Origin of the sequence: Micromonospora sp. NPDC052213 (genome assembly GCF_040679695.1) — a bacterium.
GTDB lineage: Bacteria > Actinomycetota > Actinomycetes > Mycobacteriales > Micromonosporaceae > Micromonospora.
Genome location: NZ_JBFAVI010000047.1, coordinates 1 through 41591, shown reverse-complemented (window position 1 = coordinate 41591; position 41591 = coordinate 1). Strand labels below are relative to the sequence as shown.

Annotated in this window: 38 protein-coding genes and 1 pseudogene; 15 read left to right on the top strand and 24 right to left on the bottom strand. The window is 72.9% G+C overall.

Annotated features, from left to right (window positions below; translation table 11 throughout):
- Positions 1-3940 (bottom strand): S8 family serine peptidase (locus tag AB0L34_RS14745; protein ID WP_363705030.1); only part of this gene is annotated, 3940 nt, incomplete at its 3' end.
- A 164-nt stretch (positions 3941-4104) separates the two neighbouring features.
- On the opposite strand from AB0L34_RS14745, the gene AB0L34_RS14740 reads away from it, so the two are divergent.
- The 4 genes from AB0L34_RS14740 (at position 4105) to AB0L34_RS14725 (ending at position 10190) form a co-directional block, all read left to right on the top strand.
- Entirely contained in the window at positions 4105-5178 is a 1074-nt protein-coding gene (locus AB0L34_RS14740; RefSeq protein WP_363705028.1) for a helix-turn-helix domain-containing protein, read from the top strand.
- 163 nt (positions 5179-5341) lie between these two features.
- Positions 5342-6007, top strand: a complete 666-nt coding sequence (locus tag AB0L34_RS14735) for a GntR family transcriptional regulator (protein WP_363705026.1) — start codon at positions 5342-5344, stop codon at positions 6005-6007.
- Between the two features lie 109 nt (positions 6008-6116).
- Entirely contained in the window at positions 6117-7304 is a 1188-nt protein-coding gene (locus AB0L34_RS14730) for an amidohydrolase (protein WP_363705024.1), read from the top strand.
- A gap of 264 nt (positions 7305-7568) precedes the next feature.
- Entirely contained in the window at positions 7569-10190 is a 2622-nt protein-coding gene (locus AB0L34_RS14725; protein ID WP_363705022.1) for a tetratricopeptide repeat protein, read from the top strand.
- A 109-nt stretch (positions 10191-10299) separates the two neighbouring features.
- Here AB0L34_RS14725 and AB0L34_RS14720 read toward each other — a convergent pair whose 3' ends face one another.
- The 8 genes from AB0L34_RS14720 to AB0L34_RS14685 form a co-directional block, all read right to left on the bottom strand.
- Entirely contained in the window at positions 10300-11784 is a 1485-nt protein-coding gene (locus tag AB0L34_RS14720) for an aminotransferase class V-fold PLP-dependent enzyme (RefSeq protein ID WP_363705020.1), read from the bottom strand.
- On the bottom strand, positions 11777-13078 hold the full coding sequence (locus AB0L34_RS14715) for an amino acid adenylation domain-containing protein (RefSeq protein WP_363705018.1): 1302 nt from the start codon (positions 13076-13078) through the stop codon (positions 11777-11779). The genes AB0L34_RS14720 and AB0L34_RS14715 overlap by 8 nt, the downstream gene beginning before the upstream one ends.
- Positions 13075-14283: a cytochrome P450 gene (locus tag AB0L34_RS14710; protein ID WP_363705016.1), complete on the bottom strand. Its 1209-nt coding sequence runs from the start codon at positions 14281-14283 to the stop codon at positions 13075-13077. The genes AB0L34_RS14715 and AB0L34_RS14710 overlap by 4 nt, the downstream gene beginning before the upstream one ends.
- Complete coding sequence (locus tag AB0L34_RS14705; protein ID WP_350708107.1) at positions 14280-14516, bottom strand: phosphopantetheine-binding protein; 237 nt, start codon at positions 14514-14516, stop codon at positions 14280-14282. Before AB0L34_RS14705 ends, AB0L34_RS14710 begins: the two co-directional genes overlap by 4 nt.
- Positions 14488-15579, bottom strand: coding sequence for a hypothetical protein (locus AB0L34_RS14700; protein WP_363705014.1), 1092 nt, complete (start codon positions 15577-15579; stop codon positions 14488-14490). Before AB0L34_RS14700 ends, AB0L34_RS14705 begins: the two co-directional genes overlap by 29 nt.
- A complete protein-coding gene (locus AB0L34_RS14695; RefSeq protein WP_363705012.1) occupies positions 15572-16903 on the bottom strand; it encodes an MFS transporter in 1332 nt (443 codons plus the stop codon). Before AB0L34_RS14695 ends, AB0L34_RS14700 begins: the two co-directional genes overlap by 8 nt.
- Positions 16900-18081 (bottom strand): hypothetical protein, encoded by a 1182-nt coding sequence (locus AB0L34_RS14690; RefSeq protein WP_363705010.1) that lies wholly within the window; start codon positions 18079-18081, stop codon positions 16900-16902. The genes AB0L34_RS14695 and AB0L34_RS14690 overlap by 4 nt, the downstream gene beginning before the upstream one ends.
- A gap of 273 nt (positions 18082-18354) precedes the next feature.
- The gene (locus AB0L34_RS14685) at positions 18355-19644 is read right to left on the bottom strand and encodes an MFS transporter (RefSeq protein ID WP_363705008.1); all 1290 of its coding nucleotides are present in this window, start codon (positions 19642-19644) and stop codon (positions 18355-18357) included.
- A gap of 337 nt (positions 19645-19981) precedes the next feature.
- Between AB0L34_RS14685 and AB0L34_RS14680 the strand changes: the two genes are divergently transcribed.
- Positions 19982-20170, top strand: a complete 189-nt coding sequence (locus AB0L34_RS14680) for a hypothetical protein (protein WP_357454575.1) — start codon at positions 19982-19984, stop codon at positions 20168-20170.
- Between the two features lie 105 nt (positions 20171-20275).
- Here AB0L34_RS14680 and AB0L34_RS14675 read toward each other — a convergent pair whose 3' ends face one another.
- Positions 20276-20638 (bottom strand): hypothetical protein, encoded by a 363-nt coding sequence (locus AB0L34_RS14675; protein WP_363705006.1) that lies wholly within the window; start codon positions 20636-20638, stop codon positions 20276-20278.
- 132 nt (positions 20639-20770) lie between these two features.
- Between AB0L34_RS14675 and AB0L34_RS14670 the strand changes: the two genes are divergently transcribed.
- The 3 genes from AB0L34_RS14670 (at position 20771) to AB0L34_RS14660 (ending at position 22579) form a co-directional block, all read left to right on the top strand.
- The gene (locus tag AB0L34_RS14670) at positions 20771-20917 is read left to right on the top strand and encodes a hypothetical protein (protein WP_363705004.1); all 147 of its coding nucleotides are present in this window, start codon (positions 20771-20773) and stop codon (positions 20915-20917) included.
- A 56-nt stretch (positions 20918-20973) separates the two neighbouring features.
- Entirely contained in the window at positions 20974-21399 is a 426-nt protein-coding gene (coaD, locus tag AB0L34_RS14665; protein WP_363705002.1) for a pantetheine-phosphate adenylyltransferase, read from the top strand.
- Between the two features lie 310 nt (positions 21400-21709).
- Positions 21710-22579, top strand: coding sequence for a GNAT family N-acetyltransferase (locus AB0L34_RS14660; protein ID WP_363705000.1), 870 nt, complete (start codon positions 21710-21712; stop codon positions 22577-22579).
- Positions 22580-22914: 335 nt separating this feature from the next.
- Here AB0L34_RS14660 and AB0L34_RS14655 read toward each other — a convergent pair whose 3' ends face one another.
- The 13 genes from AB0L34_RS14655 to AB0L34_RS14595 form a co-directional block, all read right to left on the bottom strand.
- Positions 22915-23037, bottom strand: a complete 123-nt coding sequence (locus AB0L34_RS14655) for a hypothetical protein (protein WP_363704998.1) — start codon at positions 23035-23037, stop codon at positions 22915-22917.
- Between the two features lie 155 nt (positions 23038-23192).
- A complete protein-coding gene (locus tag AB0L34_RS14650; RefSeq protein WP_363704996.1) occupies positions 23193-24149 on the bottom strand; it encodes an amidohydrolase family protein in 957 nt (318 codons plus the stop codon).
- A 169-nt stretch (positions 24150-24318) separates the two neighbouring features.
- Positions 24319-25065: a GntR family transcriptional regulator gene (locus AB0L34_RS14645; protein WP_363704994.1), complete on the bottom strand. Its 747-nt coding sequence runs from the start codon at positions 25063-25065 to the stop codon at positions 24319-24321.
- Positions 25066-25277: 212 nt separating this feature from the next.
- Positions 25278-26159 (bottom strand): fumarylacetoacetate hydrolase family protein, encoded by an 882-nt coding sequence (locus tag AB0L34_RS14640; protein ID WP_363704992.1) that lies wholly within the window; start codon positions 26157-26159, stop codon positions 25278-25280.
- A complete protein-coding gene (locus AB0L34_RS14635; RefSeq protein ID WP_363704990.1) occupies positions 26159-26575 on the bottom strand; it encodes a RidA family protein in 417 nt (138 codons plus the stop codon). Before AB0L34_RS14635 ends, AB0L34_RS14640 begins: the two co-directional genes overlap by 1 nt.
- Positions 26576-26596: 21 nt before the next feature.
- On the bottom strand, positions 26597-27130 hold the full coding sequence (locus AB0L34_RS14630; RefSeq protein ID WP_363704988.1) for a hypothetical protein: 534 nt from the start codon (positions 27128-27130) through the stop codon (positions 26597-26599).
- Positions 27127-27498, bottom strand: a complete 372-nt coding sequence (locus AB0L34_RS14625) for a cupin (protein WP_357454531.1) — start codon at positions 27496-27498, stop codon at positions 27127-27129. Before AB0L34_RS14625 ends, AB0L34_RS14630 begins: the two co-directional genes overlap by 4 nt.
- Positions 27491-29131, bottom strand: coding sequence for an FAD-dependent monooxygenase (locus tag AB0L34_RS14620; RefSeq protein ID WP_363704986.1), 1641 nt, complete (start codon positions 29129-29131; stop codon positions 27491-27493). The genes AB0L34_RS14625 and AB0L34_RS14620 overlap by 8 nt, the downstream gene beginning before the upstream one ends.
- The gene (locus tag AB0L34_RS14615; protein WP_363704984.1) at positions 29128-29862 is read right to left on the bottom strand and encodes an SDR family oxidoreductase; all 735 of its coding nucleotides are present in this window, start codon (positions 29860-29862) and stop codon (positions 29128-29130) included. Before AB0L34_RS14615 ends, AB0L34_RS14620 begins: the two co-directional genes overlap by 4 nt.
- Positions 29863-29890: 28 nt before the next feature.
- Positions 29891-30970: an Ldh family oxidoreductase gene (locus AB0L34_RS14610; protein WP_363704982.1), complete on the bottom strand. Its 1080-nt coding sequence runs from the start codon at positions 30968-30970 to the stop codon at positions 29891-29893.
- Positions 30967-31767: an ABC transporter permease gene (locus AB0L34_RS14605; RefSeq protein ID WP_363704980.1), complete on the bottom strand. Its 801-nt coding sequence runs from the start codon at positions 31765-31767 to the stop codon at positions 30967-30969. Before AB0L34_RS14605 ends, AB0L34_RS14610 begins: the two co-directional genes overlap by 4 nt.
- The gene (locus tag AB0L34_RS14600; RefSeq protein WP_350712634.1) at positions 31764-32531 is read right to left on the bottom strand and encodes an ABC transporter ATP-binding protein; all 768 of its coding nucleotides are present in this window, start codon (positions 32529-32531) and stop codon (positions 31764-31766) included. Before AB0L34_RS14600 ends, AB0L34_RS14605 begins: the two co-directional genes overlap by 4 nt.
- A gap of 59 nt (positions 32532-32590) precedes the next feature.
- Positions 32591-33589 carry an ABC transporter substrate-binding protein gene (locus tag AB0L34_RS14595; protein WP_357454514.1) on the bottom strand — a complete coding sequence of 333 codons (999 nt, stop codon included), beginning with the start codon at positions 33587-33589 and terminating at the stop codon, positions 32591-32593.
- 266 nt (positions 33590-33855) lie between these two features.
- Between AB0L34_RS14595 and AB0L34_RS14590 the strand changes: the two are divergent.
- Positions 33856-34082, top strand: a pseudogene (locus AB0L34_RS14590) (hypothetical protein); the annotation flags it as partial.
- Positions 34083-34608: 526 nt separating this feature from the next.
- Here AB0L34_RS14590 and AB0L34_RS14585 read toward each other — a convergent pair.
- Positions 34609-34911, bottom strand: a complete 303-nt coding sequence (locus AB0L34_RS14585) for a metal-sensitive transcriptional regulator (protein WP_350681148.1) — start codon at positions 34909-34911, stop codon at positions 34609-34611.
- A gap of 148 nt (positions 34912-35059) precedes the next feature.
- Here AB0L34_RS14585 and AB0L34_RS14580 point away from each other — a divergent pair, with 148 nt between their 5' ends.
- The 6 genes from AB0L34_RS14580 (at position 35060) to AB0L34_RS14555 (ending at position 41555) form a co-directional block, all read left to right on the top strand.
- The gene (locus AB0L34_RS14580; protein WP_350701626.1) at positions 35060-35269 is read left to right on the top strand and encodes a cation transporter; all 210 of its coding nucleotides are present in this window, start codon (positions 35060-35062) and stop codon (positions 35267-35269) included.
- A 29-nt stretch (positions 35270-35298) separates the two neighbouring features.
- Positions 35299-36300 carry a hypothetical protein gene (locus AB0L34_RS14575; RefSeq protein ID WP_363704977.1) on the top strand — a complete coding sequence of 334 codons (1002 nt, stop codon included), beginning with the start codon at positions 35299-35301 and terminating at the stop codon, positions 36298-36300.
- Between the two features lie 10 nt (positions 36301-36310).
- Positions 36311-38563: a heavy metal translocating P-type ATPase gene (locus tag AB0L34_RS14570; RefSeq protein WP_363704975.1), complete on the top strand. Its 2253-nt coding sequence runs from the start codon at positions 36311-36313 to the stop codon at positions 38561-38563.
- Between the two features lie 211 nt (positions 38564-38774).
- Entirely contained in the window at positions 38775-38948 is a 174-nt protein-coding gene (locus AB0L34_RS14565; protein ID WP_363704973.1) for a CsbD family protein, read from the top strand.
- A 182-nt stretch (positions 38949-39130) separates the two neighbouring features.
- Positions 39131-39631, top strand: coding sequence for a hypothetical protein (locus tag AB0L34_RS14560; RefSeq protein WP_363704971.1), 501 nt, complete (start codon positions 39131-39133; stop codon positions 39629-39631).
- A gap of 154 nt (positions 39632-39785) precedes the next feature.
- A complete protein-coding gene (locus tag AB0L34_RS14555) occupies positions 39786-41555 on the top strand; it encodes an alpha/beta hydrolase (RefSeq protein WP_363704970.1) in 1770 nt (589 codons plus the stop codon).
- The last annotated feature ends 36 nt before the right edge of the window (positions 41556-41591 follow it).

Sequence of the window (41591 nt, the reverse complement as noted above, 5' to 3'; positions counted from 1 at the left end):
GCGGGACGGGACCAGCGGGCGACACGGGCAGGTCGCGGGACGGCGCGACCGGGCCGGTTCGGTCCGTGGGCGGCATGTCGCGGGACGGCGCGGGGTAGCCGGGCAGCACCTGCGACCTGGCCATGCCGGGCCAGCCGCCGGCGGCGCCGCCGATGATGGTCAGACCGCACGTGGCGCCCGCGCGGTACAGCGGGTACTTGGTGTTGGGCAGCGACGTCCAGGCGTTGGTGGCCGGGTCGTAGGCGTAGCCCTGGTTGGTGACGAGGCCGTCGGTGATGCCGCCGCGGATCCCGCCGGAGACCAGCAACCTGCCGTCGCCCGCGCTGTAGGCCGAGGCCCACGCGCCGACGGGCAGGTCGGCGATGGGCGCCCAGTGGTCGTAGACCGGGTCGTAGGAGTAGGCGGAGGCGGCGGGGCCCGAGGCGGTGGAGTTCATGCCGCCCGCGCAGTAGATCTTCCCGTTGATCGCGCCGCAGGAGGCCCAGCCGACGTTGGCCGGATACGGCGCCGCCGTACGCCAGGTGTCGGTGGCCGGGTCGTAGACCTGGACGTCGGTCCTGCCGCAGTCGCCCGCGAGCGTGCCGTTGCCCGAGCCGCAGCCACCGATCAGGTAGAGCTTGCCGTCCAGGACGACGGTGCCCGCGGCGGCCAGCGGTTTGGCGGGGCTGGCAGCCACGCTCCACTGACGCTTGGCCGGGTCGTACACCTCAGTGACGCCGACGACCTTGACGGAGGCGTCCCAGCCCCCCGCGACGTAGAACTTGCCGTCGATGAACGCGCCCGAGGCCCGCTGCCTGGCCACCTGCATCTGCGGGATGCTTTCCCAGCGCTCGTTGGTCGGGTCGTAGCTGTAGCCGGTGGCGACGGTCTTCGCGCCGTCGAACCCGCCGATGGAGTAGATCTTGCCGTCGTGTGCGCCGACGGTCGGGTCCATGATGCCCACGGGGTAGGGGGCCAGGACCGACCAGTCGCTCTCCTGCCCGGTCGCGGTGACGTCCGCGTCGGTGCGTGGCGGCTGCTCGGTGCTCGGGGTCAGCGCGCTCGGCGTCACGTCCGCCCGCACCTCGACCGACGGCTGCCCGGTCGCGGCGAGGGCCCGCGCACCGCCGGAGACCGCACCGGTGCGCGGGCGCAACGGAGCGGTGCCCTTGTTGGTAAGGGTGACCGTGGCGGTGCCGGTGGTGCCCAGCTCCTGGCCGGCCGTCAGCTTCGCGGCGGACAGCTCGGCCAGACCGGCGGCCAGCGAGAAGTCGGCCTTGGTGATCGCACCGGGGGTGATCTGCACCGTCTTGCTCTGGGCGGTGAACTTCTGGTGCGTGGCGGCGAGCTCCGCGGTACGGGGCAGGAATGCCCAGTAGAACCCGTCACCGGTGGCGGCGTCCTCCGGCGTGGCCCGGGAGCGACCGGCCTGCGAGCCGGCATCGGTGGAGGCCACCTCGGTTGCGCCGAGCCAGGCGCCGGTGTTGCGGTCGGTCACCTGGCCGACCACCAGGCCGCCGGTGACCGGGGCGCAGGAGGGCTCGCCGACGAGGACGTCGTCGATCTGCCACCACATGTCGAACGAGCCGGTGTAGTGGAAGCGGACGCGCACGTCGTTCTTGCCCGCCGCCTGCGGGATCGGGACCGTGAGGGTGTCCTTGACGGTGCCCTTGGCGCGGGTCCACACCGCGGCCCAGTTCTGACCGCCGTCGGTGGACAGCTCGATCGTCGCGGTGGAGCGCACCCAGGACGGGGCGAAGTACTCCGTCGCCAGCCTGATCACGGGTTCGCGGGCGGCGGACAGGTCGATCGCCGGGGTGACCAGGTAGGTGTCCTGCGTCTGCTGGTAGCCGTGCATCTCGCTGTTCACCGAGGCGAAGTTGCCCTCGCCGCCCGGCGTGCGGTTGCCGAGGGGATCGGGGTCGTCGAAGACCCACATGCCGCCGTCCGTCTTGGACTCCACCGACCAGCCGGCGGGCGTCTCGGTGCCGTCGAAGGTCTCGTAGAGGCCGTTCACCTGGTAGCCGGGCGCCTTGCAGCGGTTGGCGTCGATCTGGAGGGTGAAGTCCCTGGCGAGGTCGCCCGCGAACGCCACGGGCACGCTCAACTTCTGGTAGCCGGGGTAGACCGCCTGCACGTCCAGCGTGTAGGTGGTGCCCTCGGGCAGCACGATCTCGTACGCGCCGGTCTGCGGGTCGGTGAACCACGGCCCGGCGGCGAGCCCTGCCACGCTGACCTTCGCGTACAGTGGCCAGCCCTGGCCGGACCCGTCGCGGACCACGCCGTGGACCTTGCCCTGGGGCGCGGTCTCCAGCACGAAGTCGGCCGAGACGGTCGCGTCCGCCTTGACGGTCACGTCCCGGTCGACGTCGACATAGCCGAACATCGACGCGGTGATGGTGTAGTCACCTGCCAGCAGGCGGACGCTGTAGCCGCCGTCGATCCCGGTGACCAGCTCACGCTCGAGTGGGCCGTCGACGTGCACCTTGACGCCGGCCAGCGGCTTGCCGGTCTTGGCGTCGGTCGCCTTGCCGTTCAGCGTGCCGATGTGCTGCAGCGGCGCGGCGGTGACGGCGGCGAGCACGTCGAGCTTGCCCTCGCCCCAGACGTTGTTGTCCTGCGCTGTGCCGCCGCAGGTCGTGTCCGCGACATCCACGGCGGTCTGGTCGAGCAGCTTCCTGGTGGCGGCGATGTCGCCGACCAGAGGCGGAGCGGCCGACCACAGCAGTGCGATGGCTCCCGCGACGTGTGGGGAGGCCATCGAGGTGCCGTTCATCGAGGCGTAGCCGTTGCCGGGGACGGCCGAGCGGACATTGACGCCCGGAGCGGCGATGTTGGGCTTGATGTCGCCGTCCTCGCCGGAACCGCGGGAGGAGAAGAGTGCGATGGCGCCGTTGGCGTCGAACGCGCCCGCCGCATAGGTGTTCTGGTAGTCGCCGGGGCTGCCTGCGGTGTTGCAGCCGGGGCCCTCGTTGCCGTTGGCGAACATCGGGAACATGCCCGCGGCGATCCAGGCGTTGACCACGTCCTTGAACCACGGCTCCACGATGGGGCCGTTGGGGCTGCCCCAGGAGTTGTTCACGACGTGCGGGCGCAGCTCGGGGCGGGGGTTGTGGCCGTTGAGGTCGGTCGGCGCCAGCATCCACTGCGCCGAGGCCATCAGCGCCGACTCCGGGCAGGTACGGTCTGTGCAGCCCTTGGCGGCGATCCACTGCGCGCCCGGCGCGACGCCGATGCGACTGCCCTCGCCGCCGTCACCGGTCATGGTGCCGATGGTGTGCGTGCCGTGCCCGGTGTTGTCACATGGCACCGGGGACGGCGAGGCGCAGCTCAGCGCGGGGTCGTACCAGTTGTAGTCGTGGCTGAAGGTGCCGTCGCCCCGCTTGCCGCGGTAGGAGTTGACCAGCGCCGGATGGTCGTGCTGGGCGCCGCTGTCGATGCTGCCGATGACGATGCCCGCGCCGCGGGCGCCGAAGTCGGTCCAGACGCGGTCGGCGCCGATGGCCTTGATGCCCCACTCCACCGTGTCGGCCGCGGCAGCAACCGTGTCCTTGCCCTGGGTGGGCTCGGGCAGCGTGTATACGTGGTCGGCCTCGATGGAGGCGACCTCGCTCTCGGCGGCCAGCGACTGGGCCAGTTCCAGGGTGCCCTTCTTGACGTACACGGTGTTGGACGCCCAGAACACTTCGAAGTCCGCGCCCGACGACTTGAGCTTGCCGATCACATCGCCCTGGCTACGGGCCGCACTGCGGCGCAGTTCCTTCATCACGGCTTCGCCGCGCCCGTTCCAGTCCTGCTGCGCGGCGGCTGCCCCCAGGTTGGGTCGCTCGGTGAACCGTACCCAGTACGGCCCTGTCCGCTCGGACTGCAGGGTCGAGCGCAGTTCCGGCTTGATCTTGTCGTGTGCCTCCGCCCGGCTGGACAACGCAACGACGGCGGCGGCGCTGGCCAGAAGGGACATCACCACTCCCAGGCGGAGCGCCAGGCGTCTTCTCAAGAGCGTCTCTCTCATGGGATGGCACGATCCCGGCTGTGATCCGGCCGAACAAGCGGGGTGGAGGTACGGCTTTGCGACATGGCGGTTTCCGCCATGCTTCATGCGTATCAATGAGTCGGAGGCGCGCCATGCTCGTACACGTGCTCGGGTTGACGAACGAAGAGTCGCGGGTCTACCGCGAGTTGATCAAGCTTCCGTCCTGCGCGCCCGCGGACCTGAGCGCCGGGCTCGGCATGGAGACAGCTCAGGTGGCCTACGTGCTGGGACGCCTGGCGAACCTCGGCCTGGCCGCACGCAGCGGCGAGGACACTGGGCGGTTCGTGGCGTCCCCGCCTGCCGTCGCGCTCGGCGCGCTGCTGGCCAAGCGGCAGAATGAGATCAGGCTTGCCGAGCTGGAGCTCAACGCGCTGGAGGAGACCTACCGGGCGGCGGCTACCCAGCGGACCATCGCCGACGTGATCGACGTGGTGCAGGGCGCGGAGGCGATCAGGCAGCGCTTCGAGCAGCTGCAGATCGGCGCGCGCGAGGAGGTAATGGCCTTCGTCACGGCGCCCCCCGTGGTGGTCGAGTCCGACGAGAACACCGCCGAGGACGCGGCCCTGGCACGCGGCGTCTCCTACCGAGTGGTGCTCGAACGCGCGATGCTCGAGGACGACGTCAACTTCTTCGGCGAGATCGAGAAGGTGACCGCGCTGGGTACGCGCGTACGCGTCATCGACAGCCTGCCCATGAAGCTGCTGATCGTCGACAGGGAGCTGGCGCTCATCCCGATCGCGGGCGAGCACAACGTCGCCGCGTCGGGGGCACTCATGGTGCACCGCAGCGCGTTGCTCGACGCGCTCATCGCGCTGTTCGAGTCCCTGTGGAACGTCTCCAGCCCGATCGTCACCAGAGTCGACGGCATCGGTGAGGTCGGCCCGCGACGGCTGGAGGACATCGACGTGCAGATCCTGAGCCTCCTGCTGGCCGGGTTCGCCGATCAGGCGGTGGCCAGCCGGCTCGGCACCTCACTGCGGACCGTGCAGCGTCGGGTGCGCCACCTGATGGACCTGACGGGCGCGCAGACCCGCACCCAGCTCGGCCACCGGGTGGCACGCCTGGGTTGGGACCTGACGCGCCGTCCCGCCTCCGGGACCGAGCACGATCAGGCCGGGCAGGTTCCACGCCCTGCCCAGCTGGCACGGGAGTCCACGCGGGAGTGATCCCGGGCCAATGCACGGCCGGGGCGAGGCACCTGGCGATCGCTGTGGCGGGACGCAACGGCGGCGGACTCTGTGCGCGGCTGCGGGTCGAACGGGCAGCAAATGACGCACATGCTAGGATGGTATACCAAAATTCGCGACTCTTCAGCGGGGCGGTGACCACATGGCAGAGGCGGGGAGCTTCGAGTCGGAATCGGAGCGCGTCACGCGGCAGCTGCGTGAGGAGATCCTGGACGGGGTTCGCGCTCCGGGAGACCGGCTGGTGGAGCGGGATCTGGCAGGCGAACTGGGCGTGAGCCGGGTGCCGGTGCGCGATGCGCTGCGGGCGCTGGTGGCCGAGGGGTTGGTGACCCCGCGACCACGATCCTGGGCCGTGGTTCGGGAGTTCACCGCCTCGGACATCGCGGACCTGAACGAGGTCCGCGCGGCGTTCGAGTCGTTGACGTTCCGGCTGGCTGCGCAGCGGCGAACCCGCGACGGCCTGGAGCGGCTTCGCGGCGTGCTGGATGACGAGCTGACAGCCGCGCGTGCGGGGGATGCGGTGCGGGCCCGCCGTGCGGCTGCGGACTTTCATGAGGTGGTGACGTCGTTGGCGGCGAACGAGCTGCTCGTCGAACTCGAGCGCCCCTTGCGCAGCCGGATGCGGTGGCTGCTCGGGCAGCACGATGACCTGATGGCGGTCGCAGAGCAGCACGAGGGGTTGTACGCGGCTATCGCCGACCGGGATGTCACCCGCGTCGAGCGTCTGGTGGCGGAGCATCTCGCGGCTGGGCAGCGTATGGCGACGGCCCGCCAGCACGGCCGTTCCGACGCGGCGACGAGACCCTGACCCACGCGATGACCCGGCTCCGCGCGGCCAGGTTCCGATGCTCAGTTCGAAGACCGTGGTGTACGGCGACGCTGACCGAACGCCTCCGATTTTGGTATACCATCGGAACATGACGTCTCTGATCTTGACCAACGTGCGCCCATGGGGCGCCGGCCCAGTCGATGTGACGATCGCCGACGGGCTGATCGCCGATGTGGCACCCACCGGCACCGGGGACGGCGCCGGCGAGCGGGTCGACGGGTGCGGCCTGCTGGCACTGCCCGGATTCGTCAACGCGCACGCGCACGTGGACAAGAGCTGGTGGGGTCAACCGCGGGTCTCCTACGGCGGCGAGGCCACGACGCAGGGCCGGATCGCCCACGAGCGCGCCGAGCGGGACAAGCACGGCATCCCGAGCGTCGCGAGCACGATCGCGGTCCTGCGGGAGTTCCTCCGCCACGGGACGACAGCCACCCGTACGCACGTCGACGTCGACCTCGGGGTTGGGCTGCGCGGTATCGAGTCGGTTCGCGAGGCGGTCGCCGCGCTGGACGGCGCGGTGGAGGTGGAGATCGTGGCGTTCCCGCAGGACGGCGTGATGCGCCGCCCCGGCGTCCTGGAGCTGCTGGACCAGGCAGCCGTGGCCGGCGCCACGAGCATCGGTGGTATCGATCCGGCATCCATCGACCGGGATCCGGTAGCCCAGCTCGACGGGCTGTTCGAGATCGCCGAGCGCCGCGGCGTCGGGATCGACATCCACCTGCACGACGGCGGCGAGCTGGGCGCCTTCCAGTACGAACTGATCGTCGATCGCACGCTCCGCGCGGGCCTGCAGGGAAAGGTCACGATCTCGCACGGATTCGCCCTCGGTGAACTCCCGCCGCAGCGTCAGGCCGAGCTGCTGGCTCAGTTCGCCGAGGCGGGCATCTCCTGGGCCACGGTTGCGCCGGTACGCTCGGCGCCGTTGCCCTGGCGAGCCATGCGGGACGGCGGCATCCCGATCGGGCTGGGCACCGACGGCATCCGCGACCTGTGGTCACCGTACGGCGACGGCGACATGCTCCGCATCGCCCTGGGCTTCGCCCGGCTGCACGGCCTTCGCACCGATGACGACCTCGCCGACGCGGTCAAGCTTGCCACGACCGACGGCGCCCGGTTCGTGCACCGCACCGGGCACGATCTGGTCCCCGGCGCGCGTGCGGACATCGTCCTGCTCGACGCCGAGAACGTGCCGGACGCTCTGATGAGGGCTCCCCGCCGCCAGGCCGTGATCGCCGGCGGGCGGCTGGTGGTCCGGGACGGCGAACTGCTGGTCTGACGACCTCGCGCACGGTGGACTGGCGGAATTGCCGCACAGGGGCTGTCCACCCGGCGGAGCGGCCACCCGTCGCGACAGGGGCTGCCGTAGGCATGTCGGTTCGCGTCGTTTGATCGACACGAACCGATACCCAACATGGGCTGCGCGTTTCGGTGCGTCCATTTCGGAGTATCGGGGCGACGGTGCCTGGCCCGGGCCCTGTACCGTGTGACGCACTCTGGCAGAACCGCCCGGCGCCCTCGGCCCGGGCACAGGACATCTGACGTGAGGGCGCGCATGACGGCCGCCGACTTCGACGTCGACCCGACCACCGCGACCGGTCCGGAACAGTACGTCAGGCTGCTGCGTCGCGTCCGCGACCAGTCCGGCCTCGCCTATCGCGAAATCGCCCGCCGCGCGCAGCGCAACGGGGACGTGCTGCCGGCGAGCACCCTGGCGACGATGCTGGGCCGGTCGACGCTGCCCCGCCGTGATCTGGTGTCGGCGCTGCTGCGGGCCTGCGACGTGCCGGACGACCGCGCGACAGCGTGGCTGGCCGTGTGGGGCAGGCTGGCCGCCGCCCGTACGGCGGCGACGCCTCCGGCGTCCACGCGGGCGCGTTCCTCGGGCCGGGCCGGTCACTCCCCGATCGGTCCGGCCGCGCGCGTCACCGGTCCGAGCGGCCCGGTCGGCGGGCCGGACACCACGGGTGTCGGGCCGACATCCCCCACACAGCGTTCCGCCGCCCTACGCCTGCTCCCCGCAGGTGGCGGGACCGGGTCGGCCGGCCCGGAACGGGGGCGGGTCGCCGCGTCCGGCGGCGGCCGGGACCGGGCCGTGTTACGGGGGCTGTCGTGGCCGGCGGCAAACGAGCCGCCGCCGGTGGAGGGCGGGTCGGGGACACCGGTCCCCTATCAACTGCCACCTGCGCCCCCGTTGATGACGGGCCGCTCGGCGGAGGTCGGCCAACTGCTCGCGGCCACGGAGACCGACGCCGCGGTGTGTCTCGTCGAAGGTGCCGGCGGGGTCGGCAAGTCCGCGCTCGCCCTGCACGTCGCGCACCGGATCGTGGGACGCTACGACGGCGGTTGCCTCTACGCGGACCTGCGCGGGGCCACCGACGGCGTCGCGGCGGCCGAGCCCGCGGACGTGTTGGGCCGGTTCCTGCGGGCACTGGGCCTGCCCAGCGTCCCCGCCTCGCTCGACGAGGCCTCCGCGTTGCTGCGCACGTGGACCGCCGGACGGGGCGTGCTGGTGGTGCTGGACAACGCCGCATCGGCGGCGCAGGTCCGACCGCTCCTGGCCAGCGGGCCCGGATGCACCACGATCGTCACGAGCCGGTGGATGCTCCCCGACCTCGACACGACGGCGCGGATCCGCCTCGGCCCGTTACCCGACGACGCGGCGCTCGCCCTGCTCAGCGGGCTCACCGGCGCCCACCGCGTGCAGGCGGAGCCCGCCGCGGCCGCGACGGTGGTCCGCCGGTGCGGCGGCTTGCCGCTGGCGTTGCGAATCGTCGGCGCCCGCGCCGCGGCCCGGCCAGACGCCTCGCTGACCGGCCTCGCCGAGCGGATGGACGACGAGGGCATGCGGTTGGACGTCCTGGAGGTCGGTGACCTGTCCGTACGGGCCAGCCTGCACCTGGGCTACCAGGTGTTCGGGGACGCGCGGCAGGGCGGACGTCGGCAGGCGGCCCGGCTCTTCCGGCTCGCCGCGCTGCCCGACTGGACGCACCTGACGCCGTACGGCTGCGCGGCACTGGCCGACCTGCCGGTGACCGTCGCCGAGCAGGCCCTGGACGCGTTGGCCGACGCGCACCTGATCGAGTCGGCCGGTGGCGGCGGATACCGGTTCCACGACATCGTCCGGCTCTACGCCCGGGAGCGGGCGCAGGCGGTGGACGACCCACACCACCGGGAGGCGGCCCTCGGCAACCTCACCGCGTGGCTGCTCGCGGCCACCACCCGCGCGGCGCGGCTGCTCTACCCCGACGACCGGTTCGGCATCGACGAGCCGGCCGGCCCGACTCGCCCCGGCCCGCCCCTCGCCGACGCGGCCGACGCGTGGACCTGGTTCGAGCGGGAGCACACCAACCTGTTGCTGGTGGCCGGCCAGCAGGCGACGGCGGGACGGGCCCTCGCCGAGGTCCGCGACCTGGCCCTCGTGGCGGCCAAGTTCCTCGACTACGCCGGGCACATCGCCGAGCAGCAACAGTTCGGCCACCTCGCCGCCTCGGCGGCGAGCCGGTGTGGCGACCGCTCGGGCGAGGCCGCCGGGCTCAACATCGTCGCCGTCGCGCTGCTGCGCCAGAGCCGGCTCGACGAGGCGATCCCCATCCTCGAGCGGTGCCTGGCCGTCCAGCGCGAACTCGGCGACCGGAGCCGGGAGGCCGCCATCCTGAACAACCTCGGCAACGCCCTGCGCGACGGCGGCGACCTGACCGGCGCCCTGAACCACCTGCGGGCCGCCCTGGTCATCCGGCGGCAACTCGGCCACCGGCACAAGGAGGGGCTGGTGCTCGACAACCTGGCCCTGGTATACCAGCGCCTCGGCGACCACGCCCGGGCCGTCGCCTGCCACGAGGCGGGACGCGCCGTCGCCGACGGCGGCACCGATCCGTTGCGCGAGGCCCAGGCGCTGGTCAACTTCGCCGAGACGCTGCACGCCGGCGGTGACCACCGGGAGGCGATCGCTCGCGCGACCGAGTCGCTGGAGATCTGCCGACGCTACGAGCACCGGCGGGGCATCGGCTTGGCGCTACAGGTGCTCGGCGACGCCCACGCGGGCCTCGGACACCGCGCCGTGGCGCGCCGGCACTGGCGGGAGGCATTGGGCCGGCTCGACGGGCTGGACCCGCAGGCGTGCATCCGCCTCCGCGCCGCCCTGGCGGCGGACACGACTGCCTGACCGCCGCTGGCGGGCAGCGCAGTTCCGGGTGTCGGCGCCACCCCGGGGCGCTCCCGCCCACGGCCTCACGACGCGCGTCTGGCGGCGGCCGGGCGGGCGCTCGCCGGGCTCAGCAGCGTATGCGTGGTGCCAGCCGGACGTCGGCGGGGCCGGCGCGGTCCAGGTAGGTCGACTCGGCGAAGGCCAGAAAGCGCTCCGCGTCGGCCGCGGTCGAGGCCAGACCGAAGGAGACGCGTACCGCTCCGCCGGTCGGCAGCCGCAGCGCGGCGAGATGCTGGTCGATCGTCCCGGCGTGGGCGAGGTTCGTGCGGCGCAGCGAGCGGCGGCTGATCCCGAAGGCGGCCTCGGCCGCGCCCGGGTTGCAGAAGCAGCCCGTACGCAGGGCGAAGCCGGACGCCGACGATTCGAGCGCGACGAGCCGCTCGTCGACCAGCGAGCCGTCCGGGTAGCGGAAGTTGAACGCCACGGTGCCGCCACGGGCGTCGCCCGTCGACGGTCCGTAGACGTGGACGAGCGGCCGGCCGTTGCGGTGTCGCAAGGCGGTCAGCCGCTCCAGCAGCCACCCGGTGAGCAGGCCGACCCGGGTGTGGACGAGGTCGACGCCGATCGAGTCGAGCCAGCGCAGCCCGAACTCCACGTCGGGGAGGCTGAGGAAGTTCAGCGTGCCGTCCTCGAACCCCGACTCGTCCCCCATCGGCTGGTGCCAGTCGCCCTGCACGCTGACCGCCCGGACGGTGCCACCGGCGAACCAGGGTCGGCGCAGCCGGGCCAGCGCCTCGCGCCGGGCCAGCAGCGCCCCCACTCCGGTGGGGTAGCCGAAGAGCTTGTACCAGCTCAGGCAGACGAAGTCCGGCTGCACGACGCCCAGGTCCAGCCGGTTCGTCGGGGCGAAGGCGGCGGCGTCGAGCAGCACGTCGTAGCCGCGCTGCCGGGCCAGCCCCACCCACCCGAGCGGATGTTGCACGCCGGTGAAGTTGCTCTGTGCCGGGTAGGCGAAGAGCCCGGTGGGGCCGGACCTGCCCCGCCGGCTACGACCGCCCGGCCCGCCTCGGCCGGCGGCCAGCGCGGCGATCACGTCGGACTCGGCCACCCGCAGGTCGGGCCCGGCCAGCGGCACGTAGCGGACCGGCGCGCGGGCCGCGCGGGCGTACTCCCGGATGCCGTTGACGGAGTTGTGGTTGTCCCAGGTCAGCACGAGCGGGCGGCCGCGGCCGAAGACGTACGCCTCGCCCACCAGGCGGCAGGCGCCACTGGCGTTCGGGGTGAAGACGACGACGTACTCGCCGGGGTCGGCGCGGAAGAAGTCGAGCACCGCGCGTCGGGCCGAGGCGAGCAGCGCGCCGGTCGCCTCGGAGGTGGGGTTCTCCGAGTGCGGATTGCCGTACGGGCCGGCGAGCAACCGGTCGTGGTGGGCGGCGACCTGTGCCCGTGCGGCCACCCCGGCCCCCGTGTAGTCGAGGTAGACGCGCCCGTCGCGGTCAAGGTGCCGATACTCGGTGGCGCGTAGCTCGTCGATCCGGGCGGTGCTCGCGTACGCGGCGGCCGCGGCGATGCGCACGCCGGCCGGCGCCGGGGAGGCGTGCCCCTCAGCCATGAGGTGGAGTGTGGTCGGACCGGCCCAGAGCGCGCCTGTCGAGTTTGCCGTTGGGCAGGGTGGGCAGCCGCTCCAGCCGCTCGAAGGCGGTGGGTACGGCCACGGCGGGCAGCCGGTCGAGCAGGTGCGCGCGCAGGGTCCGCTGAGGCACCGGTTCGGCGCAGACCACGTACGCGACGCCCTGGTAGGGGACGGCGACGCCGGCGAGGAGCACCGCCGGGTGGGACATCAGGGCGTGCTCGATCTCGGCCGGTTCGATGCGCATACCGCCGACCTTGAGCTGCTCGTCGACGCGCCCGTGGTAGCGGAGCAGGCCGTCGGCGCCCAGGCTGACCCGGTCGCCGGTGCGGTAGACCGGTCCCCCCGACACCACCCCGGGCGAGGAGATGCACAGCTCGCCGTCGTCGATGGAGATCGTGGTGCCGGGGATCGGCCGGCCGATGGGGACCGGGTCCTCGCCCGGCGCGCACCTGTGCACGGTGCTCCAGACGGTGCACTCGGTGGGACCGTACTCGTTGTAGAGCGTCGCGTGGGGCATCCGCTCGTGGTGCAGGTCGACCAGGCCGGGCGGGCAGCTCTCCCCCGCCACGATCACGGTGGTCAGGCTGGCCACCGGGGAGCGCAGCACCAGCCGGTACAGGGACGGCACCATCAGCGTGTGGGTGGGCCGGTGCACGGTGCCGGCCCGGACCAGCGCCCGCACGTCGAACGGCCGGTCGCTCGGGATGACCAGTGTGCCCCCGGTGCACAGCGTCCAGTAGATGCCCGCCACGGAGCTGTCGAACGAGATGGACGAGCACAGCAGGAACCGCTGGGGCGCACGACCGTAGTACTCCAGCCGGGCGCCGGTCGAGTAGCTCAGCGCCGCCCGCGACACCGTGACCGCCTTCGGCACGCCGGTCGAACCGCTGGTGAACAGCGTGTACGCGTCGGGCCCGTCCCGCCAGCCGCAGCGGGCCGGGCGCAGCGACGCCAGCAGGCTCTCGGTGAGTGTCACCAGGGCACCGCTGCCCGCGACCATCAGCTCGCGGCGCGCCGCCGGGAAGGCCGCGTCGACGGGGACGTAACGTGCTCCCGCCCGCAGTACGCCGAGCATGGCCACGACGGCCCAGCACGACAGCCGGGTGTGCACGACCACCGGCTCCCCGACGGCCACGCCCCGCTGCCGGAGATGGAGGGCGACCGCGCCGGACAGGCCGTCCAGGTCCGCGTACGTCAGGGCCTGCTCGGGATCCGTCACGGCCGGCGTCTCCCGGCGGGAGCGCAGCTGAGCGGCCAGCGCCTCGGTGATCATCGTCGCCCGGCCACGACCGGCATCCGCTTGATCCCGCCCAGCCAGGTCGACCGTACGCGCTCGACCTCGCCGGCCGGCTCGAAGGACGCGAAGGTGGCGAAGAGTTCCTCGAAGAAGACGCGCAACGTCAGTCTGGCGACGGCCGCTCCCAGGCAGTAGTGCCGCCCGTCCCCGAAGGCCAGATGCCGGTTCGGGTGGCGGTCCAGGTCCAGCGTGTCGGGGTCGGGGAAGACGGTCTCGTCGCGGTTGGCCGACCCGAGCCACACCACGACGGCGTCGCCCGCCCCGACGCGTACGCCGCCGACGGTGGTGTCCCATGTCGCCAGCCGCATGAAGTGCCCGGCGGGGGAGGTGAACCGAAGCGCCTCCTCCACCGCGCGGCCGACCCGCTCGGGCCGCCGGGCCCACTGCTCGTAGCGGTCGGTGCGGATCAGCTCGGCCAGGGCCGCGCGGGGCACGTGCGGGATGGCGGCGCTGCCGCCGAGGAGCAGGCTGTAGCAGTTGGCGACGATCGCTCCGGGGCGCAGCGGCATGGCCCCCAGCAGGTCCACCAGGTCCCCGCGTGGGCGCCGACGGTGTTCGAGCACCAGGTGGAGCAGGTAGGCGAAAAGTTCCCGGTGCCCGCGGTCGAGGGTCGCCGCCGGGCCGCCGGGCAGCGCGACATCCGGGTCGTGCTCGGCCACCGACATGGACACCCACCGGGCCAGGGCGGGCCAGTCCGCTGCCGGAATGCCCATCAGCGGCCCCAGGAAGGCCAGCGGCAGGGCGGAGGTGAGCTCGGCGAAGTCCAGGACCCCGGCGGCGGGGCGGAGCATCTGCCGGACGAAGGACCGGATGGCCGGCTCGTGCCGTGCCACCGCACGCGCGGTCATCTGCCGTTGCAGCGGCCCCCGGATGAGGCCGTGCCGCGGCGGGTCGGTCGCCGCGAACTGCTGGTTCTGCGCCGGCTCCGCCCGGCCGAGCATGGTGAGCATCACCCCACCGGTGGAGGTGAACCTGGCGTGGTCGGCCAGGACGGTCCTGGCGTCGGCGTAGCGGGTGACCGCCCAGAAGCCCGACCTGCCCTCGACCGGCTGCCAGCCGACGGGATCCCACCGGCGCAGCGTCCGCCAGGCGGCGTGCGGGTCGCCGGCGCCGTGCAGGGCGGGGTCGGCGAGGTCGATCCGGCCCGGTGGCCGGATCTGGAGGCAGGGCGGGATCCTCATGCGGCCAGCACCTCGTCGACCAGTTCGGCGATGGTCGGCTTGAGGAACAGCACCGCGGCGTCGACCTCGACGCCGAGCTGCTCGTAGAGGTCCATCAGCAGGTCAGCGGCGAGCAGCGAGTCGCCGCCGAGGGCGAAGAAGTCGTCCTCGACACCCACCGGCGTGACGTTCAGCTTCTCGCTCCAGAGCCGGGTCAGCATCGACTCAAGCTCGCTCCGCGTCGGCACGGACATCCTCCCAACTGTCGATGAATCGCCGGGTCAGGGCCTGCATCTCGGCCTCCCGGTAGGAGCGGCGGTACCGCAGGCAGGCGGTGTAGGCGCCGCCCGCACCCGGCTCGAGCCAGAACGCCAGCCCGTTGACGGGCAGCACCGGCCCGCCCAGCCCGAGCCCGGCCGGGATCGTCAGCGGCTCGATCCCGGCGCCGTCGGGCACCTGGATGACCTCGAACTGGGCCAGAGCCGGTCCGCCTTCGGCGAACAGCGCGTCGGCCTGCGGCACCGCGTCCAGCAGCACCGGAAACGGAATCTCGTGGGCGTACGCCTCGGCGAACGCCCGGTGCACCGCGCCCACCGTCGGGGTGCCGAGCCGCACCGGCAGCACGTTCATGTACAGCCCCACGGTGTCCCAGTCGGACCGCTGCCGGCCGTGGGTCAGCACCGGGACGACCGCCTCGCCCGGGCACAGCGGGCCGAGGGCCCGCGCGAACGCGGTGAGCAGGACGACGAACGGGGTGCTGCGCACGGTTCGGGCGACCGCTGCCGCCTGCTGCTGGGTGATGCCGCTCGGCGTCCTGATCTCGGCCGTGCCGGGGTCGCCGGCGGGGTCCGGGACCAGGGTCGGCACGTCGGCCAGCATCCGGCGCCAGAACGGCAGGGACCGGTTCACCCGCCTGGGCGCGGGCATGGACGCGCTGGCGTGGTAGGCGGGGGCCGGGCCGGTCCCTGGTTTCATCACCTCGCGGAGCAGCAGCCGCATGGACCACGGGTCGGACACGGTGTGGTGCGCCACGAGAAGCAACTCGCGGCCGGCCAGGTACGCCCAGAGCAGGCACCGCGCGTGGGGCGGGTACCGGCCGGCGGCGGCCGCCGCCCACACGTCGTCGACCGTTCGCAGCGGCACCGGCCCCTTGCCGAGTACGGGATGCCGGGCCAGGAGCGCGTCCAGGGCTCGGCGCAGGGCTGCCAGGTCGGGCTCGGCGGGCAGCCGTGCCCCGCCCAGCGCGACGAACCGGTCGGTGTCCGCCGGCCCGCCCGCCCAGGACAGAATGTGCTGCGCGTACGGCTGGTCATCCACCTCGTACACCTCCCATGGCCTTTCCGGCCGGGTCGACCGGCGACCGCCCGTGCGGCGCCGGGAGTCTCGGCGGCGGCTGCCCGCCGTCCGGCGTGCCGGCCTCGTCCGGCAGGTCGCGCCACCGCCGCAGCGGCGAGAGGTAGAGCAGCAGACCGGACGCCCACACTCCGGCGGCGGCGATCCACAGCGTGGGGCGCACCCCCAGCCAACTGCCCAGCAGTCCGCCCGTCAGTGCGCCGACCGGCATCACCCCGAAGATCACCCACCGGACCGACGCGGTCATCCTGCCCAGCAGGTCCGGCGGGCAGACCCGCTGCCGGTAGCTGACCGCCGCCGCGTTGTAGATGGCGAACACCGCGCCCAGCCCCGCCATGCCGGCCGTGTAGGCGATCGCACCCCAACCGGGCCGGGCGAGCGGTACGAGCAGCACCGTCCAGCCGAGCCCCAGCGGGGCGATCCAGATGATCCGGGCCGTGCCCACCAGGCGCGCCAGCCGCGCGGAGACCAGGCCGCCGCCGATCCCGCCCAGCGTGGTGAGCGCCAGCACCACACCGACCATGTGCTCGCTCAGGTGGAGGTCACGCACGAGGTACAGAACCGCCAGCGCGAAGATCATCTGGCTGAAGAGGTTGAGCGACGCCGAGGCCGCCACCAGTCTGGGCATGATCGGGTGGCGGAACACGAAGGAGAGCCCGGCGCCCAGCTCCCGGCGGAAGTCCCGACGCCGCGCCACGGCCGGCGGGTGCTCCGGACGGCGGAGCAGCATGAGGGACACGGCGTTGACCACGTAGGCGAGCGCGTCGATGCCCGCGGTACGCGCCACGCCCAGCGCCGAGACGAGTGCGCTACCCACGCCGTATCCGGCGATCCGCGAGACCGAGTACGTGGTCGTCAGCTTGCCGTTGGCGTCGAGTAGCTGGTTGCCGGCGACGACCGACGGCAGGAAGCTCTGGTGCGCGGTCTCGTACAGCACGGTGCAGACGCTGGACAGCAGCGCCACGATCCACAGCTGCGCCATGGTGACCCAGCCGGCCCACGCGCCGATGGCGACGGTGGCCACCAGCCCGGCCCGCACGAGGTGGCAGACCACCATGACCCGGCGTTTGCGCATCCGGTCCACCCACACCCCGGCGGGCAGCGAGAGGAACAGGTAGGCGATCATCCGGGTGGCGACGAGGACGCCGACCTCGACGGCGGAGGCGTCCAGCACGGTGACGGCCAGCAGCGGAATGGCCAGCATCGAGACGGCGTCGCCCACCTCGCTGAGGGTCCGGCCCGACCACAGCACCATGAAGTCACGGTGCCGCCACAGACTGTCGCTCATGCCGGCTCCTCGACCGCGCGCAGCAGGAGGTCGGTCATGGTGGTCAGGAAGCGTTCCACCTCGGCGCGCCCGTACCCGCCGCGCATCACCCGCATGGTGAGCTGCACGCAGGGGTGCACCCAGGCGATCAGGTAGAAGCTGGCCCCGCTGTAGGCGCGGGGCGGAAGGAACTCGACACGCCGGGGCGTCACCTCGGACGGCGCGGTGTCGGCGGCGGCGGGGGCCGGGATGAAGGTGAAGAAGCTGCCGTGGTCGAAGTCCATGGGCGCGACGGCGAACGGGTCGTACACGCCGTGCTGCATGGCGCGCACCGCCGCGACGTTGACCTCGCGGGCCATCGGGCGCAGCGGCCCGTCGGGGTCGCAGGCGGCGAGCATGGGCACCCACTGGGTCATCGACGACACCAGGTGCCGCACCGTGCGATCCATCCGGTTCGCGGCCAACTGCCAGAGCAGTTGGTCCGTCCGGCCCGTGGTCGCGGCCAGCGCCTGCGCGTAGACGGTGAGCAGCAGGGTGGGCACGGTGACCTGCAGGCGCCGCGCCGCGTGGCGAACCGCGCCGTACGGGATGCCGGTGTGCGCGCGAGCCCGCACCAGGGCACCCCGGGACACCGGAACCCGCGGTGCGGCGGCGACGATCCGCCGACGGTACTCGCCGGCCGCGGTCAGCCTGGCCCGGAAGCCGTCGGCTCGCTGGAGTTCGGCCACCTCGCGGGGCGCGGGGGCGTCGGCGAGGCGGTCACCGCGCAGCAGGGCGTGCAGGTCGGACTCCAGGATCCGCACGGCGGCGCCGTCGGCCGCGAGGTGGTGGATCACCAGATGGACCCGCGGCGGTCCACCGTCGTCGGAACTACGCACCCAGGCCCGCCAGGCCGGCTGGGCGGCCAGGTCGAACGGCTCCCGTACGGACGCCTCGGCGAAGCGCACGAGCGGGTCCCGCAGGACCACCTGCCGCACGGCGTCGGGCTCGTCCGCCGGCCGGTAGACGGTGCGCAGCGACTCGTGCCGCACCGCCAGCGCGGTGAGCGCCTGGCGTACCTGCTCCTCGGTGGTTCCGGCCGGAACCGGCCAGACCACGTCCTGGTTGGACTCCCAGAGTTGCTCCGGCGGGCGCACCGAGAGGGCTCGCCACATGGAGAGCTGACCCATGGTGAGCGGGTGGCCACCCTGACCGCGCATGACTCCTCCAGCGTCGAGGGGTGGGTGGTCACCCGCGGTGACCACCCACCGTGGTTCACGGATCTCAGGCAGTGCAGTCGTCCTTCCGCATCGCCCGCACCTCCTCTCGTGAGAGCGGTCGGCGTCCTCCGGCGGTGAGGTCGGAGCCGGAGGCGCGTCGCCGACGTGATGGAGCGTCAGGGTCAGGGTCAGGTCCAGCTGACGCCACGCTTGCGGACGCTGCGCATGCGCTTCTCCTCTCCCTTCGTGGCGGCCCCGTGCCCGCCCGTGATCTCAGCGTCGGCCGCCGCCCGCCTCGGCGGTAGGGTTGTCGGCGGTCGAGGTCGTTCGGCCTTGTTCGACCGGGATCTCGAACGTCGTCGGCGTGCCGGCAGACCGCCGCGGCCAGAGCGGCACGAGGGCGAGGACCGCCGCCGCGCCCGACAGTCCGCTGAACCCGATCACCGTGGTCGCCGGCCACCGGTCCGCGGCCAGACCCGCCGTGACCATCGCCGCCCCCTGGAGCCCGCTCAGACCGGTGATGGCCACCCCGAACGCGCGTCCCCGGTACTGCGGCGGCACGGCCCGGCCGAACAACGCGTTCAGCGGGATGGCGAAGGCGCTCGCGGTGCCGGCCAGCACCAACAGCAGGAGGACGACCCACAGCGGAGGGACGAGCCAGGTCGCCGCCAGCACCCCGGCGGAGAGCGCGGCCAGGGGCAGGATCAGTCGTGGCCGGGCCGCCGGTGGACAGAGCCGGGTGAGGGCGACCCCGCCGAGGGCCATCCCCGTCGGCGCCGCCGCCAGCAACAGCCCGACGGTGCCGGCGCCGCCTCCGTACTGTCGGGCCAGCGGCGCCATCAGTCCTTCGGCGGCGTAGGTGAAGGCGCTGGCTGCCCACAGGACGAGGACGTAGGCGCGCAGCCGCGAATCGGTGAAGATCACCCGCAGGCCGGCCGCCCGGCCGCGGCGGGCCGGGCGGCCGGGCGGCCGGGGCGCGGGGCGGGAACGAACGCCGATCATGATCAGAAGGGCGGAGACGAGGAACGTGCCGGCGTCCACCAGCAGCGCACCGCGCAGCGACAGCAGCGCCACCAGGCTCCCCCCGACGGCGAAGCCGAGCACCTGCACGACCTGGGCGCAGATGTTGTCCACGCCGTTCGCCACCGCGTAGCGGTCACCGTCGAGCACTTCGGGCATCAGCGCCGCCCGCGCGGCCACGAACGGCGGCCGCATCAGGTTGACCGCGAACAGCAGCGCCACCAGGGCGGGCGCGGGGAGGTCCGGCAGCGCCGCCGCCGGGACGAGCGCCGCCCGGACGAGGTCGCACGCGACCAGGATCCGCCGCCGGGGGAACCGGTCGGCGAGGCCGGACAGCAGCGGCCCACCCACGAGCCAGGCGAGGTAGGAACTGGCGTAGGCGGCCGCCGCCAACGCGGCCGAGCCGGTGCCGGTGTAGACGAGGTACGCCACGGTCACGGCCGTGAGCTGGTCCCCCGCCAGGGACAGCAGGTACGCCACGAACAGGTAGCGGTACTCGCGCACCGCGAACACCTCGGCGTACGTCGCGGCGCGCTCGGTCACTCCGCTCCCGTCCTGTCCCACCACCGGCTGCCCTCCGGGCACTGGGTCCAGAACGTATCCACGCCTGCGCCGCCGGGGCCGGGACCAGGCGTTCGGGGATGTTCGGATCCGTACGGGTGGACTCGGGCGGCCGGCGGGCTCCGCTCGTGATCCCGCCATCGCACCTGGCGCACCCACCGGCGTCGTGTCCACGTGGGGAATGACCCGACCGTGTCGATTGCGTCGAACAGAGCCCCACTGCCGCTGCGGTGTCCTCACGATGGGAACGACATGGTTGGACTCGACAAGGACGGGTGGCGAGATGAGACGTCGACGGAGCAGCAGGAAGGTGCCGCTGATGCAGGCGGCGGCGATGTCCGTGGCCGCGGTGGTGACGGCGGCGGTCGTCGTACGAGCAAGCCGTCGCCGTGCCGTGCGCGGCGCGACGGCCGGTGACCTTCCTGCCATGCGGGACAGCGTGTTCGGCGAGACAGGCAACGGCGGCGCGGCCGACCGGGTGAAGGAGACGACGTCCTCGGCGCGGTGAGGGCGGGACAGCGACGCCCGCGAGCGATCAGGCACGGCTCGACTCCGAACGGGTGGCGCGGGGCGGCCCGGCGTCCGTGCACCTGACCGTGGTCTGGGCCGGCGTTCAGGGGCGCGGAGTGCCGTCCCATCTCCACGACGTTCGCCCCGGCAGGTCGGGTAGGTCCGCCCGGCCGGTAGCCCAGAGGAGCGTCGACCACGGCTCGCCGGTTGACGGCACGGAGGGGAACAGCCGGCGCAGCGCTCCCGTACACAGGTCGGCAGGCGGCGACCACGTCAGGTCCAACCCGGCGGCCACGTCGTGCATGTGGACCAGGACCTCGACCACGCCCATCGCGGCGAACCCGGAAGGGTCGGAGAGACCGTACGCGTGAAACGACCGCCGGTCCGGCGGCACGGCATCGATCATGGTTGCCAGCATCGCCCCGCACGCCTCGTTGTCCTCCGTCGACTGATGCGCGACAGACATTCGTCCGCCAACTGATCGGCGACACCTCATGGCGCGCTGATCGCGGCCGTGCCAGACGTCTCCACGGCGCTGTGACATATCGCCCACGCCCAGGGGCCAGCGAATCCGACAGCCGATACCTACAGTCGGGCCATGAGCACCGACAAAGGCGTGCGGGTCTGGCTCCGCCGGCATGGAGCTGAGCAGATCGCGCATCCCGGGGGCAACCTGTTCGCCTCTTGGGCCCCACTGGCCCCTGAGCGGGTCGTCCGCGATGCGCAGCGGGTCGTGCGGCCGTGACACCCGAACCATCGGCAGGGCCACGTCCGATAGCACCCACCCCCGGTCGCGTACGCGTGCGAGCCGTCTACCCCGGCAGCTTCGATCCCTTCACTCCGGGGCATCTGAATGTGGTGAACCGGGCACGCGACCTCTTCGACGAAGTGGTCGTGCTCGTCGCGGTCAACAGCATGAAGCATCCGGGCACCGACGAAGAGGAGCGAGCGGCCGCTGTTCGGGCCATTCTGCCGGTCGAGTGGACCTCCGTCACCGTTGCGGCCTGGAGCGGGTTGACCTCCGCCTACTGCCGTCGCCATGAAGTAGGAGTGATCGTCCGCGGCGTGCGTAACACCACCGACCTTTGGACCGAGTACCAGATCGCCGCAATGAACCAGTCACTGGGTGTCCCCACGGTATTTCTGCCTGCGCAGCCCGAGCTGGCCGCGGTGTCGTCGACTGCGGTGCGCACGCTGGGGACGTTACCTTCGTCCACGCAGCCGTAGGCTGCCGGACATCAACGAACCCCTCGCCGGACCGCCGCCGGATGATTTCGAGACTGCCGCCTCAAGATCAAGTGACGTTGGAGCACTGGCGGGGAGCACGTTCTTCCGCCGCTACCGCCAGGCGCGGTGGCCCAGCGGGGCGCAGCTCGCCGCGCACGAGCGGCGTCAGGCGCGGCTCAGCGCACGATCTCCACGGTCGCATGGCCTTCGAGCTGTCCGATTTCTTCGAAGCGAGCGTGGGCGCGTGATCGGCAGGCTGCCGGCGGGAAATCTGGGTGCGGAGGCCGGTGGGGTGGTCTGTGATCGGGGGATGGCGATCGAGATGGGCAGCCCGGGGGTCAACGGGCTCGGTGACGTGGTGCGGGTGTTGGCGGAGTGGCAGCACGACGGAGGACCCGTGCAGTTGCATCCGGGAGATGTGGGGTGGTTCTGGCGGTTCGGTGCGGAGCGGACGGCGCAGGCCACGCGGACCTGGAGTCGGGCTGGGAAGGTTCTGGCGGTCGGGCTGCTGGATGGTGCTGATCTGCTGCGGTTGGCGTTCGCGCCGGAGGCGTTGCGGGACGAGGAGTTGGCGCAGCAGGTGGTCGAGGACGTGTCGGTGCCTGAGCGTGGTGTGCTGTTCGAGGGCAAGGTGTACGTCGAGGCGCCGATGGGTGCGCTGGTCCAGGACCTGCTGTTCAAGGACGGCTGGGACAGTGGCGAGCCGTGGACACCACTTCGGCGTGACCTCGGCGCCCCTGTGCCGGATCCCGACGTACGTGTCGAGGTGATCGGGCCCGAACAGGCGCACGAGTGGGCCGCGGTCCTGCGGGCGTCGTTCGACGGGTCGACGTTCACCGACGAGCGCTGGCACGCGATGGCGGCAGGTGCGCCGTACGTCGACGCGCGGTGCCTGGTCGTCCGGAATGAGCAGGGCGAGGCGGTGGCGGCCACGACGGTGTGGTCGGCGGGTGAAGGCAAGCTCGGGCTGATCGAGCCGATGGGGGTGCACGCGGCGCACCGCGGCCACGGTTACGGCCGAGCGATCACGGTCGCCGCGGCGCGCGCACTCCAGGAGTTGGGATCGTCCAGCATGGTCGTGTGCACCCCGAGTTCCAACGTCGGTGCCGTCGCCACCTACCAGTCGGCCGGCCTCCGGCAGTTGCCCGAGAGACGGGACCTGTACCGCGACGGTTCCTGAGGCTCTCGGCGTGGGGCAGGGTGCGACCAGCGATCGCGAGGCCGGTCTCGGCGAGGGTGAAGCCGCCCCCGGCGCACTCGGCGCACTCGGCGGGCCCAGGGCGCGAGCAGCAGCAGCGCGATCGGGGGGCGGGAGGCGGCGGGACTCCATCACCCTGACTGCACCGTGCCCGCCGGCCCGGCCCGCCGCTGCGGCCGTCGGCCGACCGGGCCCGCGACCAGAGTCGACGGTCGCGGGCCCGGTCGTCGGTCAACGACGGGCGGCATCCCAGGCTGGGCCGCCCCGAAAGTACGTGCCGTACAACTCCTGCACCTCCAGCAGGCTCTCCGGCAGGGCTAGCCCTCCCGCGCCCACGGCCGCAGCTTCTCCGGGTTGCGGACCGCCCAGATCCGGGTGACGCGCCCGTCGGCGACGTCGAACGAGGCTACGGTCACGACGACGCCGGCGCGCTGGGCCACCAGGCCCGGCACACCGTTGACTGCTGGCGCTGATCCGGCGCTGAGGTCCGATACGGGGCTGCCGGGCAGGCGGCGGGGTGGGCCCGGCATGCCGGGCGCCCCGGCGCCGGGTGACGGCGGTAGCGGCAACTCGACGGCTCCCCCGGCCCGAGCCGTCACCGGCCGCCGGGTGCCCGGCCCAGGGCCCGCGCCGCGTTGTCGGTGGCCACCTGCCGGGCGTAGTCGGCGCCCCGGTGTGCCACCGTGGCGGACGGAGCGTCGGTGCCCATCGGGAACGGCCAGTCGCTGCCGAGCACCAGCCGGTCCGCGCCGAAGACCGACACCGCCAGGTCGACCACCTGCGGATCGTGGGCCAGATTGTCGACGTAGAGGGCGCGCACGGCCTCGGCCGGGGTGGGCGACAGCACCGGTACGCCCGGTCGGGTGGTGGTGTGACCGCGCTCCCAGCGCCCGACCACCGCCGGCACGCAACCGCCGCAGTGCACCAGCACGAACCGGATTCCCGGGTGGCTGCCGAGCACCCCACCGAAGACGAGCTGGGCCACTGCCACCGTCGTCTCGACCGGGTTGCCCAGCAGGTTGGCCAGGTAGTAGGGCTCCAGACGGGGGTCCGCCGAGTGCGCGGGGTGCAGTTGCACGGTGCGCCGGTCCGCGTCGAGACGCTGCCACAGGGGGTGCAGCGGCGGACCGTCGAGCGGCCCGGCGTCTCCACCGGCGGCGCCCACCACCCCGGCCCAACGGTCGTCGGCGGCGATCCGGTCGTACTCGGCGAGGGCCACTTCGGGATGTTCGAACGGCAGGTACGCCAGCGGGGTGAGCCGGGGCCGGTCGGCGACCACGGCGAGCAGGCCGTCGTTGACCGCACGGACCCACGCCGCCGCGTCCGGGCCGGACAGCCGCTGACGGTAGAAGGGCGGCGGCACGCTGACGATCGCCTCGTCCAGCCCTGCCTGGTCCAGGTGGTTCTCGAGCCGGTCCGGGTGGTACAGGTCGGACGGGCCGACCCGTTTGCCACCGAGAATGGCGGCGCCGTCACCGTCGACCGCCACCCCCGGCAGGTCGGCCGGGCGCAGGTCGGGGGCGAGGTGGGCGTGCATGTCGATGCCAGGCAACGGGGCTTCCTAACGGTAGGCCCGACCGGCGGTCACGACGGGACGCGCCGACGGTACGGGATGGTGGCTGGCGTGGCCGCTCACTCGGCGGCGGACAGTCCGTCGGGGCGGAGGTGCCCCGACGGTTGGAGGGCGGCGCCACTACCGGCGGACGCGGTGGCGCCGGCGGTCAGCTCCCGGTACGCGCGTGTCCCGGTGCCCGGGCGGCAGGCACTGCCGCCGCGTCGGTGTTCATCTTGCCGATCACCCGGTCGGCCGCATTCTGGATGTGGACCTGCACGGCGGTGACCGCCGCCGCCACGTCCCCCGCCACACACGCGTCGAGGATGGCCCGGTGCTCGCGGACCCGCTCCTCGTTCTGCCCCGTCGGGGTGACCGTTGCGAACCGGTACCGCTCGCTGTTCTCCCAGACCGGCTCCAGGCCGCGCAGCAGCCAACGCGATCCGGCCGCCCGGTAGATGGTGAAGTGGAACTCGGTGTGCGCACGGCGGGCAGCCGTGGCGTCACCGCGCGCGGACGCGGCGAGGTGCTCGTCGAGTGCCGCCTCGGCACGCCGGGCGTCCTGGGCGGTGAACCGGGCCGCCGCCCGTTCGATCAGTGCCGTCTCCATGGCGATCCGGGTCTCATGGGTGTCGACCGCGTCCTCGACGGTCAGCGGCATGACCCAGGCGCCCTTGTGCTGGACCACCTCGACCAGGCCGAGCGCGGCCAACCGTCGGATCGACTCGCGGACCGGGCTCATGCTCATGCCGAGCAGGTCGGCCATCTCGTTGAGCCGTAGCGGGGTGCCGGCCGGCAGCCGGCCGGTGAGGATCGCCTCGTGCAGGACCGCGGTCGCCGAGTCGGCGAGGGTGCGGTGCTGTCCGTCGGCTCCACCGGCACCGGCCCGGCCGTCGTCGTTGGCGTCGTTCAGCACGGACCGACGATGCGTTGTTACCACGGTTTGCCTCCGGATAGGGCCGCTGGTGGATGCCGTGCTCGTCCCGTTCTCGCGGGACATGATCCATGTTCATGGGGTGCTCGGGTGATCCCACAAACGCATCAGGGCCCTGGAAATGGTACCAATTTCGTCGCTGTGGAATGGTGCGGGCCGGCGCCGCGCTGCGCCGACCCGCACCCGTCGCGGGGTCAGTGCAGCTTCGTCAGCCGCACCCGGTTGCGCAGCTCACCGAGCGATTGCACCCGGGTCACCACCAGGTCCCCGTCGTTCAGGAACACCTGTGGGTCACGGGCGTTCCCGATGCCGCTCGGCGTACCGGTGAGCACGACGTCGCCGGCCCGCAGGGTCATCCCCCAACTCAGTTCCGCGATGATGCGGGCGAATGGGAAGGCCATCTGCCCGGTCGACGCGTCCTGGAGCAGCACGCCGTTCACCTCGCACTGGATGCGCAGGTTCGCCGGGTCCGGCACCTCGTCCACGGTGGTCAGCCACGGCCCGAGCGGCATGGTGGCGTCGATGCTCTTGCCCTTGAGCCACTGGCCGCCGTGCGCGCGTTGCAGGTCGCGCTGCGACACGTCGTTGGCCACGCAGAACGCCGCCACGTACGACAGCGCGTCCGCCTCGCTCACCGAACGGCAGTCCGCACCGATGACCAGCGCCACCTCCGCCTCGTAGTCCCACTTGGCGGACAGTTGCGGGTCGTAGGCGATGTCGTCGTACGGGCCGACGACCGTGTCCGGACCCTTGGTGAAGAAGGTCGGGTGCTTGGGCCGTTCCGCGGGGTCCTGCCCGTCCCGCTTGCCGCGCGACTCCTCGAAGTGGTCCCAGTAGTTCCACCCGGTGCAGAGGATGTCCCGGTTGAACCGGCGCAGCGGCGCGTCGAGCCGGACCTCGGCCAACGGCACCGCCGCGACCTGCCGCGCGGCGGCGCGGACGGCCTCCAACGCGTCCGCGCCACCACGAATCGCCTCGTCGAGGTCGCCCAGCTCGGCGGGGAGCACGGCGACGGTGTCGCCGTCCACCACCCCGATCCGCCGGCCGGTCTCGGTGAGAACGCTGGCGAGCTTCATCAGGCGTCCCGCTCGTCGTCGATCACGCCGATCGCGTTGATCTCGATCAGGTAGTCCTTGTTCACGAACTTGGAGACCTCCACCATCGTCGAGGCCGGCGGCTCACCGGTGAAGTACTGCCGGCGCACCTCGTGGATGGCGTGGAAGTCCTCCATGTTGCGGACGTAGACATCCACCCGCACGATGTCCTCCAGCGACCCGCCGGCAGCCGTCATCGCGGCGCGCAGGTTCTGGCAGACCTGGTGCGTCTGGGCGGCGATGTCGCCGACGCCGGTGACCCCGCCCTCGCGGTTGCGGGCGGTCATGCCGGACACGAACACCATCCGGCCCCGCGCCCTGATCTGGGTGGCCTGGGCGAAGTGGCCGTTCGGGGCGGCCAGCTCGGGGGAAACAATCTGCTGCTTGGGCATCGTCATCTTCTCTTCTACGAGGTGGAGCTAGCGGGCGTCCGCCGGGTCGGTGTACCACTCCGGCTGGGTCGGGTAGTGCGGCCCGTCGTAGATTTCCAGCAGGACGCTCTCTTCTTCGGCGAGCGTGGGCCCGTGCAGGCTGCCCTTCGGGTTCCAGTAGAAGGAGCCCGGGGTGAGGGTGAGCCCGGTGGGCACGTAGGTGTACCGGCCGCTGAGGCAGAACATGAACTGGTTGGACGCGTGTGAGTGGCGCAGTGGGATGCCGGCGCCCTTGCGGAACCGGATCAGCGAGATGGACGCCTCGGTCTCCTCGTTGCGCCACAGCGCCTTGTGGGAGAGGCCGGCCAGCGTCTTGTCCGCCCAGTCCAGCTCGTCGGTCTGGAGCAGGATCTCGCGGAAGCGGGCCAGCACCAGGCCGTCCGGGCCGGGCACCAGTTCCTCCCGCGACCGGTCGGCCGCCTCGCCGCCGTAGTTCGACGGTTCGGAGAGGTTGTTGGCCCACTCCTGCGGGTCGACGCCGGCCGGCACCGGCGGGGTCGGTACGAGCGGCAGGTCGCTCATCGCTCGCCCTGACCGGACACGAGGTTCTCCCCCAGGCACTTCAGCTCGATGAGCCGGCTGCGGTACCGGGTGGTGCCGTTGTTGGTGAGCATGTGGATCTCCCCCGGCTCGCGGTAGACCACCCCGCCGATGTCCTCGTGCACCAGGCGGGGGTCGCCACCGGCGAGCGCGTCGATCCGGTTGTCGGCGGCTTCCAGCGCGATCACCATGTACGGGTTGAGGTGGTGGTGCCAGGGCTGCTGCTCGCCGGGCGCCAGGCTGATCTCCCAGACCCGCACCTGGTCGTTCTCGAAGACCACCTGCTGGCCGACGGCACCGAGCTCGACCTGGGTTCCGTCCGGGGCGGTCGCGTGACCGTAGTTACTCATTGTCGTCCCTTTCGCAGACGAGGGTGTTGTCGGACCGGGTCACGGGCGGTGGGCAGCCGGTGATCCGGGCGTAGAGCTGGGCGGCCGTGTCGACGCCGGAGACGGGGTCGAACGGGACGATCGCCGCCACGTGCCCGTCCGGGCGGACCAGCACCAGCGTGTCGTTGTCGACCCCGAAGCGGCGCCGCACCCGGTCTCCCGGGTCGAACAGCGCCCGGTCCCGCAGCCCGGAGTCGTGCGGCGCGTCCCACCGGCTCACCACGTAGTGCCGCAGCGCGGGCGACTCCTGGGGCGGCAGTGCCGGGACCCGGCGCGGATCGGTGAAGTAGAGCGCCACGAAGGCGTCGGCGGCCAGGTCGTGCAGGTACACCGTGCCGGACTGACCGAACAGCGGCAGGTCGGGGCAGCGCGCCCCGGCCAGCACCGGCAGCGGCTCGTCACCGGCGGCGACCATCGACCAGTCGCCCGTGCCGCCCACGTCGAGGCGTACGCCGAGCATGGCGCGGGTGAACGCGTTGCCCCAGTTGCCGGCGGTCATCACCCCCGGGTCGTCCGCGCGGCGGGCCATGTAGGCCCGCGCCGCCGCGGCCATCGCCGCGGAGCCCTTGGTGGCGACCGGCTCCTGCTCGACCTGGTAACCGTCGAGCAGGCTCGGCTCTGCCCAGCCGCGCAGCACCCAGGCCATCCGCCAGGGCAGGTTGGAGGCGTCCAGGACACCGGTGTTCAGGCCCAGCGCCCACATCGGGGTGATCAGGTGCGCGGCGTCGCCGAGCAGGAAGACCCGCCCGTCCTGCCACCGGTCGGCCACCCGCTGGTGCACGTTGTAGATGTTGGTGCCGACGATCTCCAGGGTCTTGGTGTCCCCGATGAACCGGCGTGCCTTGTCGGCCAGTTCCTCCCGGTCCGGCTCGGCCTGCCCGGCCGGCAGCGGGTAGAGGAAACGCCAGCAGTGCGGCTGGCGGACCAGGATCATCCACTCCTGGGGATCACCGAAGTAGGCCAGGTACGGGTAGTCGCGCGGGTTCTCCACGTCCAGGTCGACCTTCAGGTCGACCAGCATGTAACGCTCCTGGTACGTCTCGCCCTCGACCCGCGCGCCGATCTGGTCCCGGACGGCGGACCGACCGCCGTCGCAGCCCAGCAGGTACCGCACCGGAACCGTCCGCTCCCCCTCGGCGGTGCGCAGCCGCAGGTCCACCCGGTCCGGGTGCTGGACGAAGTCGAGCAGCCGGTGTCCCATGTGCAGCGCGCCGGGGGCGGTGGCGTCGAGCCGCTGCCGCAGGATCGGCTCCAGCTCGTGCTGCGGGATGTTGATGACGAACGGGAAGCGGGTGTCCTCGGTGAGGTCCCCGGTCCGGACGCTGAGGGTCTGGGTGTTCGTGGCCCGGTCCAGCTCGCCGATCTCGTCGATGCGCAGCGACCCGGCCAGCACGTCGTTCAGGGCGCCGTACCGGTGCAGCACCTCCAGGGTGCGGGTGAGGACGGTGCCGGCCTTGGTGTCCAGCGACAGCCGCTCGTCCTCCTCGAAGATGACCACCGGCACGCCGTAGTGGGCCAGGCCCAGCGCGGTGACCAGGCCGACCGGCCCGGCGCCCACGATGCCCACCGGCAACTGCTCGGTCGTGCTGCTCATTGTGCTTCGCTCCTCGGGTACGCCCGGTCACGGGTGAGGGTGGATCCGGTCATGGTCGCGGCGGGCGAGAGCAGGAACATCAGCGGGCCGACCACGTCGGCCGGTGTGCCGATGCCGGTGACCCGCGCCCAGTGCTCCCGTTCACCACCGGTCGGGTTGGCCTGCTGGAACTGCGGGGTGTCCACGACTCCGGGAAAGACGGTGTTCACCCGGATCCGGTACTCGGCGACCTCGGCGGCGAGCGACTTGGCGAAGGCGACCAACGCCCCCTTGCTCGCCGCGTAGGCCGACGCCTGCGCCCGGCCGGCGGTGGCCAGGCCCGAGGCGAAGACCAGGATCGCGCCCGAGCGGCGGGCGATCATGTCCGGCAGGACCGCCTGCGCGCACCAGACCACCCCGTCGAGGTTCACCGCCAGCGTGCGGCGCCACTGCTCGGGGTCCATGTCGACCACGTCGCACCGCGGCTGCACCGCCGCTCCGGCCACCAGGGCGTCGATCCGCCCGTGCTCGGCGAGCACCCGGGTGACCGCGGCGTGCACCGCGTCCCGGTCGGACACGTCCACCCGGTGCTCGTGCACCCGCCCGCTGGGATGCGGCTGGCCCGATGTCACGTCGAACACGACGGCCGTGCCCCCCGCGTCCGCGTACGCGTGGGCGAGGGCGGCGCCGATCCCGTTGGCGCCGCCGGTGACCACGAGCACCTCGCCGGTGGCGTCGAAACTGGCCTGCATGACTTCCTTCCTCCTTCGTCGACCGGGGTCAGCCGGCGCTGGCCGGTGACGGGAGCGGCACGCCCAGCCCGGCGGCGACCTCCACCAGGCCGGCGAAGACCGACGGTTGGAGCGCGACACCGTCGCGCGACGCCCGGTCGTACCGGCCGGCTTCGATGTCACCGGGCAGGTGGACCTGCTCCGTGCCGGGCGCCAGCGCGGAGCCGAGCACCTGGTCGGCCAGGTCGTCGACCCGGCGGGCGAGCTCCTCCGCGTCCTCGGCGAACGCCTCGGCGTCCAGGGCGAGGAAGAAGTGCGCGCAGTCGTTGGGCACCGAGACGTCGGCGTAGAGGCCCTGGACGCCCCGGCCGTACGCCCCGCCGGACAGCACCCCGGTCAGTACGTCGATCATGAGCGCGAGACCGTATCCCTTGTGGGCGCCGGACGGCAACAGGAGTCCCTTGAGCGCGGCGGCCGGATCGGTGGTGGGCCGTCCCTGCGCGTCGGTCGCCCAGCTCGCGGGGATCTCGCGGCCCTCACCGGCGGCCAGCCGGATCTTGCCGAGCGCGGCCTCGGAAAGCGCCACGTCGAGGATCACCGGCTTGCCGCCCGCACGGGGTACGCCCACCGCGAGCGGGTTGTTGCCGACCACCGCCGAGGCGCCACCGGGGGCGGGCATCAGCGGGCGGGTGTTGGCCGCCGCGATGCCGACGCAGCCGTTGTTCGCGGCGAGGTCCACGTAGCGGAACGCCCCGCCGAAGTGGAACGCCCGGCGGACGGTGACCACGCCGACGCCGTACGTCCGCGCCTTCGCCACCGCCAGCCGCATCGCCTGGTCACCGGTGAGCTGCCCCAGCGCGTGGCCGGCGTCGAGCACCGCGATGGCGCCCTTGTCGCGGACCACCTCGGCCCGCTCGGCCCGGCTGACCGAGCCGGCCCTGATCCGGTCCACGTACATCGGCAGCAGCATCACCCCGTGCGAGGGGATTCCCCGCATGTCGGCGTCCACCAGGGAGCCGGCGACCAGGCCGGCCGCCTGCTCGGAGAAGCCCAGTGCGCCGAAGACCGAGGCGACGGCGTCGGTGAGCCACCCGACCGGGACGGTCGGCGGGAAGTCCGGCGCGCTCATGACCGGTCCGCCCACGGCACGAAGAACCGCTCGACTGCGGCGAGCAGGTAGAACAGCACGACGCTCATCACCCCGAGCAGGATCATCGCGGCGAAGGCCAACGCGGTGTCGGCGCTGGCGCCGGAGGCGACGATCGCGTAGCCCAGCCCCTCGGTGGCCCCGACGAACTCGGCGATCACCGCGCCGATGACGGCGAGGGTGATGGCGAGCTTGAGACCGACGAAGAGCTGCGGGATGGCGGCCGGCATCCGGATCATGCGGAACGTCTGCCACCAGTTGGTCTTCAGCGACCGGCCCAGCTCCACCAGGTCGGCCGGGGTGGAGCTGAGCCCGGCGGCGGTGGAGATGACGATCGGGAAGAAGCAGACCAGGAAGACCAGGAAGACCTTGGGGAACTGGCCGAAGCCCATCCACACCACCAGCAGCGGCGCGACGGCCACCTTCGGTACGGCGTTGAGCATCAGCAGCAGCGGGTAGACGGTCCGTTCCAGCATCCGCGAGGCGGTGACGATCAGCGCCAGCGGCACCCCGACCGCGATGGCCAGCAGGAAGCCCAGCAGCGTCTCCCAGAGGGTGACCAGGGTGTTGTCCCACAGGTAGCTGGACTGCTCGACCATGGTCTGCGCCACCTGCACGGGGGACGGCAGGATGAAGCTCTCCACCTCGAAGACGACCGTGATCGCCCACCACAGGGCGGTGGCGCCCACGACGCCGAGCACGGGCGGGAGTTGCTGGGCCCAGTGGCCTGCGGCGCGTGGCTTGTCGCGGCCGGTACGGCGGGTTTCGGTGACCGTCACCGTGCCACCTCCTCGGGGGTCATGAGCAGGTCGTGCAGTTGGGCGCGCAGTACGCCGAGTTCGGCCGAGTGGCCGTCGCGTCCCAGCGAACGCGGGCGGGCGATGTCGATCCCCACGATCTGCCGCAGCCGGCCCGGTCGCGGGCTGAGTACGACGACCCGGTCGGCGAGCAGCACGGCCTCGTCGACCGAGTGCGTCACGAAGAGCACCGTCGAGGCGTGCTTCATCTGGAGGCGCTGGAGTTCGACCGTGAGGTCGGCGCGGGTGAGCGCGTCGAGCGCGGAGAACGGCTCGTCCATCAGCAGCACCCGCGGCTGCTGGATGAGGGCCCGGCACAGCGAGACCCGCTGCTGCATCCCGCCGGAGAGTTCGTGCGGCAGGCGCTTCTCGAAGCCGTTCAGCCCGACCAGGTCGAGCAGTTCGTGCGCGCGTGCCCGGGCGTCCCGGCGGTCCTGCTTGAACACCTCGGTCGGCAGCAGCACGTTGTCGATGACCGACCGCCACGGCAGCAGGGCCGGGCGCTGGAACATGAAGCCGATGTCGCGCCGTGGCCCCCGGATCGGGGTGCCGGCGACGGTTATCTCGCCCGAGGTGGCCGCCTGGAGGCCCGCCACCAGCCGCAGCAGGCTGGACTTACCGCACCCGGACCGCCCGACGATCGCCACGAACTCGCCGTCGGCGACCTCCAGCGACACATCACGCAGGGCCTCCACGTCACCGGCCCGGGTGCGGTAGATCTGCGAAACGTTACGAATTCCGATCATGGTTCGCCCCTCGCGGTGCGCGCCGCAACCAGCCGCGCGCACCGCCGTCGAAGAGGAAGTTATGACTTTGCGATGTCGTAGACGCCGATGTCTTCGGCGTTCGGCGTCGACTTGAGGGTGCCGGTGCCGGCGAGGAGCTTGATCATCGCCTCCACCCGCTCCCGGGTCAGCTTTCCGGCCGGCCCGCCGTCACCCAGGACGTACGGCCGCATCTCGGTGAGCTCGGCGGCGGCGACCTTCTCGTCGGCCGTCCGGTCGTGCTTCTTGAGCAACTGGGCGGCTTCCTCGGGGTGCTCCACCGCGTAGAGCAGGCCCTTGACCAGCGCTGCCGTGAACTTCTCGACCTCTGCGCGGTTGCTTTCCAGCTTCGCGGCGGAGACCAGCAGGCCGTTGCCGTACAGGTCGGGAAGCTTGTCCGCGTACGGCAGCATGGTGACGGTCTTGCCACCGGCCGCCTTCTCCAGCAGCGGCTTGCCGGCGGCGAACTGGCCGATCGCGTCCACCGAGCCGGCGGCGAGCAACTGCGGGAGCGACTGCGGCGAGGACGGGACGAACTTCACCGACTTCGGGTCGATGCCGGCCGCCTTGGCGTACGCCGGGAAAATGATCATGTTGGTGGAGCCGGAGCTGTCCGCGATGCTGGCGCCGGGCAGCTTCTCCGGCGAGTCGATCGCCTTGTCCAGCGAGGCGATGCCGGCCATCGACCGCTGGTGGATGGCGGCCACCACGCGCACCGGCATCTTCTCGTTGGCCAGCGTGGTGATGACCCCGGACAGGTCGCCCGGGCCGTAGTCGGCCTGCCCCGACCCGATCAGTTTCATGACATCGACGGTGCCGGTGCCGGGCTTGATGGTGACGTTGAGCCCGGCCTCCTTGAAGTAGCCCTTCTCCAGGGCGACGTATGCGTAAGCGTCCCGACCGAACGTCCCGAAGGAGGTCAGGTAGGTGACGGAGGCGGCATCGGGGGAATCGGCCTTCTCCGAATCACCACAGCCGGCGACGGTGAGTGTGAGAGCCGCTGCGGCGACGGCCGCGACGAGACGGGTGCGAGCTGACATGAGACCTCCTGCATCGGCGGGATTTATCAAATGTCAAACTTCCCGACTCGTCAAGACCTCGTTTTGGCAACACCGCCCCGCCCCGGCGGTCCTGGCCCCGCGACCGCACCCCCGCCAGGCCCACTGACCTGGCAGTACGCCCCGCCGACCGCCAGTGGCGACCACAGTCGACACCGCAGGGTCGCGGTACGCGCCGACAGCGAGCACGTTGCGCGCGGCGCGGCGCGGCTCAGCTCGGCTCGGCTGTATGTGCAGGTGCTCGGCCGCTCGAAGGCCTCGGTGTGGGACGTCGTCGGCGCGGCGGCCTCGTCGACGGCACCCGTCGGTTTCGGCCTGGACTCGTTCGTCGGGGAGCCCAGCGCGGCCGTGCTGATCTGGCAGTTCCGCTCCCGCGCGCCCGATGAACGGCTGGCGCTGCGGCCGATCGGCGTGTCCTTCTTCGCCCTGGCGGCCTGGCGTGTCCTTCGACGCCGTCCGGCCGCTGCTGGCCGGCCTCGGCCACTGGTCACTGCACGTCGTCTGCCCAGCTCTCGCGAGCAGGTCGAGCATGCCGGAGCGGCCGGCCAGCGGCGGCGTGGCCTGGCGCGGTACTGGGCGGGGTGGTTGCAGATCGCCGGCGTCGCCGCCGCGCTCCCGGGCGCCGCGGCCTTCGCCCCGGTAGGGCGGCGGTCGGCGGTTGGAGAGTCCTGCCCACGGCTGGGCGAGCGCGGCCATGGCACCCGGCACGTCCACCGCTCGGCAACCAACCTCCTCGGCCACTCCGAGCGGGTACGCCGCGGCGGCTACCCGCCCCAGACCGCCGCCCACCGGGCGCGCCGCCTGGCCGACACCCGGCCGGTTGAGCACGTCGGGAGGGTAACCACTTCGGTGGCCTGCACCCAGCGCAAGGCCAACCCACCGCATCGGGTCGTCACCACCATGACCCCGCTCGCTCTCCCCGTTCAGGGACGAGGACACCCCTGGGACCCGCCCGATCCGCGATGCCGCCGGCGCGCGCCCGGATGCCTGCTACGTGGCGGTCAGCCGCGCTTCATGAGGCGGCCGACGGCGGCCATCATCTCGGTGGCCATCTCGTCGGCCCGGCCCTCGGCCGCCCCTTCGTGCATGCAGTGTCGGGCGTGCCCGTCGAGCAGGCCGAGGGCGACCTTGTCCAGGGCGGCCTGGATCGCGGAGATCTGCGTGAGCACGTCGATGCAGTAGCGGTCGTCGTCGACCATCTTCTCGATGCCGCGGACCTGCCCCTCGACGCGGCGCAGCCGCGCGAGCAACTGGTCTTTGCTGGCGGTGTAGCCCCTGGTCGGGGCGGGCGTCGGTGTGGTCATGCGATCCAGGATAGCGTACCCCTCGGGGGTATGGTACTGTCGTCCGTGTCCGATACCCCCACCGGGTATTGGCACGCCGAGCAGGCATCCGTTCGCCTCCTCATTACCCCTGGGGGGTATATGCTGGAGGTGTCGAGAGGAGAGTTCGATGGTCACCACGACGTACCAGGTGCAGGGCATGACCTGCGGGCACTGCGTCAGCTCGGTCAGCGCCGAGGTCGGCGCCATCCCGGGCGTCAGCGACGTCCAGGTCGACCTCGCCACCGGGCGGGTCACCGTCACCAGCGAAAGCCCACTGGACACCGACACCGTGCGCGCCGCCGTCGACGAGGCCGGCTACGACCTCGTCGGCGCCTGACGGCTGGCACGGGGAAACCGAGGTACACCATGAACACGGCGACGAAACTGAGCGGTTTCGTCCTCGGTCTCGCGGCGGTCTTCGGCGCGGCGTACGGGGTCGGCCAGGTGGCCGGCCCCGTGGCCGCGGCCGCCGGGACCGGCCACGACGCCGCGGACGGCCACGGGGACACCGGCGGGGCCGGCCACGGGGGCGACGAGGGCGGCGCGGCGGCCCATCTGCCCGGTGGACTGCTCGTCTCCGACCGCGGCTACACCCTCCGACCGGTCGACGCCCCGGCCGGGCAGTTCGCCTTCCAGGTCACCGGCCCGGACGGCCGGCCGGTCACCGCGTACGACGTGGCGCACGACAAGCGCATGCACCTGATCGTGGCCCGCCGCGACCTGTCCGGCTTCCGGCACGTGCACCCGGAGATGACGGCGGACGGCACCTGGCGGGTCGACTCGCCGCTGGGCGGGCCCGGCGTCTGGCGGGCGTTCGCGGACTTCACCCCCACCGGGGGCGAGGCGCTGACCCTCGGCGTCGACGTGACCGTTCCCGGGGCCCTGACCGAGCAGCCGCTGCCCGCCCCGGCGACCAGCACGACAGTCGACGGCTACACCGTCACCCTCACCGGTGCCCCGCAGCCCGGCCGCACCGCCGAGCTGACCCTGACCGTCAACCGCGACGGCGCGCCGGTCACCGACCTGGAGCCCTACCTGGGCGCGTACGGCCACCTGGTGGCGCTGCGCCAGGGCGACCTGGCGTACCTGCACGTGCACCCCGACGGCGAGCCGGGCGACGGGCGGACGACGCCCGGCCCCGAGGTGAGGTTCTTCGCCGAGGTGCCGTCGGCCGGCGCCTACCGGCTCTACCTGGACTTCAAGCACGGCGGCGTGGTGCGCACCGCCGAGTTCACCGTCGTCGCCGGCACCCCGACGGGGTCGGCCTCGCCGGCCGCGACGGGCACCCCGGCGGCGCGCACACCCGCCGCCACGAGCTCCCCGACCGCCGACGCCGGCCACGGCGCCCCCGGTCACGGGCACAACTGACGGGACCGTGATGACCACCACCAAGCCGCTGCAGATGGCACCCAACCAGATCGAGCTGGCGATCGGCGGGATGACCTGCGCCTCCTGCGCCTCCCGGATCGAGAAGAAGCTGAACCGGATGGACGGCGTGACCGCCACGGTCAACTACGCCACCGAGAAGGCCAGCGTCCAGTACGCCGACGACGTCAGCCCCGACGACCTGATCGCCACGGTGGAGAAGACCGGCTACACCGCCGCCCTGCCGCCCCCGCCCGCATCCGCCGGCGCGGAGCCGGCCGCCGAGCCCGTGGACGAGCTGCGCGGCCTGCGTACCCGGCTGTGGGTCTCGCTCGTGCTCACCGTGCCGGTGATCGTGCTGGCGATGGTGCCCGCCTGGCAGTTCACCCACTGGCAGTGGCTGTCGCTGACCCTGGCCGCCCCGGTCGTCGTCTACGGCGGCCTGCCGTTCCACCGGGCGGCCTGGGTCAACCTGCGGCACGGCGCGGCGACCATGGACACCCTGGTGTCGCTCGGCACCCTGGCCGCGTTCGGCTGGTCGGTCTGGGCGCTCTTCCTGGGCACCGCCGGGGAGCCGGGGATGACCCACCCGTTCACCCTCGACATCAGCCGCACCGACGGCGCCGGCAACATCTACCTGGAGGCGGCGGCCGGGGTGACGGCGTTCATCCTCGCCGGCCGCTACTTCGAGGCCCGCGCGAAGCGGACCGCCGGGGCGGCCCTGCGCGCCCTGCTCGAGCTGGGCGCCAAGGACGTCGCGGTGCTGCGCGACGGCGTGGAGACCCGGATCCCGGTGGACCAGCTCGCGGTGGGGGACCGGTTCGTGGTCCGGCCCGGCGAGAAGGTCGCCACCGACGGGGTGGTCGACGAGGGCACCTCCGCGGTCGACGCGAGCATGCTCACCGGCGAGTCCGTCCCGGTCGAGGTCGGCCCCGGCGACACCGTCGTCGGCGCCACCGTCAACGCCGGCGGCCGCCTCGTCGTCACCGCCACCCGGATCGGTGGCGACACCCAGCTGGCGCAGATGGCCCGGCTGGTCGAGCAGGCGCAGACCGGCAAGGCCGCCGTGCAGCGCCTCGCCGACCGGATCTCGGGCGTCTTCGTGCCGATCGTGATCGCTCTCGCGGCGGGCACCCTCGGCTGGTGGCTCGGCACCGGGGCGGGCGCGACGGCCGCGTTCACGGCCGCCGTGGCGGTGCTGATCATCGCCTGCCCGTGCGCCCTCGGGCTGGCCACGCCGACCGCCCTGCTCGTCGGCACCGGCCGCGGTGCCCAGCTCGGCATCCTGATCAAGGGTCCGGAGGTGCTGGAGTCCACGAAGCAGGTGGACACCGTCGTGCTGGACAAGACCGGCACCGTCACCACCGGTCGGATGACCCTGGTGGACGTGCTCCCGGCGGCCGGCGAGGACCGGGCGGAGCTGCTCCGGCTGGCCGGGGCGCTGGAGGCCGCGTCCGAGCACCCGATCGCCCAGGCGGTCGCCGCCGGCGCGGCCGAGGAGGGCGCGCTGTTGCCGGTGACCGGCTTCGCCAACGTCGAGGGGCTCGGCGTGACCGGCACGGTGGACGGCCGCGAGGTGCTGGTCGGTCGGCTCCGGCTGCTGCGCGAGCGCGGCCTCGACGTACCGGAGGAGGTGGCGCGGGCGGCGACCACGGCGGAGGCCGAGGGACGGACGGCCGTGCTGGCCGGCTGGGACGGGCGGGCCCGGGGCGTGCTCGCGGTGGCCGACGTCGTCAAGCCGACGAGCCGGGCGGCGGTCGCGCGGCTCCGGGAGCTGGGTCTGACCCCGGTGCTGCTGACCGGCGACAACACCACGGTCGCCCGCGCGGTGGCCGCCGAGGTGGGCATCGACGAGGTGATCGCCGAGGTGCTGCCCGCCGACAAGGTCGACGTGGTGCGACGGCTCCAGGGCGAGGGGCGGACCGTGGCGATGGTCGGCGACGGCGTCAACGACGCCGCCGCGCTGGCCCAGGCCGACCTGGGCCTGGCCATGGGCACCGGCACCGACGTGGCGATCGAGGCGTCCGACCTGACCCTGGTGCGGGGCGACCTGATGGCCGCCGTGGACGCGATCCGGCTCTCCCGGCGCACCCTCGGCATCATCAAGGGCAACCTGTTCTGGGCCTTCGCCTACAACGTGGCGGCCCTGCCGCTGGCGGCCGCGGGCCTGTTGAACCCGATGATCGCCGGCGCCGCGATGGCCTTCTCCTCGGTCTTCGTCGTCGCCAACAGCCTGCGGCTGCGCGGCTTCCGCCCGGTCGCCTGACCCTGCCCACCCGCGCCGCCGGTCCTCCCTGAAGGGGCCGGCGGCGCGGTCGTTCGGGGCGGTCCTCGCAGGACCCTTGTCCGCCGACCGGCCGCGGTCGACACGGACCCGACGCGGGTCGCCGCGTTGACGGTGGGAGGTCGGGGCGGTTGGGCGCCGGCCGGGCGGGGTACCCCGAGGACGTACCGGCACTGCCAATCGGGAGGTTGACATGGGCTTCAACGACAAGATCAATAACGCGACCGAGGACGCCGCCGGCAAGCTGAAGGAGGGCGCCGGCCGGGCCACCGACAACGAGCGGCTCGAGGCCGAGGGGCGCAACGACCAGACCAGCGCCAAGCTGAAGCAGGCCGGCGAGAAGGTCAAGGACGCCTTCAAGAGCTGACCCGCGTACGCGGAAACCGCCGGGCCGGCCCTCGCCGGCCCGGCGGACCGCGTGTCGCGCCACGACGGCCGACGTGTCCCGGAGGCGACCCCGCTCGTTGGCAGGACGACGTCTCGCCGCCCGGCGTCGGTCGACCCCGTGCCGTCCCTCGGACGGCCGAGACCCGCGAAACGGGAGGTCCCATGTCCCGATCCGTCGTGTACGCGCGACGCGCCGCCGCCACGGTGGCGCTCGGGGTGCTGGCCGTCGGCTGCCAGGACGCCCCCCAGGAGGAGGCCGGCGCACCGACCGGCGCGTCGCCGGCGAGCCCGACCGCTGCGGCGAGTGCCACCGCGGGCCCGTCCCCGGTCGCCACGACGGCCGCCAACACCGCCGACGTCTGCCGGCAGGTGGACCGGGCCATCCTCACCGGCAGCCAGAAGATCGCCACCGACTCGACGGCCTCGCTCCGTCGTGACCTCACCGGCGAGCAGGTCACCGACCAGCTCCGGCGCAACCTGGCCGACCTGGCCGACGACGTACGCGCCCAGGCCCGCCGGGCCGCCGACCCGCAGATCCGCGCCCTGATCGAGGACACCGCAGACCGGATCGACGCCGGCTCCCGGGCGTCCCGCCCGGCCGCCTGGATGAGCTCCACCTTCACCGGCATCCCGGCGCGGCTGACCCGCGAGTGCCACGCCTGAGCCGACCCCTGTGCCGATCTCCGGCGGCTCCGGGGAGGAGCAGGGGAATCCCCCAACCCGTCCCTGAGATCGACCGTCCACTGGTGACGCCCGGACGCTGACCCGCTAGCGTCCGTTTGGACCGATCTCCGCCCTGCTCGTCAGCGTGCTCACCGTGACGATCGTGCAGGTCGCCCAGACCCGGCGGGCCCACGAGGAGGAGTGCCGACGGGCCGCCCACACCCCCGTCGAGGCCCAGACGGCCTCCGCCCGGGTGCTGGCGGCCCTCGACGACCGGCTCGGCGGGATGGAGTCCGGGCTGGTTCCGCTGATCGCAACACTCCTTCGACGGAGAGGACAGCGTCTCGTGCTGCGCGTACGCAACTCCGCCCCTCGCGGCGGCGACCGATCCCGGGTGCCTGAGGTCGGCGACGACCCGGGCCGACAGGACGCGGAGGGCACACCCCGGCGTCCGCTCCGGCTCCGGGCGCTGGCGCTCGGCGCGACCGCCGCGCTGCTGGCGGCGGGCCTGCCGGCGCCCGCGCCCGCCCTGGCCGCCCCACCGGCGCCGGCCGCCGCGCCGGGCATCGCCTGGCAGCCCTGCGCTGAGGACCGCACCGCCGAGTGCGGCACCCTGTCGCTCCCCGTCGACTGGGACCGGCCGGACGGCGACCGGTTCACGCTCCACCTGGCCCGCCGCGCCGCCACCGACCCGGCCGCCAGGATCGGTTCGCTGGTGTTCGGCCCGGGCGGGCCGGGGGACTCCGGCGTCCGGCGGATCATCCGGAACGACCGGTTCAGCGACGACCTGCGCCGCCGGTTCGACATCGTCAGCTTCGACCCGCGCGGCATCGGCCGGAGCAACCCCGTGCTCTGCTCGGCGGCGCTGCTCGACCGGCAGCCCCAGGTCATCACCGACCAGGCCCGGTTCGACGCCACCCTGGCCGACAACGCGCTGCTCCGGAAGGACTGCCGGCAGCGGACCGGGCCGCTGTTCGACCACGTCGACACCCGCAGCGCCGTCCGGGACCTGGACGCCGTACGGGCGGCGCTCGGCGAGCCCCGGCTCACCTTCCACGGCAGCTCGTACGGCACCCTGCTCGGCGCGCAGTACGCCGAGGAGTTCCCGGACCGGGTCCGGGCCGTGGTGTTGGAGAGCGTGGTCGACCACAGCCTCGGCACCCGGGCGTTCCTCGACACCCAGGGCGCCGCCGCCCAGGGCTCCTTCGACGAGTTCGTCGCCTGGTGCGCCCGTACGCCGAGCTGCCCGTTGCACGGCGAGGACGTCCGGGCCGCCTGGGCGGGCCTGTTCCCCCGCGCGGAGCGGGGCGAACTGGCGGACCCGGACCGGCCCGGGGCGACGCTGACCCCGTACGACCTCAGCCGGCTCGCCCAGCGCGCGCTGTACGGCCCGGACTGGGCCGGACTGGCCCGGGACATCGTGGCCCTGCGGGCGACCCCGCCCGCTCCCACCGGGCTCCCGGCCACCGCCGCTGCCGCAGGCGAGGACGCCGTGCGGCCGCACCCCTTCGCGGTCTTCTGCGCCGACTGGCACCTGCCGGTCCGCGACCACCGGGAGTACGCCGCCCACCTGCGCCGGATGGCCCGGATCGCGCCCGACCTGCGCTACCCGCAGGCGCTGCTGGCGATCGCGACGTGCCTCGGCACGCCGGCCCCGGTCGCCAACCCGCAGCACCGGCTGCGGGTCCGCACCGACGTGCCGCTGCTGCTCGCCAACACCCGGCACGACCCGGCGAGCGGCCACAACTGGGCGACGAACGTGGCGCGGCAGCTCGGCCGCTCGGGGGTGCTGCTGACCTACGAGGGTTGGGGGCACGGCAACTACACCCGCAGCGCCTGCGTGCAGGACGCGGTCGACCGCTATCTGATCTCGGTCGACGTGCCCGCCCGCGACACCCGCTGCCCGGCCGTCCCGGTCGCCTGACGGAACGCCGGCCGGCGTGCGCCCCCGTGCCGCACG

Excerpts from the sequence above, each read along its gene's own strand:
- AB0L34_RS14630 (WP_363704988.1), bottom strand. The coding sequence starts at position 27,130 with ATGAGCGACCTGCCGCTCGTACCGACCCCGCCGGTGCCGGCCGGCGTC.
- AB0L34_RS14560 (WP_363704971.1), top strand. The coding sequence starts at position 39,131 with ATGTCCCGATCCGTCGTGTACGCGCGACGCGCCGCCGCCACGGTGGCG.
- AB0L34_RS14600 (WP_350712634.1), bottom strand. The coding sequence starts at position 32,531 with ATGATCGGAATTCGTAACGTTTCGCAGATCTACCGCACCCGGGCCGGT.
- AB0L34_RS14720 (WP_363705020.1), bottom strand. The coding sequence starts at position 11,784 with ATGGCTGAGGGGCACGCCTCCCCGGCGCCGGCCGGCGTGCGCATCGCC.
- AB0L34_RS14595 (WP_357454514.1), bottom strand. The coding sequence starts at position 33,589 with ATGTCAGCTCGCACCCGTCTCGTCGCGGCCGTCGCCGCAGCGGCTCTC.
- AB0L34_RS14705 (WP_350708107.1), bottom strand. The coding sequence starts at position 14,516 with ATGTCCGTGCCGACGCGGAGCGAGCTTGAGTCGATGCTGACCCGGCTC.
- AB0L34_RS14635 (WP_363704990.1), bottom strand. The coding sequence starts at position 26,575 with ATGACGATGCCCAAGCAGCAGATTGTTTCCCCCGAGCTGGCCGCCCCG.
- AB0L34_RS14585 (WP_350681148.1), bottom strand. The coding sequence starts at position 34,911 with ATGACCACACCGACGCCCGCCCCGACCAGGGGCTACACCGCCAGCAAA.
- AB0L34_RS14625 (WP_357454531.1), bottom strand. The coding sequence starts at position 27,498 with ATGAGTAACTACGGTCACGCGACCGCCCCGGACGGAACCCAGGTCGAG.
- AB0L34_RS14670 (WP_363705004.1), top strand. The coding sequence starts at position 20,771 with ATGAGCACCGACAAAGGCGTGCGGGTCTGGCTCCGCCGGCATGGAGCT.
- AB0L34_RS14620 (WP_363704986.1), bottom strand. The coding sequence starts at position 29,131 with ATGAGCAGCACGACCGAGCAGTTGCCGGTGGGCATCGTGGGCGCCGGG.
- AB0L34_RS14615 (WP_363704984.1), bottom strand. The coding sequence starts at position 29,862 with ATGCAGGCCAGTTTCGACGCCACCGGCGAGGTGCTCGTGGTCACCGGC.
- AB0L34_RS14575 (WP_363704977.1), top strand. The coding sequence starts at position 35,299 with ATGAACACGGCGACGAAACTGAGCGGTTTCGTCCTCGGTCTCGCGGCG.
- AB0L34_RS14640 (WP_363704992.1), bottom strand. The coding sequence starts at position 26,159 with ATGAAGCTCGCCAGCGTTCTCACCGAGACCGGCCGGCGGATCGGGGTG.
- AB0L34_RS14675 (WP_363705006.1), bottom strand. The coding sequence starts at position 20,638 with ATGTCTGTCGCGCATCAGTCGACGGAGGACAACGAGGCGTGCGGGGCG.
- AB0L34_RS14570 (WP_363704975.1), top strand. The coding sequence starts at position 36,311 with ATGACCACCACCAAGCCGCTGCAGATGGCACCCAACCAGATCGAGCTG.
- AB0L34_RS14730 (WP_363705024.1), top strand. The coding sequence starts at position 6,117 with ATGACGTCTCTGATCTTGACCAACGTGCGCCCATGGGGCGCCGGCCCA.
- AB0L34_RS14660 (WP_363705000.1), top strand. The coding sequence starts at position 21,710 with ATGGCGATCGAGATGGGCAGCCCGGGGGTCAACGGGCTCGGTGACGTG.
- AB0L34_RS14735 (WP_363705026.1), top strand. The coding sequence starts at position 5,342 with ATGGCAGAGGCGGGGAGCTTCGAGTCGGAATCGGAGCGCGTCACGCGG.
- AB0L34_RS14565 (WP_363704973.1), top strand. The coding sequence starts at position 38,775 with ATGGGCTTCAACGACAAGATCAATAACGCGACCGAGGACGCCGCCGGC.
- AB0L34_RS14710 (WP_363705016.1), bottom strand. The coding sequence starts at position 14,283 with ATGAGGATCCCGCCCTGCCTCCAGATCCGGCCACCGGGCCGGATCGAC.
- AB0L34_RS14715 (WP_363705018.1), bottom strand. The coding sequence starts at position 13,078 with ATGATCACCGAGGCGCTGGCCGCTCAGCTGCGCTCCCGCCGGGAGACG.
- AB0L34_RS14580 (WP_350701626.1), top strand. The coding sequence starts at position 35,060 with ATGGTCACCACGACGTACCAGGTGCAGGGCATGACCTGCGGGCACTGC.
- AB0L34_RS14610 (WP_363704982.1), bottom strand. The coding sequence starts at position 30,970 with ATGAGCGCGCCGGACTTCCCGCCGACCGTCCCGGTCGGGTGGCTCACC.
- AB0L34_RS14690 (WP_363705010.1), bottom strand. The coding sequence starts at position 18,081 with ATGCGCGGTCAGGGTGGCCACCCGCTCACCATGGGTCAGCTCTCCATG.
- AB0L34_RS14695 (WP_363705012.1), bottom strand. The coding sequence starts at position 16,903 with ATGAGCGACAGTCTGTGGCGGCACCGTGACTTCATGGTGCTGTGGTCG.
- AB0L34_RS14680 (WP_357454575.1), top strand. The coding sequence starts at position 19,982 with ATGCAGGCGGCGGCGATGTCCGTGGCCGCGGTGGTGACGGCGGCGGTC.
- AB0L34_RS14740 (WP_363705028.1), top strand. The coding sequence starts at position 4,105 with ATGCTCGTACACGTGCTCGGGTTGACGAACGAAGAGTCGCGGGTCTAC.